General features: G+C 70.4%; 55 protein-coding genes and 1 pseudogene (2 of these 56 only partly in view). 15 read left to right on the top strand and 41 right to left on the bottom strand.

What is annotated here, in order from left to right; translation table 11 throughout:
- The 3 genes in view from ACIA8K_RS15460 to ACIA8K_RS15470 are tightly spaced (at most 1 nt apart) and all read left to right on the top strand, a layout consistent with a single transcriptional unit that may run on beyond the window.
- Positions 1-171: the end of a CpaF family protein gene (locus ACIA8K_RS15460; protein ID WP_396059089.1), read on the top strand. 1,329 nt of this gene lie to the left of the window's left edge; the window shows 171 of its 1,500 coding nt (coding positions 1,330-1,500); its start codon lies beyond the left edge, outside the window; it ends in the stop codon at positions 169-171.
- On the top strand, positions 168-1,154 hold the full coding sequence (locus ACIA8K_RS15465) for a type II secretion system F family protein (protein ID WP_396059091.1): 987 nt from the start codon (positions 168-170) through the stop codon (positions 1,152-1,154). The genes ACIA8K_RS15460 and ACIA8K_RS15465 overlap by 4 nt, the downstream gene beginning before the upstream one ends.
- A gap of 1 nt (position 1,155) precedes the next feature.
- A complete protein-coding gene (locus ACIA8K_RS15470; RefSeq protein ID WP_396059093.1) occupies positions 1,156-2,103 on the top strand; it encodes a type II secretion system F family protein in 948 nt (315 codons plus the stop codon).
- 118 nt (positions 2,104-2,221) lie between these two features.
- Here the strand turns inward: ACIA8K_RS15470 and ACIA8K_RS15475 are convergent, their stop codons facing one another.
- From ACIA8K_RS15475 to ACIA8K_RS15495, 5 genes are all read right to left on the bottom strand, one after another.
- The gene (locus ACIA8K_RS15475; RefSeq protein WP_396059095.1) at positions 2,222-2,845 is read right to left on the bottom strand and encodes a response regulator transcription factor; all 624 of its coding nucleotides are present in this window, start codon (positions 2,843-2,845) and stop codon (positions 2,222-2,224) included.
- A gap of 131 nt (positions 2,846-2,976) precedes the next feature.
- Complete coding sequence (locus ACIA8K_RS15480) at positions 2,977-6,300, bottom strand: UvrD-helicase domain-containing protein (protein WP_396059097.1); 3,324 nt, start codon at positions 6,298-6,300, stop codon at positions 2,977-2,979.
- Between the two features lie 328 nt (positions 6,301-6,628).
- A complete protein-coding gene (locus ACIA8K_RS15485) occupies positions 6,629-6,934 on the bottom strand; it encodes a MoaD/ThiS family protein (protein ID WP_396059099.1) in 306 nt (101 codons plus the stop codon).
- Complete coding sequence (gene moaA / locus ACIA8K_RS15490; protein ID WP_396059101.1) at positions 6,882-7,919, bottom strand: GTP 3',8-cyclase MoaA; 1,038 nt, start codon at positions 7,917-7,919, stop codon at positions 6,882-6,884. Before moaA ends, ACIA8K_RS15485 begins: the two co-directional genes overlap by 53 nt.
- Before the next feature lie 25 nt (positions 7,920-7,944).
- Positions 7,945-8,844 (bottom strand): fructosamine kinase family protein, encoded by a 900-nt coding sequence (locus ACIA8K_RS15495; RefSeq protein ID WP_396059103.1) that lies wholly within the window; start codon positions 8,842-8,844, stop codon positions 7,945-7,947.
- A gap of 56 nt (positions 8,845-8,900) precedes the next feature.
- Between ACIA8K_RS15495 and ACIA8K_RS15500 the strand changes: the two genes are divergently transcribed.
- Positions 8,901-9,410: a GNAT family N-acetyltransferase gene (locus ACIA8K_RS15500; RefSeq protein WP_396059105.1), complete on the top strand. Its 510-nt coding sequence runs from the start codon at positions 8,901-8,903 to the stop codon at positions 9,408-9,410.
- A gap of 99 nt (positions 9,411-9,509) precedes the next feature.
- Positions 9,510-10,499: a DUF4192 domain-containing protein gene (locus ACIA8K_RS15505; RefSeq protein WP_396059107.1), complete on the top strand. Its 990-nt coding sequence runs from the start codon at positions 9,510-9,512 to the stop codon at positions 10,497-10,499.
- Positions 10,500-10,507: 8 nt separating this feature from the next.
- Here ACIA8K_RS15505 and ACIA8K_RS15510 read toward each other — a convergent pair whose 3' ends face one another.
- From ACIA8K_RS15510 to ACIA8K_RS15525, 4 genes are all read right to left on the bottom strand, one after another.
- Positions 10,508-12,361 carry a beta-propeller domain-containing protein gene (locus ACIA8K_RS15510; protein ID WP_396059108.1) on the bottom strand — a complete coding sequence of 618 codons (1,854 nt, stop codon included), beginning with the start codon at positions 12,359-12,361 and terminating at the stop codon, positions 10,508-10,510.
- 47 nt (positions 12,362-12,408) lie between these two features.
- Entirely contained in the window at positions 12,409-13,503 is a 1,095-nt protein-coding gene (locus ACIA8K_RS15515) for a T3SS (YopN, CesT) and YbjN peptide-binding chaperone 1 (protein ID WP_396059110.1), read from the bottom strand.
- Positions 13,504-13,614: 111 nt separating this feature from the next.
- Complete coding sequence (locus tag ACIA8K_RS15520) at positions 13,615-13,860, bottom strand: DUF6457 domain-containing protein (RefSeq protein WP_396059112.1); 246 nt, start codon at positions 13,858-13,860, stop codon at positions 13,615-13,617.
- A 15-nt stretch (positions 13,861-13,875) separates the two neighbouring features.
- Positions 13,876-14,502 (bottom strand): molybdenum cofactor guanylyltransferase, encoded by a 627-nt coding sequence (locus ACIA8K_RS15525; RefSeq protein ID WP_396059114.1) that lies wholly within the window; start codon positions 14,500-14,502, stop codon positions 13,876-13,878.
- 263 nt (positions 14,503-14,765) lie between these two features.
- On the opposite strand from ACIA8K_RS15525, the gene fdhD reads away from it, so the two are divergent.
- Entirely contained in the window at positions 14,766-15,635 is an 870-nt protein-coding gene (gene fdhD, locus ACIA8K_RS15530; RefSeq protein ID WP_396059116.1) for a formate dehydrogenase accessory sulfurtransferase FdhD, read from the top strand.
- On the opposite strand, the gene ACIA8K_RS15535 is transcribed toward fdhD, so the two are convergent.
- Complete coding sequence (locus ACIA8K_RS15535; protein ID WP_396059118.1) at positions 15,632-16,069, bottom strand: Lrp/AsnC family transcriptional regulator; 438 nt, start codon at positions 16,067-16,069, stop codon at positions 15,632-15,634. The genes fdhD and ACIA8K_RS15535 overlap by 4 nt on opposite strands.
- 71 nt (positions 16,070-16,140) lie before the next feature.
- Between ACIA8K_RS15535 and ddaH the strand changes: the two genes are divergently transcribed.
- Complete coding sequence (gene ddaH, locus ACIA8K_RS15540) at positions 16,141-16,959, top strand: dimethylargininase (RefSeq protein ID WP_396059266.1); 819 nt, start codon at positions 16,141-16,143, stop codon at positions 16,957-16,959.
- Positions 16,960-17,245: 286 nt separating this feature from the next.
- Here ddaH and ACIA8K_RS15545 read toward each other — a convergent pair whose 3' ends face one another.
- On the bottom strand, positions 17,246-18,394 hold the full coding sequence (locus tag ACIA8K_RS15545) for an ABC transporter substrate-binding protein (RefSeq protein WP_396059120.1): 1,149 nt from the start codon (positions 18,392-18,394) through the stop codon (positions 17,246-17,248).
- A 234-nt stretch (positions 18,395-18,628) separates the two neighbouring features.
- Here ACIA8K_RS15545 and ACIA8K_RS15550 point away from each other — a divergent pair, with 234 nt between their 5' ends.
- Positions 18,629-19,183: a bacterial proteasome activator family protein gene (locus ACIA8K_RS15550; RefSeq protein WP_396059122.1), complete on the top strand. Its 555-nt coding sequence runs from the start codon at positions 18,629-18,631 to the stop codon at positions 19,181-19,183.
- On the opposite strand, the gene ACIA8K_RS15555 is transcribed toward ACIA8K_RS15550, so the two are convergent.
- From ACIA8K_RS15555 to ACIA8K_RS15570, 4 genes are all read right to left on the bottom strand, one after another.
- Positions 19,180-19,989, bottom strand: coding sequence for an HAD family hydrolase (locus tag ACIA8K_RS15555; protein ID WP_396059124.1), 810 nt, complete (start codon positions 19,987-19,989; stop codon positions 19,180-19,182). The two genes, ACIA8K_RS15550 and ACIA8K_RS15555, sit on opposite strands and share 4 nt — an antisense overlap.
- A complete protein-coding gene (locus tag ACIA8K_RS15560; RefSeq protein ID WP_396059126.1) occupies positions 19,989-20,843 on the bottom strand; it encodes an HAD family hydrolase in 855 nt (284 codons plus the stop codon). The genes ACIA8K_RS15555 and ACIA8K_RS15560 overlap by 1 nt, the downstream gene beginning before the upstream one ends.
- Before the next feature lie 139 nt (positions 20,844-20,982).
- Complete coding sequence (gene serS / locus ACIA8K_RS15565) at positions 20,983-22,269, bottom strand: serine--tRNA ligase (protein ID WP_396059128.1); 1,287 nt, start codon at positions 22,267-22,269, stop codon at positions 20,983-20,985.
- A gap of 56 nt (positions 22,270-22,325) precedes the next feature.
- Entirely contained in the window at positions 22,326-23,144 is an 819-nt protein-coding gene (locus ACIA8K_RS15570; protein ID WP_396059130.1) for a hypothetical protein, read from the bottom strand.
- Positions 23,145-23,281: 137 nt separating this feature from the next.
- On the opposite strand from ACIA8K_RS15570, the gene ACIA8K_RS15575 reads away from it, so the two are divergent.
- The 3 genes from ACIA8K_RS15575 (at position 23,282) to ACIA8K_RS15585 (ending at position 24,914) form a co-directional block, all read left to right on the top strand.
- Positions 23,282-23,713, top strand: coding sequence for an OsmC family protein (locus tag ACIA8K_RS15575; protein ID WP_396059132.1), 432 nt, complete (start codon positions 23,282-23,284; stop codon positions 23,711-23,713).
- 68 nt (positions 23,714-23,781) lie between these two features.
- A complete protein-coding gene (locus ACIA8K_RS15580; RefSeq protein WP_396059268.1) occupies positions 23,782-24,129 on the top strand; it encodes a metallopeptidase family protein in 348 nt (115 codons plus the stop codon).
- Between the two features lie 50 nt (positions 24,130-24,179).
- On the top strand, positions 24,180-24,914 hold the full coding sequence (locus ACIA8K_RS15585; protein WP_396059134.1) for an AIM24 family protein: 735 nt from the start codon (positions 24,180-24,182) through the stop codon (positions 24,912-24,914).
- Positions 24,915-26,248: 1,334 nt separating this feature from the next.
- Here the strand turns inward: ACIA8K_RS15585 and pheA are convergent.
- Positions 26,249-27,178 (bottom strand): prephenate dehydratase, encoded by a 930-nt coding sequence (gene pheA / locus ACIA8K_RS15590; protein ID WP_396059136.1) that lies wholly within the window; start codon positions 27,176-27,178, stop codon positions 26,249-26,251.
- 64 nt (positions 27,179-27,242) lie between these two features.
- Positions 27,243-27,482: a hypothetical protein gene (locus tag ACIA8K_RS15595; protein WP_396059138.1), complete on the bottom strand. Its 240-nt coding sequence runs from the start codon at positions 27,480-27,482 to the stop codon at positions 27,243-27,245.
- Positions 27,483-27,501: 19 nt separating this feature from the next.
- Between ACIA8K_RS15595 and ACIA8K_RS15600 the strand changes: the two genes are divergently transcribed.
- On the top strand, positions 27,502-27,765 hold the full coding sequence (locus tag ACIA8K_RS15600) for a hypothetical protein (protein WP_396059140.1): 264 nt from the start codon (positions 27,502-27,504) through the stop codon (positions 27,763-27,765).
- A 604-nt stretch (positions 27,766-28,369) separates the two neighbouring features.
- Here the strand turns inward: ACIA8K_RS15600 and ACIA8K_RS15605 are convergent.
- The 21 genes and pseudogenes from ACIA8K_RS15605 to ACIA8K_RS15705 form a co-directional block, all read right to left on the bottom strand.
- The gene (locus ACIA8K_RS15605) at positions 28,370-28,822 is read right to left on the bottom strand and encodes a hypothetical protein (protein WP_396059142.1); all 453 of its coding nucleotides are present in this window, start codon (positions 28,820-28,822) and stop codon (positions 28,370-28,372) included.
- Positions 28,823-29,536: 714 nt separating this feature from the next.
- On the bottom strand, positions 29,537-30,265 hold the full coding sequence (locus ACIA8K_RS15610) for a hypothetical protein (RefSeq protein ID WP_396059144.1): 729 nt from the start codon (positions 30,263-30,265) through the stop codon (positions 29,537-29,539).
- Positions 30,266-30,435: 170 nt separating this feature from the next.
- Positions 30,436-31,320, bottom strand: a complete 885-nt coding sequence (locus ACIA8K_RS15615) for a DUF5926 family protein (protein WP_396059146.1) — start codon at positions 31,318-31,320, stop codon at positions 30,436-30,438.
- Between the two features lie 68 nt (positions 31,321-31,388).
- Positions 31,389-31,826 carry an ATP-binding protein gene (locus ACIA8K_RS15620; protein ID WP_396059148.1) on the bottom strand — a complete coding sequence of 146 codons (438 nt, stop codon included), beginning with the start codon at positions 31,824-31,826 and terminating at the stop codon, positions 31,389-31,391.
- Between the two features lie 52 nt (positions 31,827-31,878).
- Positions 31,879-33,336: an ATP-binding protein gene (locus tag ACIA8K_RS15625; RefSeq protein ID WP_396059150.1), complete on the bottom strand. Its 1,458-nt coding sequence runs from the start codon at positions 33,334-33,336 to the stop codon at positions 31,879-31,881.
- Positions 33,337-33,420: 84 nt separating this feature from the next.
- On the bottom strand, positions 33,421-33,756 hold the full coding sequence (locus tag ACIA8K_RS15630) for a rhodanese-like domain-containing protein (protein WP_396059152.1): 336 nt from the start codon (positions 33,754-33,756) through the stop codon (positions 33,421-33,423).
- Positions 33,757-33,775: 19 nt separating this feature from the next.
- Positions 33,776-35,059 carry an LCP family protein gene (locus ACIA8K_RS15635; RefSeq protein WP_396059154.1) on the bottom strand — a complete coding sequence of 428 codons (1,284 nt, stop codon included), beginning with the start codon at positions 35,057-35,059 and terminating at the stop codon, positions 33,776-33,778.
- 66 nt (positions 35,060-35,125) lie between these two features.
- Entirely contained in the window at positions 35,126-36,265 is a 1,140-nt protein-coding gene (locus ACIA8K_RS15640) for an LCP family protein (RefSeq protein ID WP_396059156.1), read from the bottom strand.
- A 115-nt stretch (positions 36,266-36,380) separates the two neighbouring features.
- Positions 36,381-37,628: an LCP family protein gene (locus tag ACIA8K_RS15645; RefSeq protein WP_396059158.1), complete on the bottom strand. Its 1,248-nt coding sequence runs from the start codon at positions 37,626-37,628 to the stop codon at positions 36,381-36,383.
- A 57-nt stretch (positions 37,629-37,685) separates the two neighbouring features.
- Positions 37,686-38,663 (bottom strand): UDP-glucuronic acid decarboxylase family protein, encoded by a 978-nt coding sequence (locus tag ACIA8K_RS15650; RefSeq protein ID WP_396059160.1) that lies wholly within the window; start codon positions 38,661-38,663, stop codon positions 37,686-37,688.
- Between the two features lie 75 nt (positions 38,664-38,738).
- The gene (locus ACIA8K_RS15655; RefSeq protein ID WP_396059269.1) at positions 38,739-40,415 is read right to left on the bottom strand and encodes a cation acetate symporter; all 1,677 of its coding nucleotides are present in this window, start codon (positions 40,413-40,415) and stop codon (positions 38,739-38,741) included.
- A gap of 5 nt (positions 40,416-40,420) precedes the next feature.
- Complete coding sequence (locus tag ACIA8K_RS15660; protein ID WP_396059162.1) at positions 40,421-40,756, bottom strand: DUF485 domain-containing protein; 336 nt, start codon at positions 40,754-40,756, stop codon at positions 40,421-40,423.
- 152 nt (positions 40,757-40,908) lie between these two features.
- A pseudogene (locus ACIA8K_RS15665) lies at positions 40,909-41,427 on the bottom strand (flavin reductase family protein); the annotation flags it as partial.
- Positions 41,428-41,446: 19 nt separating this feature from the next.
- Entirely contained in the window at positions 41,447-43,126 is a 1,680-nt protein-coding gene (locus tag ACIA8K_RS15670; RefSeq protein ID WP_396059164.1) for an ABC transporter permease, read from the bottom strand.
- Positions 43,117-43,866, bottom strand: coding sequence for an ABC transporter ATP-binding protein (locus ACIA8K_RS15675; protein ID WP_396059166.1), 750 nt, complete (start codon positions 43,864-43,866; stop codon positions 43,117-43,119). Before ACIA8K_RS15675 ends, ACIA8K_RS15670 begins: the two co-directional genes overlap by 10 nt.
- A 26-nt stretch (positions 43,867-43,892) precedes the next feature.
- Positions 43,893-45,524: a cation acetate symporter gene (locus ACIA8K_RS15680; RefSeq protein WP_396059168.1), complete on the bottom strand. Its 1,632-nt coding sequence runs from the start codon at positions 45,522-45,524 to the stop codon at positions 43,893-43,895.
- Entirely contained in the window at positions 45,521-45,904 is a 384-nt protein-coding gene (locus ACIA8K_RS15685) for a hypothetical protein (protein WP_396059170.1), read from the bottom strand. Before ACIA8K_RS15685 ends, ACIA8K_RS15680 begins: the two co-directional genes overlap by 4 nt.
- A 1-nt stretch (position 45,905) precedes the next feature.
- Entirely contained in the window at positions 45,906-46,661 is a 756-nt protein-coding gene (locus tag ACIA8K_RS15690; RefSeq protein WP_396059172.1) for a LytR/AlgR family response regulator transcription factor, read from the bottom strand.
- Positions 46,658-47,854 carry a sensor histidine kinase gene (locus ACIA8K_RS15695; RefSeq protein ID WP_396059174.1) on the bottom strand — a complete coding sequence of 399 codons (1,197 nt, stop codon included), beginning with the start codon at positions 47,852-47,854 and terminating at the stop codon, positions 46,658-46,660. Before ACIA8K_RS15695 ends, ACIA8K_RS15690 begins: the two co-directional genes overlap by 4 nt.
- Before the next feature lie 51 nt (positions 47,855-47,905).
- The gene (locus tag ACIA8K_RS15700; RefSeq protein WP_396059176.1) at positions 47,906-49,537 is read right to left on the bottom strand and encodes a sugar transferase; all 1,632 of its coding nucleotides are present in this window, start codon (positions 49,535-49,537) and stop codon (positions 47,906-47,908) included.
- A 258-nt stretch (positions 49,538-49,795) separates the two neighbouring features.
- Positions 49,796-50,656 carry an Fpg/Nei family DNA glycosylase gene (locus ACIA8K_RS15705; protein ID WP_396059178.1) on the bottom strand — a complete coding sequence of 287 codons (861 nt, stop codon included), beginning with the start codon at positions 50,654-50,656 and terminating at the stop codon, positions 49,796-49,798.
- Positions 50,657-50,682: 26 nt separating this feature from the next.
- Between ACIA8K_RS15705 and ACIA8K_RS15710 the strand changes: the two genes are divergently transcribed.
- Together ACIA8K_RS15710 and ACIA8K_RS15715 are read left to right on the top strand one after the other, a co-directional pair.
- The gene (locus tag ACIA8K_RS15710; RefSeq protein WP_396059180.1) at positions 50,683-51,840 is read left to right on the top strand and encodes a glycosyltransferase family 4 protein; all 1,158 of its coding nucleotides are present in this window, start codon (positions 50,683-50,685) and stop codon (positions 51,838-51,840) included.
- A gap of 47 nt (positions 51,841-51,887) precedes the next feature.
- A complete protein-coding gene (locus tag ACIA8K_RS15715; RefSeq protein ID WP_396059182.1) occupies positions 51,888-53,456 on the top strand; it encodes an arylsulfotransferase family protein in 1,569 nt (522 codons plus the stop codon).
- Between the two features lie 7 nt (positions 53,457-53,463).
- On the opposite strand, the gene ACIA8K_RS15720 is transcribed toward ACIA8K_RS15715, so the two are convergent.
- Positions 53,464-54,138, bottom strand: a complete 675-nt coding sequence (locus ACIA8K_RS15720) for a hypothetical protein (RefSeq protein WP_396059184.1) — start codon at positions 54,136-54,138, stop codon at positions 53,464-53,466.
- 351 nt (positions 54,139-54,489) lie between these two features.
- On the opposite strand from ACIA8K_RS15720, the gene ACIA8K_RS15725 reads away from it, so the two are divergent.
- Positions 54,490-55,170: a hypothetical protein gene (locus ACIA8K_RS15725; protein WP_396059186.1), complete on the top strand. Its 681-nt coding sequence runs from the start codon at positions 54,490-54,492 to the stop codon at positions 55,168-55,170.
- Positions 55,171-55,176: 6 nt separating this feature from the next.
- Here ACIA8K_RS15725 and ACIA8K_RS15730 read toward each other — a convergent pair whose 3' ends face one another.
- Together ACIA8K_RS15730 and ACIA8K_RS15735 are read right to left on the bottom strand one after the other, a co-directional pair.
- Positions 55,177-55,914, bottom strand: a complete 738-nt coding sequence (locus ACIA8K_RS15730; RefSeq protein WP_396059188.1) for a CDP-alcohol phosphatidyltransferase family protein — start codon at positions 55,912-55,914, stop codon at positions 55,177-55,179.
- Positions 55,895-56,627: the 3' portion of an iron-containing alcohol dehydrogenase family protein gene (locus ACIA8K_RS15735; protein ID WP_396059190.1), read on the bottom strand. The gene runs 329 nt beyond the window's last position; only the last 733 of its 1,062 coding nucleotides appear in the window; the start codon falls outside the window, past its right edge; the stop codon is at positions 55,895-55,897. The genes ACIA8K_RS15730 and ACIA8K_RS15735 overlap by 20 nt, the downstream gene beginning before the upstream one ends.

Below are 56,627 nucleotides of genomic sequence, written 5' to 3' on the forward strand. Positions count from 1 at the left end.
ACGACGCAGGACATCTTCACGTTCGACTTCAAGTCCGGCACCGACGCGTACGGGCGCTACCAGGGCGAGCTGCGCCCCACCGGGATCCGGCCGAACTTCCTGGAGGCCCTCGCCGACCAGGGCGTCGACCCCTCGCCGCGCAACCTCGGACTGGAGGACGTGCTGCAGTGATCGCCACCGGCACACCGGCGTTCCGGATCGCGATGGCGGTGCTCGTCTTCCTGGCGCTGCTGGCGATCTTCCTGCTGATCTTCTCGCCGATGTTCGGCATGGTGGAGCGCCGCCGCCGGATGGCCCAGGTGGAGCTGTTCGCGTCCGCGGTCCGCGCCGACCGCTCCCCGGCGCCCAAGCCCGCGTCCCCGTTCGCCAGGGTCGCTGTCTCCGCGGCCGAGCGGGTGGTCCGCACCCGCGGCTGGGAGGAGCGGCTCGGGCGTCAACTCGACCGGGCCGGCCTCAAGCTGCGGCCAAGCGAATGGCTGCTGGTCCGGGCCGGCGTCGCGCTCGGCTTCGCGGTAGTGGTCACGCTGCTGATCGGCCCGCTCGGCTTCCCGCTCGGCGCGTTCCTCGGCGTGCTCGCCACCGCGCTGTTCCACAGGCGGCTCGCCACCCGCCGCGAGGACCGCTTCGCCGCCGGGCTCCCGGACGCGGTCCAGATGGTGATCGGCTCGCTCCGCTCCGGTTTCTCGCTCCAGCAGGCGCTCGACGCCATGGTCCGCGAGTCCGTCGACCCGCTGTCCGGCGAGTTCAGCCGCGCGCTCGCGGAGGTCCGGCTCGGCATGGAGATCGAAGAGGCGCTGGACCGGGTGGCCGCCCGCATGCGCAACAAGGACCTGGCCTGGACCGTGATGGCGATCCGGGTGCAGCGCGAGGTCGGCGGCAACCTGGCCGAGGTGCTCGGCAACACGATCACCACGATCCGCGAGCGTGAGCTGCTCCGCGGCCACGTCCGTGCGCTCTCCGCCGAGGGCAGGCTCTCCGCCTGGGTGCTGCTCGCGCTCCCGATCGTGCTCGGCGCGTTCATGTTCCTCACCCGCCGCGCCTACGTCGCGCCGCTCTTCACCGACCCACGCGGCGTCCTGCTGCTGAGCGGCGGCGTGCTGCTCGTCGTGGTCGGCGGCTTCTGGCTCACCCGCGTCGTCCGGGTGGAGGTCTGACGTGGACGTCCTCGTGCTCGGCGCCGGGCTCACAGTCATCTTCGCGGCCCTGCTCATCCTGCTGCTCGCTGTCGTGTTCGGCGGCGCCGGACGCCGCGGCCTGGCCCGCGCGCTCGCCGACATCGACGCGGTCTACGCGCCCGGCGCCGCCCAGGCCCGCCGCACCTCACTCACCGGCGCGCCGCCCGCCCGCAACCCGCTCGGCCGCGCGGTCACGTTGCTGGCCAGCCGGTTGACGCCGAACGCGGCCGCCGCCTGGTTGCAGCGCACGCTCGACCATGCCGGCAACCCGCCCGCCTGGCCGCCGGCCCGCATCCTCGAAGCACAGGGGTGGGGCCTCGTCCTCGGCGTACCCACGGGTGCTCTGCTCGGTCTTCTGCTCGTCGCGACCCGAGGTCTCTCGCCGGTCAGCACGCTGCTCCTGGGCGCGGCCGCGGGTGGCGCGCTCGGGCTCGGCGGCCCCTACCTGCTGGTGCTCAACGCCGCACAGCGCCGCCAGGAACAGCTGCTGGACACGCTTCCGGACACCCTGGACATGCTCACGCTCTGTGTCGAGGCCGGGCTCGGCTTCGACGCCGCGCTCCAGCAGGTCGCGGCCGGCATCGAGGGCCCGCTCGGCCGGGAACTAGCCCGGGCGCTCCAGGAGATGCAGATGGGGAAGCGCCGCGGCGAGGCGTTGCGCGCGCTCGCCGACCGCACAGTCATCCCCGAGCTGCGAAACGCGATGATGTCGATCGTCCAGGCCACCGAACTGGGCATCCCGGTCGCGGCCGTCCTGCGCGAACAGTCCCGCGAGATGCGCGTCAAACGCCGTCAGCGCGCCGAGGAGCGGGCCCGCAAGGTCCCGATCAAAATCCTCTTCCCCCTGGTCTTCTGCCTGTTCCCAGCCCTGTTCGTAGTCATCCTCGGCCCCGGCATCCTCCGCATCATCGACGCCTTCGCCAACTGACGACGACCACCCCCGACAATCACATTCACAAAGCCGCTTTCCCACTCTCCGGGTGGTCGCGACCCGCACGCTCCCGCGGGCCGCGGTTCCGCGCGGCGCGGGTGCAGAGCAACGGCGTCTACACCTGGGTGAGCAGGCCTCGATCGGTGGCGGCGGTCACCGCCTGTTCCCGGCCGGTCACGCCGAGTTTGTCGTAGATGCGGGCCAGGTAGGTCTTCACAGTTGACTCGCTCAGCCCGAGTGACGCGGCTATCTGCGGCACGGTCAGGCCGTCCCGGAGCAGGTGCAGCACCTCGCGCTCGCGCGGGCTGACCACCGTTGCCGAGCTTCGCCTGCGGCTGAGCGCGCCGGCCAGGTCCGGTGCGGTGAACGACGCGGGGGCGGCGGCCGCGTGACGGACCGCGGCCAGGATCGCGCCCAGCTCCTCGGTGCGCGGCAGGAACGCGGAGATGCCGGCCTCAAGCGCGCGCAGCAGCAGGTCGTCGTCGCGCGCCGCGAGGAGCACTATGCCGAGCGCCGGATGGCGGCGGCGGAGGTCGGCGGCCCAGGTCAGGCCGTTGCCGTCGGCCAGGTCAAGGTCGAGCAGCACCACGTCGGGCAGGTGCAGGCCGAGCAGGGCCAGGGCCTCGGCGCCGGAGGCGGCGGCGCCGGCCAGCGTCAGGTCGGGCTCGCCCTCGAACGCCGCCGCGATCCCCACCCGGGTCAGCGTGGCGCCGGCCGCGGAGACAACGGTGACGGTCATGGGCGGAGTCTTGTCGTTCCGCGGCGGAATGGCGGTCGCCTAGCCGACAGCCGTGCCGTTCGGCCAGCGGAGATCGGCCGATGGGTCAGGCGCCGCGGTGACCCGTGGCAACGCCCGGCGTGGTTCCGGCGTCAGATCAGCCGCAGCTGGCGGTCTTTCGGCTTGCGGGGCTCGGCCGCGCCGAGGCGCTCGAACAGTCCCGTGTCGATGTCGTTCAGGAACGGCGTCGGCACGCTCTCCCGTTCCGCACCGTAGCGGTAGCGTCGCGCGGCGTGGCTTACGTAGAGCCGGTCCTGGGCGCGGGTGAGGCCGACGAAGAACAGCCGCCGCTCCTCGTCGACGTCGTCCGACGACGGCTTCTCGCCGGGGAAGCGCATCGGCAGCAGGCCGTCCTCACAGCCGACCAGGAACACGACCGGGAACTCCAGGCCCTTCGCCGCGTGCAGCGTGAGAAGCGTGACCGCCTCCGCGCGCGGGTCGAGCGTGTCCACCTCGGCGCCCAGCGCGATCTCTCCAAGGAACAGCTGCAGGTCGTCGCCGCAGCGCAGTGCCAGCGGCTTCAGGATGTCGACAGCGGACCAGATGTCGGCCGGCTCCACTGTGGCGGCGGCGTCGAGCGTCGGCGTCGCGAACCGCTCGGCCAGCACCTGGCCGGTCAGCCGTACCCGGGCCGCGACCGAGCCGCCGAGCCCGTCCGCGTGCCGCAGCTCACGCGCGATCGCGGAGACGCCGGCCCGGTCCCGCAGCCGGTTGTGCGAGCGCTTCTGCACCGGGATGCCGGCCCGGCCCAGCGCGTCAAGGATCGGGCCGGACTGCGCGTCGGTACGGTAAAGCACCGCGATGTCCGAGAACGAGATGTTCGAGGTGCGCCCGTCCGCCCGGCCCGCGTCCATCGACCTGTGCGACACGCCGCCGACCAGCTCGTCCACGGTCCGCGCCACGAATTCCGCCTCGTCGCCCGCGGAACCGGCCGCGAGTCGCCCGACAAGCGGCGCCTCCGGGTCCAGCCGGGCCGGATCGAGCCGGCGCCCGCGCACAAGTGAGGCCGGGGCGATCGCCTGCACGGCCGCGGCCAGGATCGGCGCGGACGAGCGGTAGTTGCGGGTCAGCCGGACCATGCGGGCATCTGTGAAGTCCTGGGAGAAGCGCAGGAAGTAGCCGACGTCGGCGCCGCGGAACGAGTAGATCGCCTGGTCCGGGTCGCCGATCGCGCACAGGTTGCCGTCCGCCGGGCTGAGCAGGCGCAACAGGTCGTACTGGACCGCGTCGACGTCCTGGTACTCGTCGACGAAGATCCACCGCCAGCGCGCGCGGTACTCCTCGACCAGCGCCTTCGACTCGGTCAGCAGCGCCACCGGCAGTGTGACCAGCTCGTCCAGGTCGACCAGGCTGTCCGCGCGGAGCAGCTTCACGTACGCGGCGTCGTCCTCACCGGCCTCGGCCCGTGCGGCGGTGCGCTGCAGGTCGTCCGCGATCCGGAAGTCGTCCGGCAGCCCGGCCGCGCCCGCGTTCTCCCGCAGGATCGCCAGGCCCAGCGAGTGGAACGTGGAGACCGTGATGCCCTCGGCGACCGGGCCGAGCAGCATGTCCAGACGCTCCCGCATCTCCTCGGACGCACGCCTGGTGAACGTGATCGCCAGGCACTGCTCCGGAAGCACGTTCAGCTCCGCGCAGAGATATGCGATCCGGTGCGTGAGCGTGCGCGTCTTGCCGGTGCCCGGACCGGCCACGATCAGCAGCGGCCCGGCCGGCGCGGACGCGGCTACCCGCTGCATCGCGTCCAGCCGGTCCAGCAGCCCGGTGCCGACCTCCTCCATGCCGGAGAGCATCGGCTCGAACGGCTCGTGCGGCGACGGGGCCGGCGGCAGGTTCGGCCGTACCGTGGCCACGCCGCGCGCCGGTTTGGGACGCGGCAGGTCTCCGGCCGAGTGTCCGGACGCCTCGATCAGCAGCGGCGACGTCGCGTCGTCGGAGGAGGTCGAGGACGACGACGCAGAAGCCACAACCGCCGCCTTCTTCTTGGCCTTCGCCGGTGCCTTGACCGGTGCCTTGACCGGGGTCTTCGCCGGCGCCTTCGCGGGCACCCGCTGCTGCGGCACCGGCAGATCGAACAACGCGTCCGCCTGCGCCGCCCCGCCCGTGGGCGTCAGCTCCCCCGGCTCGAACAGCTTGATGATGCCGTACTCCCCGTCGTACCCCGGAGTCCTGTGCACCTGCCCGCGGCGCAGCCGCGAGATCGCCTCGCCGATCAGCTCCCCGCCGGCCGCGGTGATGTCCGCCACCGGCACAGTGGTCAGGATGTCCAGCTCCGAGCCGAGCGCCGCGATCAGCGAGTTGAGCCGGCCCTCGACAGTCTTCGAGCGGGCGCCCACCGCGTGGATCTCACCGAGGATCTCGCCGAGCGGCACCAGGTGGGTGACCTTCTTCGCGCCCGGCCGGTCCACGCCGGGCGCGCGGTCGGCCAGGTCCTCCACCCGGCTCAGCACGCCGATCGTCAGGCCCTTGCCGCACTCCGGGCATATGCCGCCGACCGCGCGCGACCGGGCGGGCTCCCAGTTGATGCCGCAGTTGCGGTGACCGTCGGAGTGGTACTTGCCCTCCTCCGGGAAGAACTCGATCGTCCCGTCCAGCCCGTCGCCGGTGCGCAGCGCCTCGCGCACCGAGAAGTAGTCGAGCGCGGAGGAGAGCACCGTCGCCTCGCGGGCCAGCGCCGGCGGCGAGTGCGCGTCCGAGTTCGAGATCAGCTGGTACGCGTCCAGGCTGCTGACCCGCCCGTTCATCTCCGGGTCGGAGGAGAGCCCGGTCTCCACAGCGAAGATGTGCGGTGCGAGATCGGCGTAGCAGTCAGCGATCGCGTCGAAGCCGGACTTGGACCCCAGCGCGGAGAACCACGGCGTCCAGATGTGCGCCGGGACCAGGAAGCCGTCCGGGCTCGACTCAAGCACGATCTCAAGCAGATCGCGCGAGTCCAGGCCCAGGATCGGCCGCCCGTCCGAGCCGAGATTGCCGATCCGGCCGAGCGCGGTGTTGAAGCGTGCGGCCGCGTCCAGGTCCGGCATATAGATCAAATGATGGACCTTGCGGGTACGGTCGCCGCGCTTGTAGATCGTCGAGATCTCCACCGACAGCATGTAGCGCATCGGGCTCGCCTCGGCCACGCTTGACAGCCGCGGCGGCAGGCGCTTCGCGATGTCCGCCTCGACGTCCGGGGCGAGTCGATAGAGGCCGGGCTCCGCGGGCTTGAGCGTCTCGCGGAGATGCTCGAACCAGGCCGGGTGGGTGAAATCACCAGTGCCGAGCAGTGAGACGCCTTTGCGGCGGGACCACCACGCCAGATTCTGCATGGTCAGATCGCGGCTGCAAGCGCGCGAGTACTTGGAGTGAATGTGCAGGTCCGCCACGAAAGTGGGCGCGACCGTAGCGCCGTCGAAGGGTGTCGCGCTCAACGGGGGCACGCCGCATCCTGCCACGCCGCGCTGACCGGCCGCGCGGCGCCACGCCCGCAATGTTGCGTCAACTCCACTAGAAAGATCCGCATGGGCGTGTTCACGCCTGCCAGTCTCCGCCCTCGCGCCGACTTCCGCCGGTCGCCGGTCGATTCGGCCTCCGGCCGCTGTTTTCCTGGCCGCTGGTTTCTTGGCTGCCGGCCGCTGGCTTCCCGGGCCGCTGGCTTCCCGGGCCGCTGGCTTCCCGGGCCGCTGGCTTCCCGGGCCGCTGGCTTGCCGGCCGCCGGCTTCCCGGGCAGCTGGCTTCTCGGGAGAAGGCTTCCCGGGAGAAGGCTTCCTAGCCGCCGGCGAACGGCGGGAGCACGTCTACCGTCGGGTCGGCTGGGAGGGGGGCGGTCCGGTCGCGCCAGGCCGCGCCGTCGACCAGGTAGCTCGCGCGGGCGAAGACCGAGGCCAGCCGGTCGCCGTGGTGCGTGGTCAGCTCGGTGAGCAGGGCATCAAGCGTCGCCGAGGAGGAGTCGAGCGTCTCCTCGCCGGTGCCGGCGGCGACGCGGGCGGCCGCGAAGTACCGAACGGTGATCTTCAAGGGGTCAGCCGCCGATCGCGGACATCGGGCGGACCGGCTGCAGGAACGACGGATCATCGATGCCGTGACCGGCGCGTTTGCCCCACATCGCGACACGCCAGCGCTGGGCCAGCTCCTCGTCGGAGACGCCGCCGCGCAGTGCGGCCCGCAGGTCCGACTCCTCGGTGGCGAACAGGCACGCCCGGACCTGCCCGTCCGCGGTCAGCCGGGTCCGATCGCAGTCGCCGCAGAACGGGCGCGTCACGGAGCCGATCACGCCGACCCGCGCGGGTCCGCCGTCGAGCGCGTCGTGGCCGTCGACAAGCCAGGTCTCCGCGGGCGCGCCGCCGCGGGCCACCGGGTCGGGCAGCAGCGTGAACGCACCGCGCAGGTCGCGGAGGATCTCGTCGGCGGTGACCATCGTCGCCCGGTCCCAGCCGTGCTGGGCGTCAAGCGGCATCTGCTCGATGAACCGCAGCTCGTAGCCGTGCTCCAGCGCGAACGCGAGCAGCGCCGGCGCCTCGTCGTCGTTGACGCCGCGCATCAGCACCGTATTGATCTTCACGGGCGTCAGGCCGGCATCGGCCGCGGCGCGCAGGCCGGCCAGCACGTCCGGCAGGCGGCGGCGCCGGGTCAGCGTGGCGAACCGCTCGTCGTCGAGCGTGTCAAGCGAGACGTTCACCCGGTTCAGGCCGGCGTCGAGGAGCGCGGTGGCGGTCCGCTCCAGGCCGATGCCGTTCGTGGTCAGGCTCATCCTCGGCCGCCGCTCAAGCGTCGCGACCTCGGTGATGATCTTCGTCAGGCCGGGCCGGATCAGCGGCTCACCGCCGGTGAACCGCACCTCGGTCACGCCCAGCCGCTCGACCGCGATCCGGACCAGCCGGATCACCTCGTCGTCGGTGAGCACGTCCCCGTTCGGCAGCCAGGGGAGGCCTTCCGCGGGCATGCAGTAGGTGCAGCGGAGGTTGCACCGGTCGGTCAGCGAGACCCGGAGATCGACGGCCTGACGCCCGAACCGGTCGAGGAGACCAGGATCGGCCGGGCGGGGTGCGGTGAGGTCCACCCGTCGAACTTAGCTCGCATGACGATCACAGTCGAAGCATGGATTCGGCGGCGGCCCGCACCGACTCCCGGTAGGCGGCGCCGAAGAGCGCGGTGTGCACGAGCAGCAGGTGCAGTTGGTGGAGCGGCACCCGGGTCCGCCACCGCTCGTCGAGTGGCCGGGCGAGGTCTGCCGCGCGCTCGGCGTACCCCCTGATCAGCTGCTCTTGATCTGGAATGCCGCCGAAGAGCTGGAGCGCGGCCAGGTCGGTCTCGCGGTGCCCGCCGTGCGCGGCCGGGTCGATCAGCCGGGCGCGCCCGTCCGCCCCCCACAGCACGTTGCCCGGCCAGAGGTCGCCGTGGATGCGGGATGGGGGTTCGTCGCCGCCGAAGTCCTCGATCCGGTCGAGCACTGTCTCCACCGATGCGCGCGTCCGGTCGTCCAGGGCCCTGTTGTCCACCGAACGCCGCAGGTAGGGACGGAGACGTCGCTCCGCGAACCACTGTCCCCACGGGCCCGGAACCGGCGTGTCGTCCTGCGGCAGCGCGCCGATGAGGCCCTCGGTGTGCCCGGGAAGCGCGCCGAACGCGGGCGCACCGGCCAGGTGCGTCGTGGCCAGCTCCGCGCCGAACCGCCCGGCCGCCGCGGTGGTCGGCGCCCCCGGCTCGATCCACTCAAGCGCCAGCAGCTCAGGAAGAACCACAAGAATCTCCGGCACGGGTACGCCGCCGGCCTCCCCCAGCCAGCGCAGGCCCGCGGCCTCCACCTCGAAATTCCCGCGTGTGCCGGCCGGCATGCTCTTGGCGAAGATCGAGTCGCCGTCGTCAAGCGTCAGCCGGAACGCGTCCGCGATGCTCCCGCCGCCCACCGGCGTCTGACGGATCCGCTGGTGGGTGAGAAATGTCGGGAGGTGCTGCGGGTGCGCACGAAGATAGGCCATGTCCACGCGCTAATCCCCTCAACTGGGTGCCGGCCGGCGGACCGCACAGTCATTATGTCCGTATGGGTGCCGTGACAGTCCGTCCTTACCGCCCGGCGGACCACAGCGAGGGCCGGCAGCTCTGGGGCGAGCTGACGGAGCGGCACCGTGAGCTCTACGACGACCCCGGGTACGGCGGCGCGGACCCGACCGCCGCGTTCGAGGAGTACCTGACGCGCCTGGACCTGTCCGGCGTCTGGGTCGCCGACCATCCCGAGCACGGCGTGATCGGCCTGGTCGGGCTGATCGTGGACGGGCGGCGTGGCGAGGTCGAGCCGGTCGTGGTCACCGGCGGTCACCGGGGCGAGGGCGTCGGCAAGGCACTGCTCGGCTTCCTTGCGGACGAGGCCCGGCGCCGCCATCTGACCTCGCTGAGCATCTCACCGGAGTCGCGCAACGTCGAGGCGATCACCTGCCTGCACGCGGCGGGGTACACGGTGCTCTCCTCGGTCGAGTTGACGCTTGATCTCGGCTCCACGCCCGCGGGCCGGTGCGAGACGCTCCAACTCCACGAGCTCGACTTCCGCTCCTGACCTGGGGTTCTGTCCGATCCGGACATTTTGCGCCTGTGGATAAGTCGCTGTCGTCCACAGAGATCCACGGCCGTGCCGCCGCCTCGCCACGCTTGCCGCATGAGCCTCTCCGACCTGCGGGTCTCCTCCCCCGCCCACCTCGTCGCGGTCGTGCCGTACCTGCTCGGGTTCCATCCACGCGACAGCCTCGTGGTGGTCGGCAGACGCGACCACGCGCTGGTCTTCGCCGCCCGCCAGGACCTGCCCCTGCCCGAGGTGCCGCTCGCCGAGCTCGACGCCTATGCGAATCGCATCGCGGCCGTGGTGGCGCGGCAGTCAGTCGACTCGGTCGTGCTGATCGGATACACCGGTGGGCAGCACAGCGGCGCCGCGCTTGTCGCCGCCGTCGGAGACGCGCTGCTGGAGCTGTCCATCCCGGTCGGCGAGCAGCTGCGGGTCGCGGACGGCCATTTCTGGTGCTACCTGTGCACGGACGAGAAGTGCTGCCCACCCGCCGGCCGGCCGTACGCGGACGAGGCCGCCGAGGTCCGCGCCGTCGCCGGCTACCCGGTGCACGCGAACCGGGCCGCGATGGTCGCGTCGATCGCGCCGGTCACCGGCGCCGCCCGAGAGGCGATGCTGCGCGCCACCGCCGCGGCCGACCGCCGGCTGGACCTGCTCTGCGCCAGGACCGCGACCGGGCCGGGCAGGCTGCTCGGCGCGTTACGCCGGGCCGGCTCCCGCGCGGTCGGCGCCGCCATGGCCCGGCACCGGGTCGGCGGCACGCTTGACGACGACGAGCTGGCCTGGCTGACCGTGCTGCTGGCTCACGATCCGGTCAGTGAGTACGCGCTGAATCAGGCCCAGGGCCTCGGGTGGGAGGTCGTGCTCTGGTCCGACGTGCTCCGCCGCGCCCGGCCCGAGCTGGCCGCGGTACCGGCGGTGCTGCTGGCGTTCACCGCGTGGCGCATCGGCCAGGGCGCGCTCGCGTCCGTCGCGGTCGACCGTGCGCTCGCCACCGACCCGTCTCTCGGCATCGCACGCCTGCTCGACGACGTACTTACCGACGGCATCCCACCGTCCGCGCTTGACGAGCCGAGCGCCGCGTGACCGCCCGGTCAGGCCGGCAGCCAGGCCCGGTGCTGGAGCGTGGCGAGCGAGACCGCGTCCAGACCGCCGGGCCCGGCCGTCCAGAGCGTGTCGCCGACGACAAGCGCACGGGTGATCGCGCCGCCGTCCGGGTGCAGCAGCCGGCCCGCCTCGACGAACGTGTCGCCGGTGAGCCGCAGCACCAGCGCGGACGGCGCGGCCCCGGTGTTGTCCGCGACCGGCACCACCAGGTGCCCGGTCGCCGGCCAGAAGAGGAACGCGTGCGGGTCGAATTCCGCGGCCGAGCTGGCCGACGCGACCCGGTGCTGGGCCAGTCGCGCGGGCGCCCGCGGGTCAGCCACGTCGAAGAGCGAGACCTGCAGCCCGGTGACCCTGCCCGCGTCGGTGGCGTCCTGGCCGACGCCGATCAGCCGGCCCGGCGCGGCCGGGTGCAGGTAGGCGGAGTAACCGGGGATCTTCAGCTCGCCGGTGACCGCGGGCCGGGCCGGGTCGCTCAGGTCCAGGGTGTAGAGCGGGTCCGTCCGGCGGAACGTGACCACGTACCCGCGGTCCTCAAGAAACCGGACCGAGTGGATGGTCTCGCCCCGGCCCAGATCGCCAACCGAGCCGGTGACGGTGAGCGCGGTGCCCTGCCGGGCCAGCGTCGTGACGACCGAGCTGGAGCCGCCGTTCCCGGCGCCGATAGTTGTCGCGGCGCGCAGAACGCCCTTCCACTCGGACAGCGAGTACTGGTTGAGCAGGTGACCCGGGACCACGCCGGAGGCGGCGTACCGCGGTGCGGCCGTGCCACCGGTGTCGAACCGGTAGATCTCGGTGTTCTCCCGCCCGCGGTCCGCGACGTAGAGGCTCTCCGCCGTGCCGTAGACGGTGTCGCCCTCCGCGACCACTGTCGCCGGCACGCCGCCGGTAAGCCCCGGCGCGGCCAGGTCGAAGCTGAACATGGTCAGCGTGCGTACGCCGTCGTAGGACGCGGGCCGGGTCACCCGGTCGCACGGGACCGTGCCGGGGACGGCCGTCCCGTCCGGGCCGGTCACCTCGAAGCGCGGCAGCCAGACGTCATCACCCGCGTTCCGCACGATCCCGCGGTTCCGGTCCTGGTCCGGCTCGTCAAGCGGGAAGTCGATTCGTGGCGACGAACGCAGCACGACCCGGGCGGTGTCACCGTTCTGCCGCGCGTCGACAAGCGAACCGTCCGCCGTGAACCGGCCGATCTGGCGCGGCGTGCCGGAGAGGTCGATCAGGCGCAGCTCCAGCCCGTTCCCCACAGTCGTCGGGATCCGGCCTTCGGTGTTCCCGGCGAACCCGTTCGGCACGAAGCGCTGGTCCGGGCGATCGGCCAGCACCAGCACGCGATCGCCGGAAAGCAGCAGGTCGGGCGTGCCGTAAAGACCGATCAGGGCAAGCTCGCCCGTCTGCGTGCGGGACGCTGCGTCGACCACGCGAAGCACCGGGGTGGCACCCAGGCCGGAAATGGTGACGATGCGCCGTCCGTCCGTCTTGACCGGGTCGGGCTCGTCGACGCCGCGCTCATGGGTGTTCGTCCCGGAGAAGCCCGCCGCCGGGGCGTCGCCCGGCACGGCCGCGGTGTCCCGGGCGATCTCGGCACCACCGCCCACCGAGGTCAGGATCTCCGGCGCGCCCTCGAAGCCGTACGGCCCGACCTTCGCGGCCGCGGCCCGGCGCAGCTCGTCGTAGAGGCCGGAGCACGAGTCGTATGAGACGAACCGCAGGCCGCCCGCCGGAGTCACCGGCGGACTCTCACTGTCGTGAGCGTGGTGGGCGCCGTCCGAGGACGACACCGTGCAGACCGTCGCCGCGAGCAGAAACGCGAGAACGGCCGGGCTCCGCCGGGACACAGTCATGTCCGGTTGGACGGTGGAGCGCGCCCGGCCGTTCCGTGCGAGTCACGTCAGAGATACATGCCGGTGCGGTGCTCCTCGCCGGAGTCCTTCAGCACAGGCTTGTCGCCCTCGCCGAAGAAGCGCTTCCCGCCGAACTCGCCGTGCAGCCGGTCGTCCAGCTCGTCTGCGAGGCCGGTCATCACCTGCACCGCAAGCATCAGGTGGGTGGCCTGGAAGTTCCGGCCGAAGACCGGGATCGACGCCCACACCGTGTCGTTCGCACAGTACAGACGGCCGATCGGCATGCGGTTGGTCAGCTCGGAGAGCTTGCCGTACAGCTGCTCGGTCGGCTCGACCTCGGTCAGGATCGGCGAGAACACGTCCACGAGCGGCGGGTTGTCCCGCACCCGGACGAAGACCATCGCCGAGCCGGCCCGGATGCCGATGTCGCCGTCCGCATCCACCTGGAGCTGCTCGACACTGATCTTGGTCATCGAGCTGACCACCATCTTGACCTGGTCGTCCAGCTCGAAGCCGGCAAGCGGATCGCCGTCCTTGCCGGAGATCAGCGCGTCCTCGAGCGCCAGCTCCGCCGCCTCGATGTCACCGATGGTCGGCTCGTGCCGGGCGGTGCCCAGCGGCGGCGCGTCGATCGGCTCGTCCTCGCTGTCGTGCACCAGGTACACCACGAAGGCCGGGTGCGGCGCGCCGTAGATGTCGCGCAGCGTGCGCGCCACAGTGCTCGCCAGCCGGGTGATGCCACCCGCGTTCGTCCGGATGCCGAACTGGCCGCCGGAGCCCTCCACCACACCGGGCGGGGACCAGCCGAGCGCCACCAGGTCGGCGACCGCGGCCCGGTCCATCCGATACCCCTCGGGCAGCTGCGTGTTGCTTACCGCGAACGCGAAGACGTGCCCCTCCTCCTTGACCGAGATGGTCACGGAGTAGACCGCGGCGCCGACGCCGGAGGCGGTCGGATCCAGCGTCAGCTCGATGTAGGCGCCCTCAGGCAGCGAGGGAAGCATATCGGCGAGCGCACGGGCGAACTCGTTCCACGCGTCCGTCACCTTGCTGCGCAGATCGGCCGTGGAAGGCTCGTCGAGCAGGATGTGCTCGTGGGTCTGGTCGGCCTGTTTGGCCGGTGGATCGTTCGCCGCTGCCATGTTCTCCGCCTCCGTCCTTCCGGTTCACCCTACCGAGGGCGCGTCGCCGTGCGGGGGCGCGTGCGCCTTTTGTTCGTGTGCATGGTCGACGATCTCCGGCTCGGCCGGAGATCAGGCCGGGGTCGGCCAGGTGAGCGCCAGCTCGGACAGGCGCGCGGCCGCGTCCGTCGGGTCCGCACCACGGCCCACCGCAAGTCCCAGCAGGTACGCGGTGACCGGCGCGCCCGGCCGCACCACGTTGTGCGCGACGTCCTTGGCCAGGTCCAGCACCAGCCCTGTCGGCACGTCGGCGGGCTCCAGCCCCAGTTCCACGGCCGCGGCCACCACCCACTCGTCCAACCCGTCCGGTCCCACCACAGCAACCTCCACAGCTCAGGATTCCCGGGAGACCCAGGTCTCGGCCCGCCGCAGATCCTCCTCCGTGTCGCAGTCGAACCACGGCGGCGCCCCGGCTCCGTCCCACGACATCTCAAGTACCCGCAACCCGGCGAACAACGCCCGCATGGACGCGCCGGCGACGTCGCCGCGGTCCGCCTCGATCCCGGCCAGCGACCCGGCCAGCGCGGCGACCCGCCAGACGCCGCAAAGCAGTTGCCGGCGGCCGTCCGGGTCGACGAAGCAGGCGCCGTCCACATCGGACGTGCCTCGCACCGCGGTGATCAGGGCGGCTACCGCATCCGCGCCGAGCAGCGGCAGGTCACCGGCGAGCAGCACGACAAGCCCCGCCTCGGGCGCCGCTTCCACAAGTGTGGACAGGCCGGCGGCCGCGCCCGCGACCGGGCCGCCGCCGGGGGGCGACTCCACGGTCCGGAACACGCCTTCGGGCAGCGGGACCGCGTCCGGGCCGACCACCACGCGTGGCGACCAACCGGCGGTCGCGTCCAGCACCCGGGACAGCATGGTCCGGCCGCCCACCGCCAGGCCGGGCTTCACCACCCCGCCGAGCCGGCTTCCGCGCCCTCCGGCCAGGACGACCACACCGCAACCCCGTGTATCCACGCCGTCGAACCTAACCCGCGTGACGCCGGGGCGGCGCCCGCACGAAGTCTGGGCTATTCCGCGTGACGCCCGCGGCGGCGCCCGCACGAAGTCTGGGCTATGCCGCGTTGATGCCGAGGCGGTGCCGCACGAGCTGGGTCATCATGCCGCGTGACGCCAGGTCGGTGCCGTGTGGCGCTCGAGCGGTGCCGGTCGGCGTCCGGGCGGTGCCGCGTGGCGTTCGGGCGGTGCCGGGAGCGGGTGGGCGGGGCTACGGTGGGGGTGTGGGCAGAGCGACGGATCGGCGCACTGTGGTGCGGATCGACGTGGACGGCGATGGAGCGGTGCGGCGGAAGCCGGATACGCTGAGTGCGGAGGAGCCGTTCGAGATCAGGGTCGGGCCTCCCGGTCCCGGCAAACGCGCGCCGCTGGCCGTGACCATGCGTACCCCCGGCGACGACCTGGACCTGGCGCTCGGCTTCCTGTTCACCGAGGGTGTGATCCGCTCCGCGGACGACGTGGTGACAGCGCAGCTCTGCGCCGGAACTGACACGCCGAACACGTACAACGTGGTCGACGTGGTGCTCGGCGCGGACGTGCCGGCCCCGGTCACCGACCCCAGCCGGAACTTCTACACCACCTCCTCGTGCGGGGTCTGCGGCAAGGCGAGCATCGACGCGATCCGGACCCGGTCGGTCTTCCCGGTCTCCGACGATCCGATGCGCGTCTCGCCCCGGATGTTGGCCACGCTGCCGGACCGCCTTCGCGAGCGACAGCGCGCGTTCGAGCGCACCGGCGGCCTGCACGCCGCCGCGATCTTCGACGCGGACGGCGAGCTGCTGGTCGTGCGCGAGGACGTGGGCCGGCACAACGCGGTGGACAAGGTGATCGGCTGGGCGGTGCGAGCCGGTCGGCTGCCGCTCACCGGGCACGTGCTGATGGTGTCCGGCCGGGCCAGCTTCGAGCTCACCCAGAAGGCCTGGATGGCGGGGATACCGCTGCTCGCCGCCGTTTCCGCACCCAGCACGCTCGCGGTCGACCTGGCCGAGGAGGCGGGCATGACGCTCGTCGGCTTTCTCCGCGGCACCAGCATGAACGTCTACGCCGGCGCCGAGCGGATCACTCACCCGTCCCCGGTCCCGTCCGCTCTCTAGATGCTCGACACCAGGCGGGACAGCACGATCATGCTGCGCGTCGAGGTGACGAACGGCTCGGCGCGCAGGCGTTCCAGCGCCTGCTCCAGGTGGGCCATGTCGGCGGCGCGGAGGTGGACGATCGCGTCGGCCTCGCCGGAGACTGTGTAGGCGGCCAGCACCTCGGGGTGGCGGCGGGTCGCGACCGTGATCTGCGCGGGCGTGGTGCGGCCGGTGCAGAACAGCTCGACGAACGCCTCGGTGTGCCAGCCGATCGCGGCCGGGTCGACGACAGTGGTGAATCCCTTGATCACGCCGGCGGCCCGCAGGCGGTCGACGCGGCGTTTGACCGCAGGGGCGGAGAGCGAGACCCGGGCACCGATCTCGGAGTAGGACGAGCGGGCGTCCGCGACCAGTGACGCAATGATCTGCTGATCGACGGCATCTATCTGCAACGAACCGCTCCTTCCAAGCATGATTTCGGTCTGTCTCCCGCGTCCGAGCGTACCTACTGTCTAGAGGCATGATGGTCGGGGAACGTAAGCCCATTTGCCGGACATATCTGATGTGCCCGCCGCGATTCTTCCGGGTCGAGTATGTGATCAACCCGTGGATGGACACGACCGTGCCCGTCGACGCCGATCTCGCGGTCAAGCAGTGGGAACGGCTCCGCGAGATCCTGATCGAGCTGGGCCACACCGTGCACGTGCTCGACCCCGATCCGGGCCTGCCGGACATGGTGTTCGCGGCGAACGGCGCGTTCACCGTCGACGGTGTCGCCTACGGCGCGCGCTTCCGGCACCCGCAGCGGTCCGCCGAGGCCGCGGCCCACCGGGCGTTCTACGCCGGGCAGGGCTGGCCGCACACCGAGCCGGTCGAGATCAACGAGGGTGAGGGCGACTTCGCCTACCTGCCCGGCAAGGGGATGGTCCTCGCCGGGTACGGCTTCCGCACCGCGCCACCCGCCCACGCCGAGGCCGCCGAGACGCTGTCCCGCCCGGTCGTCTCGCTGCGCCTGACCGACCCGCGCTTCTACCACCTGGACACCGCGCTGGCCGCGATCGACGACCACACGGTCGCGTACTACCCCGGCGCGTTCTCCGCACCGTCGCAGCGTGTCCTGCGCCAGCTCTTCCCGGACGCGGTGCTTGCCGACGAGGCGGACGCGCTCGACTTCGGCCTGAACCTGGTCAGCGACGGCCGACACGTGCTCCTCAACAGCGACGCCACCGCCCTGGCCACAAAGCTGGCCGCCGCCGGCTTCACCCCGATCCCCGTCGAACTCTCCGAGCTGAAAAAAGGCGGCGGCAGCGTCAAGTGCTGCATCGCCGAGTTGCGCCCCTGAGCCCCCCAGGCCCAGCTCCACTCCCCATCTGCAGTCCCCCCCGACCCGCGCGAATCGGAACCACATCATGACGCGCGGACGCCCAAGGAACCTAGGCGTCAGTCAGGCACGCAACGCGCCCACCGCTCTTTGTCTGCAGTTTCTCCTGACCGTCGCGTTTCTGTACCGCCCACGTGAGGCGCGGACGACCGAGGAACGTCGGTGTCAGTCAGACACGCTTTTCGTCTGCCTGACACCGACGTCCGCAGGCCGTGGCGTCGAGCCCGGAGGAGCGAAGCGACGACCATTAGCCAAGTGTCGAGAGTTCTGAGATCAGGACGTTCGCCAGGACGGAGCCGTCGGGGCGGACTTCGCGCAGGTACCACTTCTGCTGGGGGGCGCGGGGCTGGTTGAACTGCCAGGAGCCGCGCGGGCTGTCGATCGCGCCGACCCGGCCGATGGCCAGGTTGATGTCCTGTGCGCTCGGGCCTTCGCCGGTGATGCCCACGGCCCGGTCCAGCACCTGCCCGGCGTCGAACGCGGCCACCGACGCCGCGGTCGGTACCGCGGAGAACCGCCGCCGGTACGTGTCCGCGAACCGCCGGTTGAACGTGTTGTCCAGGTCTGCCGCGTAGTTGTGGGCCGTGAAGATCCCCACCGCGAGCGTGTCCATCTGCGCCAGGTTCGTACCCTCGGTGAACAGCCCGGGTGCGTAGATCGGCTGGTCCAGGCCGGAGGCGCGCAGCTGCTTGACGAGCGTGACCGCGGCCGGCCCGATCGCGTGGCAGAAGAGCACGTCCGGGTTGAGCTGGTCGATCGCGTTGATCGCTTCGAGCAGGTCACCGGCCGTGGGGTTGTACGCATCAGGCATCCAGATCGGCCCGTCGGAGATCTGCGCCGCGGAGTTGCCGAACGCGTTCCGGAACCCTTCGACCGCGTCCCGCCCGGAGGTGGCCGGCGCGATCATCGCGATCTTGCGGGCGTTGACGGTGGCCTTCATATAGATTCCGAGTGCTTCGCCCGGTTCGTCGTCTACGTACGACGTGGACCAGGTGTACACCGCGCTGTTGACGCTCGCCGGCCCGCCACCGGTGCCGAGCAACGGCACCTTCGCATTTTCGATCTTGGCACTGACCGCTTTCAGCAGCATGGAATTGCTGACTCCGACGATCGCCGACACACCGCTGTTGACCAGCTTGTCCGCGGCCTCCTCGGCGGTCTTGGCGGTGTCGCCCTCGTCCGCGGTGACCAACTCGACCGGATGGCCGCCGAGCAGGGAGGAGTTGAAGTCCAGGTAAAGCTGCAGGCCGTTGACGATCTCGTCACCGGCCGGTTTCCGATCGCCGCTCAGTGGTGCCAGAACGCCGATCTTGAGCACCTTGTCGGTGATCTTGCCGGTGGCGTCGGCCTCGGCGTCACTACCGCATCCGGCGAGCACACCGGACATTCCTGCCATTCCGATCCCTGCACCGAGTCCACTGAAAAGGCGCAGTGCCCGTCGACGGTCCATGTGCGACACGCGTTCGCTCCCACCTGAAACAATTTCCGATCTCCGGGTCCATCGCTGTCTACCCCAGCGAGGGGGCTTCGTCAATGCCCTAATCTCGTGGCATTGCAACGAATCAATGTCGCGGAACCCGTGAGGCCCGGCGCTTGGCACCTACGTCGCCGGGTGAGCGAAGATGGGGTCATGAGCGAGGCATCCGGTAGCACCGAAGACAAGGACGGCACCGTGCTCGTGGTCGGCCCGGACGGGCGGCCGCTGGGCACCGTCCAGGCCGGCGACGCGGCCGAACCCGAGGACCCGTCCCGCCTGATCGAGCAGCCGGCGAAGGTGATGCGCATCGGCAGCATGATCAAGCAGTTGCTGGAGGAGGTGCGCGCCGCACCGCTCGACGAGGCGAGTCGCGGCCGGCTGCGGGAGATCCACAAGCGTTCGATCGCGGAACTCGAGGACGGTCTCGCCCCGGAGCTGCGCGAGGAGTTGGAGCGGCTGTCGCTGCCGTTCGAGGGCGAGACCCCGCCGAGCGAGTCTGAGCTGCGCATCGCCCAGGCCCAGCTGGTCGGCTGGCTGGAAGGACTGTTCCACGGCATCCAGGCCACGCTTGTCGCCCAGCAGATGGCGGCCCGCCTGCAGCTGGAGCAGATGCGCGGCGGCCGTCCCGCGCTGCCCGCCGGCCCCGGTGGCCTGCAACCCGGCATGGCACCGGGCGCCGACCTAGGCCAGACCGGGCAGTACCTCTAGAAACCGAAGACCTTCTCGAGGTACGCCGCCACGCCGTCCTCGTCATTGGACAGGGCGGTGTCGGCGGCGATCTCGAGGACGGCGTGGTGCGCGTTCGCCATCGCGATCGGCCGGCCCGCCCAGGTGAGCATCGGCAGGTCGTTCGGCATGTCGCCGAACGCGATCACGTCCGCCGCGTCCACGCCGTGCTTCCGGCAGAACCACTCAAGTCCGGCGGCCTTGGTCACCCCGACCGCGGAGATCTCCACCAGCCCGGAGTAGGACGAGTGTGTCGCCTCGGCCAGTCCGGTCAGGGCGCCGTTGACAAGCGCGGCGAACTCGTCCGCGTCCCGGCTGCCTGATCGGGCCAGCATCTTCACCGCGGGCGCGGCAGTGATCTCCTCAGGCGAGCCGACCACGCGGATCGTCGGGATGCCGGACTCGTACCGGACCGGCCACTCCGCCTCGTGGCGCATGTGCCGGCTGTCCTCGATCTCGACCGCGAGCACCACGCCCGGGATCTCGGCGCGCAGCCGCTCCGCGATCCGGGCCAGCACGTCCGGCTCCATCGGCGCGGTGTGCACAGGCGTGTCCGTGTCCGGGTCGTAGATCACCGCGCCGTTCGCGCAGATCGCCGGGAGCGGCGCGCCCAGCTGGTCGTACACCTGGTCCAGCCAGCGGATCGGCCGGCCGGTGACAAGCACGACCGGCACCCCGGAGTCCACGACACGCTCGAGCGTGGCGATCGTCCGGGGGCTGATCGTGCGGTCGCCCCGCACCAGCGTGCCATCGATATCCGTGGCCACCAGGCGCGGAAGGCTGTTCATCAGTGCGAGAGTAGCCGATCGAGATACACCGCTACCCCGTCATCGTCATTACGCAGCGTGATGTCATCTGCGGCCGCGCGGACGCTCGCGTGCGCGTTCGTCACCGCGACCCGGCCCCACCCCGCCCAGCGGAACATCGGCAGGTCGTTGGGCATGTCGCCGAAGACCAGCACGTCCGCCGGGTCGACGCCGAGGTGCGCGGCGACCACGGCCAGGCCGCTCGCCTTGTCCACACCGGGCGGCGCGATCTCGACGTACCCGAGGCCGGCCTGGGTGACGGACGCGAGCGACGGCGGGATCACCGACTGCGCGCGGGCCAGCAACTCGTCCACGTCCAGGTGCGGCGCGCGGGCGAACGCCTTGATCACGTCGCGGTCCAGGCACTCCAGCCGGGTGCGCTGCTCTATCCGGTCGTAGCGCCAGTGCGGGTCGAGGTCTCCCCACAGCGGCGCGTCATGCTCGTCCGAGGCCTCGACCATCACCAGCAGCGTGCCCGCCGCGGCCGTCTCCAGCAGCGTGAGCGCGGTCGTCAGGTCCGCGGAGGAGAGACGGGCGTCGCGCAGCACCACGGGCTCGCGCAGGTCGCGCTGGTCCACCACGCGGCCGCCGCCGGCCATCACCAGGAAGTCGGCGTCGCGGATGTCGTTGCGGGTCAACTCGGTCAGCCGGGGTCCGCGACCGGTGGCGCCGACGATCGGGATGCCGGCGGCCCGCACCCGGTCCAGCACCGAGTGCGTGAAGTCGGAGACGGTCTCGTCGCTCCGGACCAGCGTGCCGTCCAGGTCGGTGGCGATCAGTTTGGGCAGACCCGTCCGGATGCCCACCCTGGAGATGACTGAAGGCTGACCCGCCATGGCTCCTCCTCGACCCTGCCCCGCACCGGGAACGGCGGATCCGCACCCGGCGGCGGGGGAGGGCAACCATAGCTCACTGATTGCTACGTCACCACGACTTCTCTGTGACGTACCAATCAACACGCGGGGTACGCGAAGATCAGCGCTTGGCGACCGGCTCCAGCACCTCACGGCCGCCCAGGAACGGCTGCAGCGCCTTCGGCACGAGCACCGAGCCGTCGGCCTGCTGGTGGTTCTCCAGGATGGCGACGATCCACCGGGTGGTGGCGAGCGTGCCGTTGAGCGTGGCGACCGGCGCGGTCTTGCCGTCGGAGTCCCGGTACCGCACGTTGAGCCGGCGGGCCTGGAACGTGGTGCAGTTCGACGTCGAGGTCAGCTCGCGGTACGCGCCCTGCGACGGCACCCACGCCTCGCAGTCGAACTTGCGGGCCGCGCTGGTGCCGAGGTCGCCCGCCGCGGTGTCGATCACCCGGTACGGCAGCTCGCACTTGGCAAGCATCTGCTCCTCCCAGGCGAGCAGGCGCAGGTGCTCCTCGTGCGCGTCCTCCGGCCGGCAGTAGGAGAACATCTCGACCTTGTCGAACTGGTGCACCCGGATGATGCCCCGGGTGTCCTTGCCGTAGGACCCGGCCTCGCGCCGGAAACAGGTCGACCAGCCCGCGTACCGCTTCGGCCCGTCAAGATCCAGGATCTCGTTCATGTGGTACGCCGCGAGCGGCACCTCCGACGTGCCGACCAGGTAGAGGTCGTCCGCCTCCAGCCGGTAGATCTCGCTGGCGTGCGCGCCGAGGAAGCCGGTGCCCTCCATCGACTCCGGCTTGACGAGCACCGGCGTGATCATCGGGGTGAAGCCGTAGTCCACCGACTGCGAGATCGCCATCTGCAGCAGCGCCAGCTCAAGCAGCGCGCCGACGCCGGTCAGGTAGTAGAACCGGCTGCCCGAGACCTTCGCCCCGCGCTCCATGTCGATCGCGCCGAGCGTCTCGCCCAGCTCCAGGTGGTCCTTGATCGGGAAGCCCGGGTCGCGGTCCACGCCGATCCGGCCGTCCGGCGCGACCTCGCGGAGCACGACGTAGTCGTCCTCGCCGCCGGCCGGGGCGCCGTCCTCGACCAGGTTCGGAATGGCGAACTGGGCGCGCTTCAACTCCACCTCGGCCTCGCCGACCGCGGCCTCCGCGGCCTTGACCTCGGCGGCCAGGTCCTTGGTGCGGGCCAGCAGCGCGGTCTTCTCGTCCGGCGCGGCCTTGGGGATCTGCTTGCCGAGCGTCTTCTGCTCCGCGCGCAGCGCCTCGAAGCGCTGCACCGCTGACCGCCGGGACTCGTCCGCCGAGAGAAGGTCGTCAACCACGGAGTCCGACTCACCCCGCAGGCGCTGGCTTGCACGGAGCACGTCCGGGTTGTCACGAAGCAGGCGCAGATCAATCACAGCTGTTGAGCCTACCGGCCCGCCTCGGAGCGCTCACGTCGATATCGGCCCGGCGGTCACCGCCAGGGTTCGCGCCGCTCATCCGTGAAGCGGAACGGCTCGACCGGCTCCACGCTGAGGTCCAGCGGCGCGGCCGGGCGTTCGTCCGCGTGCCGGGGGACCACCGGCTGCCGCCACTCGTCCGAGTCCGGATCGACGCCGGGCCCGGACGCGGTCGCCGGCGGCAGCTCGCGCGGGTGGGGGACCAGGAAGACCGCGAGCCCGAGCAGCGCGATGCCGGCGACGCCGTACCACGCGCCGGGCTGTATCGAGATCCGCATCTCCGCGCCGTTGGTGTCGAAGACCAGCCCGCCGACGCGCACGGTGTCCGTGTCGCCGGTGATCAGCAGCGCGGCCGCGCAGGCGAGCGCGGCGCCGGCCATGCTGAGGCCGAGCACCCGGGCCTGTGCCCTGCCGGGCGCGCGGCCGAAGAGCGCGAGCGCGGCACAGCCGGCCAGCGCGATCGCGGCGCCGATGTAGCCGAACGCGACCACGCCGAACTGGTCCAGCCGCACCAGTATCGGCTCGAAGTCCTCGATGCCGAACTCCGCCCGGTTCACGGCGAGGTCGTAACGCTGCCACGCGGTGATCATGGAGGCGAAGACGCCGGCCGCACCGAGCGCCGCGAGCGCGCGCAGGCCGAACACGTCCAGCCTCGGCCGGACACGCCACCGGGAAAGGCGCGCGGGCCTCGTACCCTCGGCGGGTGATGGTGTCTGTGGTTCGTCGCCGCCGGACATCAGCAGGTCGGGGACGGCATGACCGTTGATCGGGGCTGAGTTGATCGGGGCTGAGTTGATCGGGGTTGTGGGGTCGCGGGGCGCCGGGTCTTCCATGGGAACGCCTCCCCTCCGGAGGATTCTGTCACGCCGAACTGGGATTTCCGCCTCCCACTGGACATGACGTCACAGTCCCGAGAGCGGTTGCCGGTTCCCCGCGTCTTTCCACGCCGGAGTGGGCTAGCGTCGGAGGCATGCCAATTCGCTCCGGCTCTGCCCGCTGGCAGGGCGATCTCACCGAGGGTTCCGGGACGGTCCGCACCGGCAAGGGCGGCCTCCAGGGCAACTACTCCTTCAAGTCCCGATTCGAAGAGGGCGAGGGTACGAACCCTGAGGAGCTGATCGGCGCCGCGCACGCCGCCTGCTTCTCGATGGCGTTCTCCAAGGCCCTCGCGGACGCCGGTTTCACGCCGACGTCTGTGGACACGACCGCCAAGGTCCACATGGGCAAGACGGACGCGGGCTTCTCCGTCACCAAGATCGACCTGGAGACCACCGGCGACGTGCCGGGCGTCGACGCCTCGACGTTCCAGAAGATCGCCGAGGAGGCCAAGGCCAACTGCCCGATCTCCCGGCTGCTCGCGCCCGGCGTCGAGGAAATCACGCTCAGCGCGAAACTCGCCTGATTCCACTCCGCGCACCCACCGGGTCGACGTCCGTGTCGGCCCGGTGGTGTCATGATTGCCGCGTGCCCGTGGAGATGGACCGCGACCGTTTCGAGGAACTCGTCGGCGAGGCGCTCGACGAGGTGCCGGAGCAGCTGCTCCGGCTGATGGACAACGTCGTCATCCTGGTGGAGGACGACTCCCCGCCCGACGGTCCCGAGCTGCTCGGCCTCTACGAGGGCCACGCGCTCACCGCGCGCGGCTGGGATTACGCGGGCGTGCTGCCCGACCGGATCACCATCTACCGCCACCCCATCCTGCGCATCTGTGACAGCGAGGACGACGTGGTCGACGAGGTCGCGGTGACGGTGGTCCACGAGATCGCCCACCACTTCGGCATCGACGACGCGCGGCTGCATGCGCTCGGCTGGGGTTGAACGCGCAGCTTAGGCTCAATATCGACACAGTCGTCCCGCTGGAGGAACACATGCGCAGCGCCCTATTCTCCGCTGAGAACCTGGAGAACAACGAGTCCCAGCAGCCCGGCATGCGACTGCAGAACTCGAAGATGCTGAAGTACCAGCTCAACGGCGAGATGATGGCCCGCACCGGCACCATGGTCGCGTACCAGGGGCAGATGCAGTTCCAGGCTCTCGGCTCGGGCGGCCTCGGCAAGTTCCTCAAGAAGCAGCTCACCGGCGAGGGCGTCCCGCTGATGAAGGTCTCCGGCCACGGCGACCTGTTCCTCGCGGACCGCGCCTCCGACATCCACCTGGTCGACCTGGAGCCCGGCGACGCGCTGTCCATCAACGGTGCCAACGTGCTCGCGTTCGATCCCACGCTCAACTACGACATCAAGATGGTCCAGGGCATGGGCATGCTCTCCTCCGCGGGCCTCTTCAACTGCGTCTTCACCGGCTACGGCCGGATCGCCATCACGTCAAACGGCTCCCCGGTCGTGCTCAGCATCGACGCCCCGACCTTCGTGGACCCCCAGTCCGCGATCTGCTGGTCCGCGAACCTCCAGACCGGCTACCACCGCGCCGACCAGCTCGGCATCGGCACGCTCCTCGGTCGTTCCACGGGCGAGGCGTTCACGATGAGCTTCGCCGGCCAGGGCTTCGTCGTCGTCCAGCCCTCCGAGGAGCCCCCGGGCGGCCACCCGGTCGGCGGCAGCACCCAGTCTTCCGGCGGCGGCCTCCTCGGCGGCCTGCTGGATTAAAGATCCAAAATCTTTCTTCCCACTCTGTGGGTGGCCGGGGCCCGCACGCTCCCGCGGGCACCGGTCGTCGCCCAGGGGCTCCTCCCTTCCAGCCCCGCGGTCGGCCAAAAACCCCCTGGCTGCAAACCGTCGATCACGCTCACCGACCCGGCGTCCCCAAGCGGGCAGCCTGCCGCGAACGTCCGGGAGGGCCCGGCGGCAGTGATCATGCACTGGGTTTCGCCCCCAGCGGGACCGCTCCGGAGCGACGTGCGGAGCGACGTGCGGAGCGCCAGCGGAGCCCCGGCGCTCCGCAAGGGCCGGCACCGAAGCCGCGAGTTCCGCAGATGTGCGGGTCGGTCGCGGCACTTCGGCAGCGCTCAATGGCCGGGCATGAACGCAAAGCCACACCGGATCCGCATATGTCAGGACACAGCCGACGCTCACGACCCGGCGCCTATGAAGATCCGCGGTCAGTGTCCGGGTTCGAGCGCTGCGCGCCCGATATTTCGTTATATAGCGGCCGCCTCGTGCGTTCGTCCTGACGTCGAAGGGTCAGGAAGGCCCACGTCAAGATCCTTGCGGCTCTGGTGGCCCTTATCGGAGCGGAATAAGGGCCATCAGAGCCGCAAGGATCTTGCATCCCGTCAGATGGACACGAGATCCCGAACAACGAACCCATCTCGGCGTGGAGTGCCCGAGCTGCTGTTGTCTCTGGCGCAGCGACACGTGAGAGCCAAGATCGACTGACTTCTTCGGTAGCTCCCGGCTTCGGTGCAGGTCCTTGCGACTACCCAGGCCGAGGTCAACTGCCCTGCTGTCAGCCGGCGGCTTCGGTGTGGGTCCTTGCGACTACCCAGGCTGAGATCAACTGCCCTGCTGTCGGCCCGCGGCTTCGGTGTGGGTCCTTGCGACTACCCAGGCTGAGATCAACTGCCCTGCTGTCAGCCCGCGGCTTCGGTGCCGGCCCTTGCGACTACCCAGGGCAAGCTCAACCGGCTTTCCCGGCTACGCCCGCTCTCTCGGTGCCAGCCTTGCGACCGCTCAGACCGTGACCGCTCAGACCGTGACCGCTCAGACCGTGACCGCTCAGACCGTGACCGCTCAGACCGTGACCGCTCAGACGATGACCGTGCTACCCCGCGTGCCGCGAGACCGCCGACCAGCCGGAACGGCCCGTCAGACTCCTGGCCTCGATGCCGGCCCTTCGATCGTCAGGCCCCGGGTCGCCGCACGCGAATGGGCAACAGAGTCGGGAGCATGCGGCCCGGACCACCGCGGAGTGGAAATTGGCTTTCCAGCTCTTGATCATGGGTTTGCCTATGGTGGTCCGCTGTCGCGGAGGATCGGCCGGGCTAGTGGCCTCGGCGGAGCTGGTCGACCCAGGAGGCCGCGGCGGCGAAGTCACCGTCGGAGAGGTTGGCGGGGGCGGGGACCGGATTGTCGAGTTCCGGGGTCCAGCGGTGGCGGGGGTAGGAGCCGAGGAAGCGGACGTCGGCGCAGACGCGGCGCAGGCCCTGGAGCGCCTCGCCGAAGCGGATCTCGGCGACGTGGCCGGCGCAGTCGAGGAAGAAGACGTAGCGGCCGAGCTGTTCGCCGGTCGGGCGGGACTCGATGCGGGTCAGGTTGATGCCGCGGACGGACAGCTCGGTCAGCACGGTGAGCAGCGCACCGACCTGGTCATGCCGGATTATCAGCGCGAGTGAGGTGAGGTCGTCGCCGGTCCGCGCGGGGGGTGCGCCCGGGCGGGTGACAAGCGCGAACCGGGTCACGGCGTGCGAGTGGTCGGCGATTTTGTCGGCCAGCACGGACAGCTCGTATCGGGTGGCGCCCAGCGGCGCACAGATCGCGGCGTCGAACTCGCCCTCCGCGGCCGCGATCGCCGCCGCCGAGTTGGACAGCACGTCCGTGACCTCGGCCTGCGGCAGGTGGGCGCGCAGCCAGTTGCGGCACTGGGTGGACGCCTGTGGGTGCGCCGCCACGGTACGGATGTCGCCGAGCCGGGTCCCGGCGCGCGCGCCGAGCACGAACTCCACCGGTATCACCACCTCGCGGGTGATCATCAGGGGCGCGCCGGCGATCAGCTCGTCAAGCGTGATCGGGACCGCGCCGCCGATCGAGTTCTCAAGCGGAACCAGCGCGGCGTCCGCGTCGCCGGCCCGGACCGCATCAAGCGCCTCCGGCACGCTGCGCGCGGGCACGCGGTCACCCGCGATCGCCTCCTTCACCGTGAGCAGCGCCTGCTCGGTGAACGTGGCCTCGGGACCCAGATAGACGAAGCGCATGCGCAAACTCTAGAGCCTTCGCCGATCCGGGGATCGCAGCGCGGACCCCACAGCCTCCAGGCGTTCAGATCTCCAGCCGGTTCGACGGCGTGCCCTCGGGAAGCGTGGGAGTGCCCCCGGGAAGCGTGGGAGTGCCCCCGGGGAAGGCCGGCGTTGTCGGCGCGGCGGTGGGCAGCGACGCCTCGTCGCAGGCGACCGCGCGAACCGCCGCCGGCGCCGCGCCCCGCACCCGGGGACTGCACACGTTGGTCCCGGCCGTGACCAGTTTCAGGCTCTCCGGCGCACCGCTTGTCACCACGAACATCGGCTCCGCCTCAGGGATCGTGACCAGGCTTATCTGCCACGTCCCCGCGCAGTACGGCCCGCTTGCCACCCGCGCCGTACCCGCCGCCGGCACCAGCCCGCCCGTGCTCCGCAGCACCGCGATCACGCCCGCCGCCGCCGGCCTCCCCGCACACGCCACAAGCACCGCCTCGGCGAAGCCCGTCGTAGTCGGCACCCCGGCCGGCGTCGGCCACGGCGCCGTCTCGGTCGGCTCCCCCCACCCCGGCACGGACGCAACCCCCGACGGCACCGCCCGCGGATGACGCGACTGCTCCAGCTCAGGGGGCACCCCACAGGCACCAGTCACAACACAGACCCCAAAAGCCGCGAGGGTACGCAGCACGCGCGAGACAGGCACGACGCAGATATTAGGCCCGTTCCCCCCATTCATCGAGCACCCCCACTGCCCGCCCAGCCGAGTCCACGCGAGGCACGCCCGAAATCGCCGGCGTCAGCCAGTCACACCGCTCGCTCAACCCGCGCTTTAGTCTGCAGTTTCTCCGGACCCGCCGCTTGCTTGACCACGTCGTCAGGCGCGGACGCCCAAGGAAGGCCGGTGTCAGGCAGACACGCAACGCGCCCACCGATCTTCGTCTGCAGTTTCCCCCGACCCGCGCGGAAGACGACCACGTCGTGAGGCGCGGACGACCGAGGAACGTCGGTGTCAGTCAGACACGCTTTTCGTCTGCCTGACACCGCCGTCCGCAGGCCGTGGCGTCGAGCCTGGAGGAGCGAAGCGACGACCATAAGCAGAGCGCGGACGACCGAGGAACGTCGGTGTCAGTCAGACACGCTTTTCGTCTGCCTGACACCGCCGTCCGCAGGCCGTGGCGTCGAGCCTGGAGGAGCGAAGCGACGACCAGAAAATCAAGTGATCTGCGCGAAGAAGGTCAGGGAACCGCTGACGGCGGCGTCCTGGAAGAGCGGGGTGGCGATCCCGTCGACCGTTTCGTCAGTGCCGGGCTCAGCCGCGCCGTCGACGCGCATCAACCCACGGGCCAGGCGCCCGGACGTGACCGCGAGCAGCGGCGGGATCTTGTCGATATCCGAGTCGGTGAGCAGGTTCCGGTTCGCCGTGAAGTCGATCAGCCGGAGCACGGTAAGCAGCGGCCGCCCCACAATCTCGCCCGGCTCACCCATGCCGAGCAGCGCACAGCACGACGGCGAGGCCGCGACAATCTTGAGGTTGGTGTCGATCACCAGGCACTGCTCTGCGGCGGTCTCCGCGACGGCCGCCCACCCCGCCATGCCGGTCAGCGGCGCGGACACCGGCGGCGCGAACTGGTGACCGGAGAGCGACAGCTCGATCTGGTGTGCCAACACACGCCTCCCAACCTGGTGCCGACGGACCGCAGCGGGCCGGACTCGACAACTCTAGCCCCGAAAGATCGCCCCAGCCCTGCCGGGATACCGACAGTGTCCATGGTCGTCGCTTCGCTCCTCCTGGCTCGACGCCACGGCCTGCGGACGGCGGTGTCAGGCAGACGAAGAGCGTGTCTGACTGACACCGACGTTCCTCGGTCGTCCGCGCCTCACGACGTGGTCCAGAACCGCGCGGGTCGGGAGAAACTGCAGCACAACCCCGCTCTTCCCCAGCCAGCACGCCTGGCCAGAACGTCAACTTCGCAAAACCGCACCACACTGCTCTTTATCCGCAGTTCCCCTCACCACAGCGGTTCTGCACCGCCCACGTGAGGGCCGACGATCGATGAAAGTCGGTGCCAGCCAGACACGCAACGCGCCACCGATCTTCGTCTGCAGCTCTCCCTGACCACGGCGGTTCGGACCGCCCACGTGAGGCACGACGAGTGAGGAAGGTCGGTGTCAGCCAGACACGCAACGCGCCACCGATCTTCGTCTGCAGTTTCTCCGGACCGTCGCGTTTCTGTACCGCCCACGTGAGGCGCGGACGACCGAAGAAAGTCGTTCTCAGTCAGACACGCTTTTCGTCTGCCTGAGAACGACTTTCTTCGGCCGTGGCGTCGAGCCCGGAGGAGCGAAGCGACGACCAGAAGCAGAGCGACGACCAGAAGGCTAGTGCGCCGTGCGCCCGTCGGAGTACCAGCGGTAGTTTTCGGCGGCGCGGTAGGGGGCGTTGAGCCAGGTGGAGGGGTGTTCGGCGACCTGGGTGAGCTTGCTGGCGGTCTCCGCGCTGATTCGGGCGCCGCCCGCGACCAGGAGACGGTCCAGCTCGCGCTCGGTGGCGACGAGACAGTCCTTCGGTAGGCCGTAGACGCTGATCACGCCGGTTCCCACGAAGGTGAGCACGGGCGTGACCGGGATCGCGTGACCGACTGCGGCGGTGAGCGCCTTGGCGGCGCGCTTGGCGTCGCGCCTGGCCTCGGACACGTAGTTCGGCCGCTTACCGTTGATCTGTACGACGTCGCCTGCGATGAGCACGCGGGCCCGGCCGTGATCTGCCACCGCGACCGCGAAGATGCCTCCGGGGCCGATTGCGAGGAACCCGGCGCGCTCGTCCTGCGCGTCGAGGTCAAGCAACTGGCTTGGGGACATGTCGGCGCGGGGCCAGTCGACGATGTGCCACGCCGGGCCGAGACGGTCCAACCGCGACAGTGCACGGTGGCCGGCGGCCTCGATGCGGCGTGCGTCACGCTCGGCGCGGCGGCGACGGGCCCATTCGACGGGACCCGGTCGGACGCCGTCCAGCGGCACCGGGAGTCCGTCGTCCTGGCGGGGACGGATCTCGCCGGCGGTGAGCGCACGTTGAGTGGGGACGGTTGTACGAGCGGAAAAGACAGACATCGGTACCTCCGGCAAAAGGTCCCATTGGTTGTCGTGACACTACGGTACGTGGTTGACCCGGTACGGAAGAAGCCCCAAGCCCCGGAATTCTGCGGAGTGAGACGTGAATCCGTGCTATTCACCTTTTTCCCACATGGCGCACGCCGCCGCGAGTCGACGGCGGGTGAAAATCAGCGCAACGTGAGCTGGCGGCCGAGAAGTCCCTGCTTGGCGCGCCGAGCAGCACTGTCCAGAGTGTCCTCGCTCAGAGCGTCGGCGTACCGCTTGGCGAAATCCGCGAGTGGCGCCTCCCACTCTGCCGCCTCCCGGTCGACCGGGAGGTCCCAGACCGGAACCAGCACGCCGTGCGCCCGGAACATGCCGGCGAACTTGGTGTCCTCGCCGAGCTTGAGTTCGCCGGCGGCGCTGAGCCGGGCCAGCGCGTTGAGCGCGGCGTCCTCATTGTCCGAAAGCACCCACCGCACGTGGGATTTCTCCGGTACGCGACACCAGTACGCGGCCGGCGCGGCGGCGAGCCGCACGGTCGGGTAGACGGAGGCGTTCGCCCGCTCGAGCGACGCCTTCACGTTCGGGTCGTCGGTCGCGCCCTCGTCAAGCCAGAAGTCGAACCCGTCGTGCATGGTGACGTCGAGCGGGCCGTCCTCCAGCACGTCCTGCAGCCGCGGGCCGGGGCCGGGCAGCGCGGGCACCGAGACGGTGCCGCCCGGGGTGGTCTCCAGCGCGGAGAGCAGCGCGGCGGCCAGGTCGCGGGAGACGTCGCCGGACTGGATGTGCCGCTGGAGGCCGATGAAGACGCGGCCGTCGGGGCGGGTCATCGCAGGCCAGGCCATCGGCAGCACGGTCGCGAGCGTGACGCTGCGCTCGCCGTACCGCTCCACCAGATCGGGGGCCAGGCGCAGTGGGGCGGACGCGGCCGGGACCAGCTCGCGCAGCGCGACCCACTCCGCTTCGTCGGTGAGGCCCTCGAACGGCCGGTGGACGAAGATGTCCCGGACCTTCTGGCGCTTGGGTGCCGCGTCGGCGGCAGACTGAGTGTTCCTACGGCGCTTGCTCACGGCGACCCAGCCTAGGCGGTCGGCCTGCCGGGCGTCTCGTCCGGCGCGTCCCGTTCGCGGGAATTTCGTCAGGCAGGGTTGAATTCGGCCCAGACCGAGTGACCTGACGCGTCCCGGTCGGTGCCCCAGCATCGGGCCAACGCGGCCACGATGCCGAGTCCACGGCCGTCGATCGAGCGCGGCCCGGCATCGCGTGGGCGTGGTCCGGTCGAGGCGCCGCCGTCGGTCACCCGCACTTCGAGAACTGGTGCGGCTCCGGTGGCCCGGCGCAGCGCCCAGCTCAGCCGGATCACGCCGCCGGGCAGCGGGCGCGCGTGCCGGATCGCGTTGCTGAGCAGCTCCGCCACGACCATGACGACGTCGCACAGCAGGTTCGGGGTGATCGACCCGGTCAGTTCCTGGGTCAGGCGGCGGCGTGCCGCGCGGACGCCCTGCGCGTGGTGCGGTACAACGAGGTTCCAGGACTGAGCGGCACCGTCGCTCCCGTTCTGTCGCACGGCCGTCATGCGCCGCCCCCTCGCAGGTCTCGGAGATCCCCGCTGCGGCGTGACCGGTCGGTCAGCCGCGGGGCAGGCGTACCTCTACGATCGCCCCTCCGCCCGGCCGTGGCCGGATGGAGGCCCATCCGTTCTGCCGCTCGACGATCCGGCGGACCAGGAACAGTCCGAGGCCGGCGCCGGGATAGCGGCGGTGGTCGCCGGATTCGCCCTGCCAGAAGCGGTCGAATGCGCGTTCCACGTGCTCAGGACGTACCCCGATGCCCCGGTCGCTAACCCGGAACGCCACGGTCTGCTCGTCCGCCTCCGCGGTGAGTTCGACGGGGGAGTCGCCCTCGGCGTACTTCCCGGCGTTCGTCGCCAGCTCGGTCAGCACGGTGGCGACGGCGGCACGGTCGCCGAGCGCCTTCGGCAGATCGTCCGGAAGCGCGAGCGTGATCCGGCGGCGCAGGTCACCGGGGAGCCCGGTCACGGCCGCGCGCAGCGCCTCCACCAGGTCGAACGGTGCCGGTGTGGCGCCGCCGATCGGGCCGAGGCCGCCGGTGGTGGCCAGCAGCCGGTCGACCAGCCGGGCCAGGTCGGTGGAGCGCTGGCCGATCGCGCGGGCGGCCTCACGGCGGTCCTCGTCCTCAAGCGCGTCCCAGTGTCCGGTGAGCGTGTCCGCGTACCCCTTGATCACGGTGACCGGCGTGCGCAGCTCGTGGCTGGTGACGGCGAGGAAGAGGTCCCAGTCGTGGTTGAGCTGGTGCTGGTCGCTGACGTCGCGGAAGGTGACCACGCGGGAGTACGAGCGGCCCGGCAGGTCCCCGGCCGCGATCTTCATCCAGCGGCCGTCCGGCAGGCGGTGGTCGATCACCCGGCCGGTCGGCGGCGACGGGAACGGCAGCGGGCGGTTCAGCGCCTGGACGGCGGTGCGGCCGGTGATCCGTTCCGCCGCCGGGTTCCACAGCCGCACGTAGCCCTGGGAGTCGACGATCGCGAGACCGTCCGCGAGCGCGGCCACCACCGGGCCGTCACCGTGCACGGGAAGGCCGGACTGGTCGCCGTAGAGGTGGGCGACGGAGACCGCGACGTAGCCGAGCAGCGCGTGCGCCTCGGACCCGCTGGTCTCGTCGTCCGCGAAGTAGGCGTGCAGGGAGCCGAGCGCGAGCCCGCCGGCCTCGACCCGGGCACCGAGCATGCGCCGGATGCCGCGCGCGGCGAACTGCTGCGCCAGCTCGGCCGGGAGCGTGGAGACCGGCACGTCATTTGTCGCCGGGCCGGAGAGCAGCCGGGCGACGGACGGGTCGGCGTGGTCGACCGCGCGGCCGAGCGCCCAGCTGGACGCACCGCAGGCCGCGATCACCCGGCCGCGGCTGGGCCCGTATTCGGCGAAGGAGACGCCGAGCGCGCCGAGCGCGGTCTGCACGACCTCAAGCAGGTGGTTCAGCGCGGTCACGCCTGATGCACCCGAGTTGATCATGTTGATGACGGCGGTGTGCCCGGCGATGAACGAGGCATAGTCGGGACGTTCCGGCATGGTATGAGTCTGCCTCGCCATCCGGGTTTCCGGCAGTGTCCGGTCGCCCGAGGGCGCCGAGCGTCACACTTGACGCGCCGGACGTCAGATGATGCGCGGGGGATTCCCATCGTCGGTTACCACGTCGCGGGACGCCGCCGACCAGGCCTTCATGCCACCGTCAAGGTTGCGCACGTTGTCCCAGCCGTTGTTGAGCAGATAGTTCACGACCTGACCGCTGCGGCCGCCCATCCGGCAGACGACGACCACGTCGCCGTCGGACGGGATCTCGTCCAACCGCGCCGGGACCTCCTGCATCGGCAGGTGGTGGGCGCCGGGCGCGTGGCCGGCGTCCCACTCGTCCTGCTCGCGGACGTCGAGGAGATAGGCACCGGCCGGAACGTCGCCGGCGGTCACGCTGGGGAGTTGTGATCCAAACACGCCTTCAGCGTACGACGCGTCAGCTCCGCGAAACGACCGCGGGGTTCTCGACCACGAAATCGAGCAGACGGTCCTCCCGTACCGCCTCGAACATGGTGACGCTGAGGTCGGAAAGCTGCTCGTACTCCGTACCCTCGATGGTCACGGGGTTGAATCTGCCGCCGTTGGTGTTGAGTGTCAGCACGTCGCCGGCGGGCACGCCCTTGAGCGCGAAGATGAAGTCCGCGATCGGGATGCCGCCGGTGTCGAGCGTGAACGCCGCGCCCGCCGCGTGGATCAGGTTGTTGACCTGCAGCGGGTTGGTGGTGACGCCGCTGCTCGTGGCCTTCCGCACGATCGCCTTGATCATCTGCTGCTGGTGTCGCTGCCGGCCGTAGTCGCCGTCGCTGAGGCTGTAGCGCTGCCGGGAGAAGTCGAGCGCCTGGGTGCCGTTCATCTCCTGGCAGCCCTGCTGGTAGACGACCGGCTCGGCGGCCCAGCGCTGCCCGGCCCGGCGCGCGTCCGTCTTGTACATCTGTTCGCCGTCGACAAGCACCATGTGGTGCGAGACCGTCTCCTCGTCCACGCACATCCGCACGCCGCCGAGCGCGTCGATGACGTTCTTGAACCCGCCGAAGTCGATGATCGCCGCGCCGTCGAAGCCGATGCCTGTCGCCTTCTTGAGCGTCTCGGCCATCAGCTGGGCGCCGCCGGCCCAGTCGCCACCGTTCTGCGCGCCGTAGTAGAACGCGTCGTTGACCTTCGCGGTGGCGCCCGGGAAGCCGTTGCGCTCGAACGGCGGGATCTCGGCAAGCATGTCGCGCGGTACGGAGATCAGGAACGCCTGGTCGTGCGTCGCCGGGATGTGCAGGATGACGATCGTGTCGGCGCGGGTGTTGTTCTCCTGCCAGCTCTCCCGTACGTCCACGCCGAGCAGCAGCATGTCGATGGCGCCGTCCACGCTGTCGCCGCCCTCGGCCGCGCTCTTGCTGCCGTCGCCGAGCAGGTTGTCCTGGGTGATGTTCCTGGTCGCCTCGTCGATCAGCACGTGCGCCCCGGCCAGCGCGCCGACGCTGAGCATCAGCACCACAGCGCCGAGCGTCACGGCGAGACGGGCCCAGAGCGGGCTCCGGCGGCGGGGCCGGGCACGGTGACGTTGCCCGGTGACCGGCGGCGGCTGCGGCCTCTGCGACGGCTGCGGCCTCTCCGGCCTCTGCGGAGGCGGGGTCGGCTCGATGACCGGCCGGACGATGGTCTGGACGCGGGTCGGCGCGTTCCACCGGGGCTCCACGAGCGGCGCGTCAGGACGGTACCGGACATGCATGCCGAACTCTCCCAGGTGGTGACGATACGGACATCACCTGGTGTAACGAGTCTGCCGAAGTTCGGGTCAGGCGGACTTCGCGATGAACTGCGGGTGCTCGATCAGGAACGTGCCGAGTGTGCCGGTCTTCGCCGCGTTCAGCATGGCAAGTGACTCGTCGTCAAGCGACTCGTAGGAGACGCCGTCGATCAGCTCGGAGCGCAGGTTGCCCTCGTTCGTCTTGATCAGCATCAGGTCGTTCGCCGCGACGCCCTTGAGCGTGAAGATGTAGTCCGCGACCGCGATGCCCTGGGTGTCCAGGATGAACGCGTCGCCGGCCGCCTTGGTCAGCTCGTTGAGCTTGCCGAGGTCGGTGAGCACGCCGCTTGTGGTGGCCTTCTTGGCGATCGCCTTGATCAGCTGCTGCTGGTGGCGCTGGCGGCCGTAGTCGCCGTCGCTGAGGCTCTTCCGGATGCGGGCGTAGTCGAGCGCCTCTGTCGCGTTCATCGTGCGGCAGCCGGTCTTGTGGACCAGTGGCTTCACGCCGGCCGGCAGTTGGATGCCGCTGGTCTCCGAGTACCACCCCTGGACGAGCTTGCCGTCGGAGTCGACGCCGAGGTGGGCCGACTCGGCCTCCTCGTCGACGCACATGTCCACGCCGCCGAGCGCGTGGATCACGCTTGCGAAACCGTTGAAGTCGATAAGCGCGGCGCCGTTGAACGTGATGCCGGTGATCTTATTGAGCGTGGTGGCCAGCAGCTCCATGCCGCGGCTGCGCTTCTCGATCTCGGTGCCGTCGCCCTGGTAGCCGTACGAGAAGGCAGAGTTGATCTTCTCGGTCGAGCCCTCGAAGCCGGTCTTCGCGAACGCCGGGATCTCCACCCGCCAGTCGCGCGGGATCGAGATGAGGTAGGCCTGATCGTGCGTGGCCGGAATGTGCAGGATGATGATCGTGTCGGAGAGCACCGACGTGACGGAGGAGCCCTCCTCGCGGGCGTCGATGCCGACGAGCAGCAGGTTCACCGCGCCGTCGATGTTGTTGCCACCCTCCTGGGCGGCCGCACCGGCGTTGTCCTGCAACAGGTTCGTCTGGGTGATCGAGTCGGTCGCCTGACTGATCAGCGTCTGCGCGGCGACAAGTGTGCCGCCGCTCACCACCACCAGCACCACACCGAAAACGAGGATGAGCCGCGCCCACAGCGGGTCTTTTCGTCGCTTGGCCGCCACTCGTGAGATCCCCTCGACTCTTGACCGATGAGCGCCAAGTTAAGGTCGAGCTGTCAAACACGCGGCGTCCCAGAGGTTGCCGGAAGGTAAACAACCCCTGGGAAACCGCTAGGTGTCACGGAGTCGTTTTGGCTTGTGGCTCTGCGTTTGCCTTCGTCCAGTCGCCCATCCGGTCGTTCGCGATCGCGTCGAAGAGTGCGAGCGCCGGCTCCCGGTCGGAAAGCACCACCGACTGACCGTCGCGCTCGTCACTGCCCTTGTTCGGGCTGGTGATGAACGTCAGATCGTCACTTCGCAGACTGCGGAATTCCAGCGCCACGTCGACGAGCGAGAAGTTCTCGTCCACTGTCACCGCGTTCGTCGTCGCCTTGAGGAACGCGTCCATCCGCCCGGCGTCGGTAAGCGTGCCCGAACTCGCGGCCTTGTCCAGCAACGCCTTCAGGAACTCCTGCTGGTGGCGCATCCGGGCGAAGTCGCCGTCCGGGAACTGCTTGCGCTGCCGGATCCAGTCCAGCGCCTCCTCGCCGTTCATGTGGTTCACACCCTCCTCGAAGGTGCGGAACGGCTTGTGGATCGAGGTGGTCTTCTGCTCGACCTTGAGGTCCACACCGTCAAGTGCGTCAGTGACCTCCTTGAAGCCGGCGAAGTCGATCGCGGCCACGTTGTCGATCCGCACGTCCGTGAAGCACTCCACGGTCTTCACCGCAAGCGGCAGGCCGCCGAACGCGAACGCAGCGTTGATCTTGTCTGGCGCGCTGTCCTTGCAGTCGGCGCCGGCGCTGGTCGGGATCTGCACGTACAGGTCTCGCGGTATCGAGACGAGGTACGCCTTCTGATGGTCGGCCGGGATGTGCATCAGGATGATGGTGTCGCTGCGCCACTCGCTTGCCTGGCCGCTCTGCGCGTCCGGGTCCCGGGAGTCGCTGCCGACAAGCAGTATGTTCATCGTGCCCTCGACCGGCTTCTCCGGCCGGCCGTCGCGCAGGTCCGAGAACGCGTCGGTGCGCTTGAGATCGCCGTTCAGATTCGACGCGTACGCCCAGAGGCCGCCGCCGAGCGCGAGCAGCAGCACCAGCACCGCGATGCCGCCGACAAGCGCGATGCGCCGCCAATTGGGGCGCAACGGAGGCCGGCCGCCGCTGTAGGTGCCCCGGCCACCCCGCGGCGGCTCGCCACCCCGGCCGCCGCCACCGGAGCGGGCCGGCGCGCGGGTGCCGTTTCCGTAGGACCCGGATCGGCCGGCGCCCCGCCCGGGACGCACCGATGTGCCCCCGCTCGGCGCCGACGTCCGCCCGCGCGGGCCGCCCGCGTCACGCCGGTACTCTCCGGCGCCGAATGATCCAGTTTGAGCCGTGGGTGACATGTATCCCAGAGTACGTAGCTATCGCACGTTCGCTCGGCAACGCACAGTAAATCCAGGTCAGCTCACTCGGGACCGGAAGTACTCGATAGTCCTGCTCAGGCCCTCGTCCGGCCCGACGGACGGCTCGTAGCCGAGCAGCGTGCGGGCGAGCGTCAGGTCGGGGCGGCGCTTCTCCGGATCGTCCGAGGTGCGCTCCACGAACGCCACGGAGGAGGAGCTGCCGGCCAGCTCGGTGATCTTCTCGGCCAGCTGGCGCATGGTGAACTCGTGCTCGGTGCCGCAGTTGATCGGCCCGGTCTCGGTCGAGTCGAGCAGCAGCAGGATGCCGCGGACCAGATCGTCCACGTAGGTGATCGAGCGGGTCTGCGAGCCGTCGCCGTGCACGGTGATCGGCTCGCCGCGCAGCGCCTGGCTGATGAAGGTCGGGATCGCGCGGCCGTCGTCCGGGCGCATACGCGGGCCGTACGTGTTGAAGATGCGGACGATCGCCACGTCCGTACCCCGGCTGCGGTGGTATCCCATCGTCGCGGCCTCGGAGAAGCGCTTCGCCTCGTCGTACACGCTGCGGATGCCGACCGGGTTGACGTTCCCCCAGTAGGACTCCGGCTGCGGGTGCACGTGCGGGTCGCCGTACGCCTCGGAGGTGGAGGCCATCAGGAACCGGGCGCCGTCCGAGGTCGCGCGCTCAAGCAGGTTGAGCGTGCCGATCGAGCCGACCCGGAGGATCTCCACCGGCAGCGAGCCGAAGTCGGTCGGGCTGGCCGGCGACGCCATGTGCAGGATCGCGTCGAACCGCTCCGCGATCGCCGGGTGGTGACCGGGCAGGCCCTCGGAGATGTCCGCCTCGACGAGCGTGAACCGCGGCTCGTCGGCAAGGTGCCCCAGGTTGTCCTTGGCACCGGTGATGAAGTTGTCCACCACCACGACCGTGCAGCCACGGCTGATCAACGCATCGACAAGGTGCGACGGGACGAAGCCGGCTCCGCCGGTGACGAGAACCCGGTGGCCCTCTCCGAAACGCTGGGCAATGACCATGGTGCCCAGACTATAGGTCGCTCCGGACGCAGCGAAGGGGCGGTCAGGTGCTGACCGCCCCTTCTGCACAGCGTGTCAGTGAGCCCCGGCGCCGGTGATCGAGCGGACCTCCAGCTCGGCGAACTTGGCCGGATCCGCCGGCTCGCGGCCGATGATCGTGCCGAGCCAGCCGCAGAAGAAGCCGATCGGGATCGACACCAGACCCGGGTTGGAGAGCGGGAAGATGTCGAAGTCCGAGTTCGGGAACATCGAGGACGGGGCTCCGGAGACCACGGGCGAGAAGATGACGAGCACGACGGCGCTGATCAGACCGCCGTAGATCGCCCACACCGCGCCCGAGGTGTTGAACCTCTTCCAGAACAGGGAGAAGAGGATCGCCGGCAGGTTGGCGGAGGCCGCCACCGCGAACGCGAGCGCCACCAGGAACGCCACGTTCAGCCCCTGCGCGAAGATCGCCAGCGCGATGGACACGGCTCCGATGCCGAAGGCGGAGATCCGGGCCACGTTCACCTCCTGGCGCTCCGAGGCCTGACCACGCTTGATCACGTTGGCGTAGAAGTCGTGCGCAAGCGAGCTGGACGAGGCCAGCGTGAGGCCGGCCACCACCGCGAGGATGGTGGCGAAGGCCACCGCCGCGATCAGGGCCAGCATGATCGAGCCGCCGGTGGCGCCACCCAGGTACTTCTCACCGAGCGCCTGCGCCAGCTGCGGCGCGGCCGTGTTGCCGGTCTTGTCCTGCGCCGTGATGGCCGCGCTGCCGACAAGTGCCGCCGCGCCGAAGCCAAGCGCAAGCGTCATCAGGTAGAAGGTGCCGATGATGCCGATCGCCCAGAGCACGCTCTTCCGGGCCGCCTTCGCGGTCGGCACGGTGTAGAAGCGGATCAGGATGTGGGGCAGGCCGGCCGTGCCGAGCACAAGCGCGATGCCGAGCGAGAGCAGGTCCAGCTTGCTCCAGAGCGTCTTCATCGCGTCGCCCGACTCCACGCCGTACCGCAGGCCCGGCTGGAGGAAGGCCTCGCCCTTGCCGGACTTCTCCGCGGCGGCGCCGAGCAGCGACGACAGGTTGAACTTGAAGTACGCGAACACCATGATCGTCATGATCAGTGCGCCGGTCATCAGCAGGAACGCCTTGACGATCTGCACGTAGGTGGTGCCCTTCATGCCGCCGATCGTCACGTAGACGATCATGAGCACGCCGACCAGGACGATGGTGAGCAGCTTCGCCGCGTCCGCGCTCAGGCCCATGAACGTGGTGCCGGGCTTGATGCCGAGCAGCAATGCCACAAGCGCACCCGCACCGACCATCTGGGCCAGCAGGTAGAAGATCGACACTGTGATCGTGGAGACCGCGGCCGCGGTCCGGACCGGCCGCTGCCGCATCCGGAACGCCAGCACGTCCGCCATCGTGTACTTGCCGGAGTTCCGCAGCAGCTCGGCGACGAGTAGAAGGGCCACCAGCCAGGCGACCAGGAAGCCGATCGAGTAGAGGAAGCCGTCGTACCCGGAGAGCGCGATGATGCCCGCGATGCCGAGGAACGACGCGGCCGACATGTAGTCGCCGCCGATCGCCATGCCGTTCTGGAAGCCGGAGAACGAGCGGCCGCCGGCGTAGAAGTCGGCTGCGCTCCTCGTCTGCCGGCTGGCCCAGATCGTGATGCCGAGGGTGGCGACCACGAGGACCAGGAAGAGCGAGATCGTGAGGGTACGGGCCGTGTCGTTCGTGGCCTCGGCCGCGAGCACGTCCAGGTCGATCGTCTTCACTTGGCCTCCTCCGAGCCCTCGAGCTCTGCCCGGATCCGGTCCGCGATCGGGTCGAGGCGCTGGTTGGCGTAGCGCGAGTAGAACCACGCGATCAGGAACGTGGTCACGAACTGGAGCAGGCCGAAGATCAGCGCCACGTTGATGTGGCCGATGACCTTGATGGCCATGAAGTCGCGCGCGTAGGCGCAGAGGATGACGTAGAGGGCGTACCAGAGGAAGAAGGCCGCCGTCATCGGGAACACGAAGTTGCGGAGGGACTTACGTAACCCCGCGAACTCGTCCGTCGCCTGCACGGCGACATATCTGCTGTTGTCCGGAGTGTCCGTACTCATGTTGCCGGTACACCAACCTTCACGGGTGTCGGGCCGATTCGCCCCCGCACCGTAGAAAGCGGCCGACCGGCCGTGAAGCATTGATCGTCATCCCGGCCGGGAGATGCGCTGAACGGACGTGTCACTGCGCCCAGTGACTTGAGTCACCGCGTTTACCGGTCGCTCAGCTCGCGGTATCGCCCTCGGTAGTGCAGAAGCGGCGCAGCGTCCCCGGACGTCTCGACGTGTGCGACAGTCGCCTCGACAAGCAGCGCCCAGCCGACGTCACGAGCGCCGTCGATGCGGCAGCCCGCCCAGGTGCCGCTGCCGGACGGCACCGGGCCCCACTCGGTCTCCGTCCACGAATCCGACCGGAACAGGCCGCCGGGCGCCGGCATCAGACCGGCGAACCGGTCCGCCAACTGCCGGTGTGCCGGGCCCAGCGGCGTGACCGCGATCCGGCCGGTGCGCTCGGCCGCGTCCCACAATTCCGACTCCGGATCGATCAGGCCCAGCACGCGTGCCGGGTCGCCGTCCGCGATAAGCGTGGAGGAGACGGTCAGGCCGGCCGGTCCGGGCGTGGTCCACAGCGTCACCGGCGACGCCAGCCGGCCCCGGAACCGCCGCACCGGCGACTTCTCCGCATCAGGCGTCGCGAACGGGTCGGTCGAATGGATCCGGGCGCCGGGCTCCTCAACAGTCATGGGGACATCATCGTCGTGGCGTGATCGCGGACAGCAGCTCGGGCATCCGCCGGTCCAGCAGGCGGCCGGCGAACCGGGTGCCAAGCCACAGCGCCGTACCGCCGTAGACCACGCCAGCGGGCAGCCCGGCCCACACCCAGACGTTCCCGGCCAGCGTGGACATCGCGAAGACCGGCACCGACAGCAGCAGCGTGCAGAGCATCGCCGCGAAGCTGAACAGGCTCTTCGTGACGCCGGCGCCGGTGTTCACCGCGAACGGGTTGGTCGTCTCCGGAAGCGAGAACGCGCCGAGCACCGACACGAACAGGTTGATCGCCACGCCACAGCCGAACGCAGCCGCGGACGCGCCCCACATCGACGGGATCCAGCCCGGCCGGTGCAGCACAAGTGCCAGCACCACCGGGATCGTCACCACCAGCGGACCCAGGTACAGGGCGAAGCCGGCCACCCGTGCGCGCAGCTCCGTGGAGCCGGGCACGCCCGCGATGATGTTCGCGGCGTAGGCGGTCCCGTCGTAGCCGAACTGGTTCGCCAGCCCCACGCCGCCGAGCACGCCGACGAACACCATCGACGCGGTCACCGTGGTCAGCGACGGCGGCACCGCGGCGGTCCCCTCGATCAGCCCGCGGCTGCCGATGTTCACCATCAGCGGCACGAACATCCCCACCACCGCGAACGTGATCAGGTTCGCCCGCCGCCGGGTGTCCCGCCACCAGTACCGCACCTGCAACGCCACAAGCGCGCCGCCCCGGGTCCGGGGCAGACCACGCAGCAGCCGCGGATACAACCTGTCGGTCGGCGACCGGTGCGGGGTGTCGCGCGTACCCCGGCCGGATGTGGTGGTCGCGGTGCCGACCATCGCGCTCTCCAGCGTCACGGACCACCACCACAGCAGCGCCGCGATCGTGCCGGCGGTGATCAGCAGCTTGACCGGAACCGCCCACCAGCGGCCCTCCGCCACATCCACACCAAGCGTGTACGGCGCGGCAAGCGGCGTCCAGCCCAGCACCCGGGCCACGCCGGCCAGCACCTTCCAATCCGCGGTCCGGGCCGCGGCCAGCAGCCCGATCTGCAACGGCCCGAGCAGCGCGGCAAGCACCGCAAGCAGGATCGCGGCCAGATCCCGGACCCGGCGCGACCGCAGCATCGCGGAGAACGCGCTGGTCGTGGCGCGGCTCAGCGACACGCACAGCAGCAGCCCGGCGATCACGCCCACCGCCTGCAGAACGCCCGCCGCCACACCGCCGCGGAGCAGCGCGGCCACCGCCAGACCCGACGTGGCGGCCAGCGTGGCGAACGCGGGCACCCCAGCCAGCGCGGCCGCGAACATGCCGCTGACAAGCGTGCGACGGTCAAGCGGCAGCAGCGCGAACCGGGCCGGGTCAAGCGTCTCGTCCACACCGAAGAAGACAAGCGGCATCAGCAGCCAGCCGGCCACCACCGCGGCGCCGCCCAGGCCGCTGACAAGCACCATGCTCGTGCTGGTGCGGGCGAAGCCGGTCGCGGAGAACAGCACGAAGCCGACCACGGAGAACCAGGCGCCGAAGACCAGGCCGATGACGAACAGCGCGATCCGCCACCGCTGGCCGCGCAGGCCGTTGCGCATCACCCGCATCTTGAGCCCGACGAAATGCTGTGGGCCGACGCGATGCTGTGGACCGATGTGCTGCGACGGCGTCACAGCCATGCGAGCTCCTGGCCGGTGGCCGTACGGCCGCCCACCACCTGCACGAACACGTCTTCCAGTGAGCGGCCCGCCCGGACGTCCGCGATCGTGCCGGCCGTCAGGATCCGGCCCTGGGCCAGGATCGCCACGTGCGTGCAGATCCGCTCCACGACCTCCATCACGTGGCTGGAGAAGATCACCGTGTTCCCGCCGGCCACGTACCGCTGAAGGATGTCCCTGATCAGTGCGGCCGAGACCGGGTCGACGGCCTCGAACGGCTCGTCGAGCACAAGCATCTTCGGGCCGTGCAGCAGCGCGCAGGCCAGGCCGATCTTCTTCTTCATGCCCGCCGAGTAGTCGACCACGAGCGTCCGGTCCGCGTCGCCGAGCGCAAGCACGTCAAGCAGCTCGCGCGCCCGCTGGTCCACCACGCCGGACGGCATGCCGCGCAGCAGGCCGTGGCAGGCGAGCAGCTCCGCGCCGGTCAGCCGGTCGAAGAGCCGCGCGCCGTCCGGCATCACGCCGAGCGTCCGTTTCGCGGTAAGCGGGTCGGACCAGACATCGTGGCCGAGCACGGTGGCGGTGCCCGCGTCCGGCCGGAGCAGTCCGACGGCCATCGAGAGCGTGGTGGTCTTCCCGGCGCCGTTCGGCCCGAGCAGGCCGTAGAACGACCCGGTCGGCACCTCGAGATCGACGCCGCCCACCGCGACCTTGTCCCCGAACCGCTTCGCCAATCCGTGCAGCGCCAAGGCGAACGTCATGAATCGACCGTATCGGGTTACGGCGCTCAGAGGTGTAAAGACTCCGGCGCGTGCAACCGGAGCATTGTCGCGCCGACCGTGCCCGGCAGTTGCCGCCGCGTCGCAAGCGACACCAGCACCATTGTCGCGAACGCAAGCGGGACGGTCCACGCGGCCGGCTGGGCCACCGCCTCCGCGGGCCACCCGTGCAGCGGCGGCCCGAGCACCGTGACCAGGACCGCGAGCACGGCGGTGCCGCCCCCGGTGACGATTCCGGTGACCGCGCCCGCGGCGGTCAGCCCACGCCACCAGATGCCGAGCACCAGCAGCGGGCAGAAGCTGGACGCCGCCACCGCGAACGCGAGCCCGACCACCTGGGAGACGTCAAGCGAAGCCACGTTCAGCGCGAGCAGCAGCGGCACCGCGCCACCGGCCACCGCGGCCAGCCGGAACGTGTGCACCGAACCGCCGCGGCCGAAGACGTCGGTGGCGAGCACGCCGGCCACGCTTGTGAGCAGGCCGGAGCTGGTGGACAGGAACGCGGCGAACGCACCGGCGGCGACCAGCGCGGCCAGCAGCTGACCGCCCGGCCCGGTGCCGACCGCGGCCGCCGGCAGCAGCAGGACCGCAGCATCCGTGTCGCCGGTGAGCAGCAGCTGCGGCGTGTAGACCCGCCCGAGCGCGCCGTAGATCGTGGGCAGCAGGTAGAAGAGGCCGACGAGCGCGAGCACGACAAGCGTGGTGCGCCGGGCCGCCGCGCCGTCCCGGTTCGTGTAGAAGCGGACCAGCACGTGCGGCAGGCCCATGGTGCCGAGGAACGTGGCCAGGATCAGCGAGTACGTCCCGAAGAGGCTGCCGCCCCGGCCCGGCAGCAGCCAGTCGAGCCCGTCCGCCACGCCCGCGACGGCCGGCACCGCGGCCCCGGCGGGGAACGTCAGTTCGTCGCCGGCGTGCACCGCAAGCGTGCTGCCGTCGGCCATGGTGAGCGTGGCCGGCGCCTCGATGGTGACCACCGTGGCCTGCGGAAATGTGAGTCCCTCAAGCGGCGTGACAGGTGGCCGCCCGTCCGAGTTCCAGACCAGGACCAGAAATATCGCGGGTACGGCGAGCGCGGTCAACTTCAGCCAGTACTGGAACGCCTGCACGAACGTGATCGCCCGCATGCCGCCGAGCGCCACGTTCGCCGTGACCACGATGCTCACCAGCACCGCCCCCAGCGCATAGGGCGCGCCGGTCACGGTGGCCAGCGTGAGCCCGGCCCCCTGCAGCTGCGGCACCAGGTAGAGCCAGCCGATGAAGACCACGAACACGGTGGCGAGCACGCGCAGCCGTCGCGAGCCCAGCCGCAGCTCGCAGAAGTCCGGAAGCGTGAACGCGCCGGACCGGCGCAGCGGCGCGGCCACGAACAGCAGCAGCGCGAGATAGCCGGCGGCGAACCCGACCGGGTACCAGAGCACGTCCACGCCGTTCTTCAGGATCAGCCCGGCGATGCCCAGGAACGACGCGGCGGACAGGTACTCGCCGCCGATAGCGGCCGCGTTCCAGCTCGGGCTGACCATGCGCGAGGCGACCAGGAAGTCGGAGGTGGTCCGCGCCATCCGCAGCCCGTAGAAGCCGATCGCGAGCGTGGCAGCGGTCATCAGGACCACTGTCGGGATGACGAACGGGTTCGGCGTCATCGGTCCGGGCCGGGACGCTGGACCAGCGCGGCGAAGTCGGAGTCGTTGCGCTCGGCCAGGTGCACGTACGCCCACCCGACCACCACCAGGAACGGGAACGGGACCACGCCGAGCAGCAGCCACGGGAGGTTCACGCCGAGGACCTTGACCGTGCCGATCGACGGCGCGATCGCGAACAGCAGCGGCAACCCGCCCAGCCCGACGCCGACCACCACCGCCAGCCGGACCGCGAGAGCGAACTGGGCACGCATCAGGCCGCGTAGCAGCGCCTCACCGACCTGGTTCTGCTCGGCCAGGTCGGCGCGCGCACGATCCGCGGCGACACGCGGCCGGCCGACCTCGGCGAGCACCACCCGTACCCGCGGAGGTCGCTCTGGCATGTCAGCGGTTCCAGTCCTGCTTGGCCGCGCGGACCAGCCGGTCCTTCAGCTCCCTGGTGTGCCGGCGGGAGACCGGCAGCTCGGTGCCGTCGACCACCACGACGTAGCCGGAATTGGCCAGTCGCAGCTCGGCTATCAGTCGCAGCTGCACCAGGTACGACCTGTGGATCCGCACGAAACCGGCATCGGCCCAGCGTTCGGCAAGCGTGGCAAGCGGCACCCGGACCAGGTGCGAGCCGTCCGACGTGTGCAGCCGCGCGTAGTCGCCCTGCGCCTCCACCCAGCGCACCGCGGACCGCGGCAGCATCCTTGTCGTCCCAGCCAGCTCCACCGGGATGGTCGGGTCGTCCTCGCCGCGGGCCATCGCGGCCCGCTGCGCCGGGATCACCCGGGCCTCGGCCACCCGGCGCAGCGACTCGGCCAGCCGCTCGGTCCGGACCGGCTTGCGCACGTAGTCGGTGACGCCCAGGTCGAACGCGTCCACCGCGCCGTCGTCGTAGGCGGTGACGAACACGATCGCGGGCGGCCGGGCGAACCGGCGCAGCACCCGGGCCAGCTCCATGCCGTCCAGACCTGGCATGCGGATGTCAAGGAACACCGCGTCCACGTCGGTGTCCCGCAGCAGCCGCAGCGCCTCGGTGGCGTCGCCCGCGGTGTGCACCCGGGCCACCCGCGGATCCGTCCGGAGCAGGTAGGCCAGCTCATCAAGCGCGGGCGGCTCGTCGTCCACCGCCAAAACCCGCAGAAAAGCCGTCATGCCCGTACCGAGGGGTGGAACTTGGGCACTCGCATGCTCACCTTCATCCCTGCGCCGAGGGCGGTCTCCACGACCAGGCCGAACTGGTCACCGAAGGCCGACCGTAACCGCTCATCCACGTTCGACAGACCCACGTGCTGCCCGGAGTCGTCGGACTCCGCGGCCGCGCGCGCCATCCCGGCGATCAGCGTCGCGGGGTCCATCCCGACCCCGTCGTCCTCCACCGTGATGTGGCACTCCGCCCCGGCGTCGGTGGCGTCGATGCTGACCATGCCGACGCCGGGCTTACGGGACAGCCCGTGCCGGATCGCGTTCTCCACAAGCGGCTGTAAGCATAGGAACGGCAGACTGACCGGCAGCACCTCCGGGGCGATCTGCAGGCGGACCTGCAGACGGTCCCCGAACCGCGCACGCTCGATGGTCAGGTACCTGTCGATCGAGCGCAACTCCTCGGCGAGCGTGGTGAACTCGCCGTGGGCCCGGAACGAGTACCTGGTGAACTCCGCGAACTCAAGGATCAGCTCGCGGGCCCGCTCCGGATCGGTGCGCACGAATGAGGCGATCGCGGTCAGCGCGTTGTAGATGAAGTGCGGGCTGATCTGCGCGCGCAGCGCCCGCACCTCCGCGCGGGCCAGCCGCTCCCGGGACGAGTCAAGCTCGGCCAGCGCCAGCTGCGCCGCGGCCCAGCGCGCGGTCTCAAGCGTGGCCTGCACCAGCCCGGGCGCCGGCTGGCCGTCCGCGATCGCCACCAGCGCTGCCCCGGAGGCGCCGTCCGCGCCGGTAAGCGGCGCCACCACGGCGCCGCGCACCACACAGTCCATCCGGTCGCAGGGCAGGTCGGACTCGCCGAGCACGGTGGAGCGGTTCTGCGCGATCGCACGCTCACCGGCCGCGGCCAGTTGGGTGTTGTGGTGCGCGCCGCGCCCGTCCAGCGCGAGCACGCCGTCCGCGCCGACCAGAGCAAGACCGGGAGCGCCGACGAGGGTACGGAGATGGCGTACCGCCTTGGCCGCGTTGGCCCGGTCGAGCCCGGCACGGAGTGGCTCAGCCGCCATGCCGGCCGTGTGCAGCACCTGGTACGTCGCCCGCTGCGCCTCAGTGGCGATGCCCCGCCGCTGCCGGAGCCGGATCACGGCGGCGACCGCCGCGGCCAGCGCGCTGATCAGCGCGAGCACCGAAGCCGCCGTAGACACGTTCGCCCTCACCGCCGAATCCTGACGGTGGGGGCGGGAAATGTACAGGCTCTAGTAGGCACCCTTGCGTGCGACGACCACGCCGATCGTCCGCCACAGGATGCTCAGGTCGTACGCCAGCGACCAGTTGTCCACGTAGTAGAGGTCAAGCCGGACCGCCTCGTCCCAGGAGAGGTCCGAGCGCCCGGACACCTGCCACAGCCCGGTGATGCCCGGCCGGACCAGCAGCCGCCGCCGCACGTCACCGAGGAAGTCGCCGTCGTCGGCCGGCAGCGGGCGCGGCCCGACGAGCGACATCTCGCCGGTCAGCACGTTGATCAGCTGGGCAAGCTCGTCGAGCGAGCTGGCCCGCAGGAACTGTCCGGCCGGGAAGATCCGCGGATCGTTCTTGACCTTGAAGAGCATTCCGTCGGTTTCGTTCATGTCCTTCATCGAGGCCCGGCGCTCTTCGGCGTCGACGTACATGGTCCGGAACTTCCAGACCCGGAACACCTTGCCCTCGTGGCCGACCCGCGACTGCCGGAAGAACGCCGGCCCGGGGTCGGAGATCTTGATCGTGATCGCGATCGCCAGCAGCAGCGGCGACAGCAGGACCAGGCCCAGCGCGGCCGCGACGCGGTCCATCACGTTCTTGACCAGCCAGCCGAGGCCGGAGATCGTCGGCTCCTCGACGTGCAGCAGCGGCAGACCCTCGATCGGCCGGATATGCACGCGCGGACCGGCGATGTCGGTCAGCTGCGGCGCCACCACCAGGTCGATGCCGGTGCCCTCAAGCTGCCAGGCCAGCCGGCGCAGCTCGCCGGGCTCCGCGCTGGCCGAGCCGCAGAACGCGATCGTGTCGGCGCCGACCTCGCGGACCAGCGCCAGCACGTCCTTGCCCGCGTGCACCGGGACCGGCGTCTCCAGGCCCTTCGCGGCGGCGTAGCCGTCGGTCAGGTGGATCGCGACCGGCACCAGGCCGGCGGCCGGGCTGCGGGTGACAGCGGTGTAGACCTCGAGCGTCTCCGGCAGCGTGCCGAGCAGCACCATGCGCTGCGCGGCCGCGCCGAACCGGCGGCGGGCCATGTGCAGCACCAGCCGCGCCAGGTAGCGCGCGAGGACGATGAAGACGGTGGCGCCGATAAGCGCGGTGGCCACGGAGAGACGGGAAAGATCGGTCTTGGTGGCGAACGCGATGAAGGACACGCTTGCCGCGACCGTCACCGAAGCCCGGGTCACCCGTTTGAACTCATCGGTACCGAGGCCGAGATAACGGCGGTCGTAGGCGCCGTTGGCCCACAGCACCACGAGCCAGCCGGCCGGCAGCAGAAGGTACGCCACGGCCTGGAACCACGGCTCGCCGTTGTCCGTCTGGAAGCCCGAGATCGCCTGCTCGAAGAGCGAGATGGCGATCAGGCTGGCAAGGGCCGCGGCGCCGAAGTCGAGAAGGAGCAACATGACCGTGTACGGCCGGTGCCACCGGGAGACGGTGCGCTTCGCCCGTGACCATGCGGAGCGCGGCACACCGTTGGTGGTCCGCTCCGGCTGGGCAGGTTGAATCTCGAACTCGTCGTACTGGGGCACGCTGTTGCTCCGGCCTGTTTTGACGACCGGGCGTTGGAGGCTCGTCGTCACCTCACCTACGTCCTCCCGCGGGGCAGGTGCTTCCCACCCGCCCTCCGGGCTATGGGAAGCCCACCGCATCAGTTTCCCATGTCTCCTCGGGCGTAGCGGTGACCCGGCAGACATTACGCTCCGTCGCTCGGTCCGGGAAACCGGCACCGGCCGGAGGGCCGGTGTTTCCGCGCTTCGGTACGTGAGACCGGGACACTATACCGGCGGAGGCCCGGTGCGAAAGAACGGCGAGACGCTTGCTTCATGGTTGAGACCGCATTGTTCATCTCCGGCCGCTGGGGAGTCCGTGCAGGTCACGCTGAGGGTGTGAGCGATTACTGTGGAGATTTATCGCACGATCCGGGAAAGCCGCCGATCCGCGAGCGGCTTCCCGCCGGTCTGGCAGGTCGGGCAGTACTGCAGACTCGTGTCCGCGAACGAGACCTCACGCACAGTGTCGCCGCAGACCGGGCACGGTAACCCGGTCCGGGCGTGCACGCGGAAGCCCGAACGCTTCTCGCCTTTCAGCTCCGCGGCCCGCTGACCCACCGACCGGGTGACCGCGTCCGTCTCCACCGCGCGCATCGCCTCGAACAGCCGGCCCAGCTGTTCCGGCGTCAGCTTGTTGGTAAGCGCGAACGGGGACAGCTTCGCCACGTGCAGGATCTCGTCCGAGTACGCATTGCCGATCCCGGCCAGGATCTCCTGATCGGTGAGCACGCCCTTGATCTGCCCGCGCCGGCTGGTCACCCGCGCGGTGAACGTCTCCAGGTCGACCGCGAGCGCGTCCGGCCCGAGGCGGGACACGCCCGGCACCTCCGCCGGATCCCGGACCAGGTATGCCGCGAGGCTCTTCTTGGTACCGGCCTCGGTCAGGTCGAAGCCGGAGCCGTCGTCAAGCCGCACCCGCACCGCGATCGGCCCCTTGCCGGGCTTCAGCGGCGTGGTGGCCGGAAACGCGTCCCGATAGTGCAGCCACCCGGCCCGCGCGAGGTGCGCCACCAGGTGTATCTCCGAGCCGAACTCGACGTCGAGAAATTTGCCGTGCCGTCCCGCCCCGGTGACCGTCAGGCCCGCGACCGCGGTGGGCGGCGGGTCGTACGTCTTCAGGGCGCTGATCGCCACGATCTCCAGGCGGTCGACGGTGCGGCCGACCGCGCGCTCGCGAAGGTACGCGGCGAGCGCTTCCACCTCCGGTAACTCTGGCACGTCTTGAACGGTAGCTTCTTAGACCTATGAAGGTCCTGGTCGCGCACAATCGTTACCGCGACGCCATGCCGTCCGGCGAGAACACGATCGTTATTCAGGAAATGGCGCAACTGTCCGGCGCGGGCGTCGAGGTGATCCCATTCCTCCGCAGCTCGGACGCGATTCCGGCGATGTCCGTGCGGGAGAAGGCGCTCCTGCCGATCTCGCCCGTCTACGCGCCTCAGCGCGACCTTGCCGATGCGCTGCGTGAACATCGCCCCGACATCGTGCACCTGCACAACCCGTACCCGCTGATCTCGCCCTGGATCGTCCGCACCGCGCACCGGCACGGCGTCCCGGTGGTGCAGACCGTGCACAACTACCGCCAGGTCTGCGCGCCAGGCCTGTTCTTCCGCGACGGCCGCATCTGCACGGACTGCCGCGACCGCACGTTCCCGCTGCCCGCGATCGTGCACGGCTGCTACCGCGGCTCGCGGGCGCAGAGCGCGATCATGGCGACCGCGCTCGCGGTGCACCGCCCCACCTGGCGCTCCGTCGACCGCTTCATCGCGCTGACCGCCCAGATTCAAGAGCATCTGCGGGGGTACGGCGTGCCGCCCGCGAACATCGTGGTCAAGCCGAACGCGGTGCCCGACCCCGGCCCGCCCACCCCACTCGGCGACGGCTTCCTCTACCTGGCACGGCTGTCCCCGGAAAAGGGCCTCGGCCTGCTGCTGGACGCCTGGCGGCGGCACCCGGACGGCGCGCTCGGCCCGCTGCGGATCGCCGGCGACGGCGAACTGCGCCCGGAGGTGGAGGCCGCGGCCGCGGCGCGCGCGGACGTGGAGTACCTCGGCGTGCTGGACCGGGACGGCGTGCACACGGCGTTGCGCCGGTCGGCGGTGGTCATGGTGGTCTCGACCTGGCACGATGTGCTGCCGACGGTGACGATCGAGGCACTGGCCGCGGGCCGGCCGGTGCTCGGCACCGCGCTCGGCGGCATTCCCTACCTGGTCGGGGATGCTGGATGGGTGGTGCGCGCGGACGCGGGGGAGCTGTCCGCCGCGCTGCCGGTCGCCCGGGCCGGTGCGGCCGCGCTGACCGCGGCGGCGCGGGCACGGTACGAGTCGACGTTCCATCCGCAGGTGGTGACCCGCCGCCTGCTCGACGTGTACGACGACCTTCTCAGCCAATTGAGAGCGTAGTTCGCGATTCCCCTGGGAATGACGCGACGCGTGACGGAGAGCGAAGCATGATTCCTCCTTCCCCCATCAGCGCGATGCCGGACAACCTGCCCGAGCCGCCGCGCCGCTGGTCGCGCCGTCAGCTCCTGATCGCGGGCGGCGGTCTCGCGGCCGCGGGCCTGGCCGGCTGCGGAGCCGGCTTCGTCATCGGCGCGGACTCCGCCCGGGAGGCCAACCGCGGCGCCGAGGCCGGTGGCGCGGACAACCTGCTCAACTTCGTGTCCCGGCCCGACCTGCACGTGCAGCGGGTGGTCGTCTCGACGCCCGCGCCCGACCCCGGCGCCGGCCACGTCTTCCTGACGCCGGGCCAGGGCAAGGGCCAGTTCGGCCCGCTGATCGTGGACGCGACAGGCGTGCCGGTGTGGTTCCGTCCCGTGCCGGAGCCCGCCACAGTCGCCATCGACCTGAAGGTCCAGAAATATCAGGACAAGCCGGTGTTGACCTGGTGGGAGGGACTCATCGGCGGGACCGGCGGCCTCGGCATAGGACAGGGCGAGTTCGTCATCTTCGACAACCGCTACCGCGAGGTCACCCGGATCCGGGCGGACGGCGTCACCCAGGCCGACCAGCACGACCTGAAGATCACCGACCGGGGCACCGCGCTGTTCTGGGTCTACCGGCCGATCTCCGCGGACCTCACCCCGGTCGGCGGGCCGGCCGCCGGCGCGCTTCACGACGGTGTGCTCCAGGAGGTGGACATCGCCACCGGGAAGCTTGTCTTCGAGTGGCGGGCCAGCGACCACGTGCCCTACTCCGAGTCGTTCGCGCCGCTGCCGACCGGCGACTCCGCGCTCCTGCCGTACGACTACTTCCACGCCAACTCGGTCGCCGAGGACACCGACGGCAACCTGCTGATCTCCGCCCGGCACACCTGGACGATCTACAAGGTGGACCGCACCACCGGCGACGTCATCTGGCGCCTCGGCGGCCGGAAGAGCGACTTCACGGTTCCGGCCGCCGCCGCCTTCTCCTGGCAGCACGACGCGCGCCGGCGCACCGACGGCACAATCAGCCTCTTCGACAACGCGGCAGGCATCACCAAGGAGCACGACCGCTCCCGCGGCCTGATCCTCACCCTCGACGAACAGGCCAAGACCGCCACGCTCGCCCACGAGTACATCCACCCGCGCCGCCTCTCCGCCGCCACCCAGGGCAGCATGGAGGAGCGCCCCGAGGGCCGGTCGTTCGTGGGCTGGGGCGAACTCCCGTACTTCACCGAGTTCGCCGAGGACGGCACCGTCCTCTTCGACGGCCGGCTCCCCTCCGACAGCCAGTCCTACCGCGCATCCCGCGCCACCTGGACCGCCGAGCCCGCCGACCAGCCCGCCGTCGGCCTGCGCCGCGAGGCCGGCAAACTCGTCGCCTACGCCAGCTGGAACGGCGCCACCGACATCGAGACCTGGCAGATCCGCGCCGGCCGCCAGCCCGGCACCCTCGGCGTCGTGGCCGAGGGCGACCGCACCGGCTTCGAAACCGCCCTCACCGTCACCAACGACCCCGAATACCTCCGCGCCGACGCCTTCGCCGACAACGGCCGCCTCCTCGGCTCCTCCGCAATCGTCCCGGTCCGCGCCTGACCCGCCGTCACGGAATGATCCAGGCCGTGATCTCGATGCTGACGCGCTCGTTGGCCGCGACGCCCTTTACTTCGGCCCGGATCATTTTGCGGGTATCGCCGGCCTGCTGAGCGCTGGAGAAGTCGGTGAGCACGCAGAACAGTTGTCCCTGCCGCGCGGGAATGTTGGTTTCGGGAAGCAACGGACCCTTCTGGATGCGTTCTGCGCAATCCTGCGGTGTGGCGGTAGGGGAAGTGATCAACGCGCCCTGTGCGCCACCTTGAAGCTCAAAATCCGGATTCGGCGATCGGGAGTTTCCACATCTGCCGAGCGAGAGATCAATTCCTGGGCCGCCGAACACGATCACACGTGGTTCGTCGAGATCAACATTTGTTCTCTCGCTCGGTGCGCATCCATTGGGCCACTGCAGATCGAGCACCTCGGCCTCGTATTTGATGTTGTAGCGGGTCTCTGGATTCAGGTCCGGTATCGCGGTGGACGTGGGAACGGTCGCAGGAGTCGATTCGACCGGCGCCGATGCCTCGGTGGTCTCGACGACCGTGCTCGGCAGCGGCTGGGGCGTGGCGGGTGTGACCGGCTGCTGACCACGGGCGGTGAGTGCGAAGTCCCGGGCCATGTCGGCCCGGTCCAACGCCCTGACCGCGACCGCCATCGACCCGAGCGACACCAGCAACGCGACCATGCTGATCGTGACCGTCAGGAGGCCGCCTCGCCGCCGCGTCCTCGACCCGGAACGCGTCGGCTGACCGGGTGATTGCGGGGGACCGTCGGGGCCAATCGTGGGCTGCCCGACGCTGAATTCTGGTGTTGTGGCCATATGAGCATCTCCAGAAAGGCTGAGCCGACCAATTAATCGACGATCCGTGAATGCCCGAGTCGTCGATTCGCGACGATGTCGCCGGCTCTATTCTCAGGGAGAAAGCCGCTACTGAACGCCTCGTGATGAGATTTAAGCGGACATTTATCCATTGCCGTTCGGTTGGAGTTCTCTCCGTACCGGACGATCGATTTCGGCTGTTAGGTGAGCGGAACAGTGACCTCCTCCCCCGAAACGGGCCGGCGACCGACCTCCGATCGGAAGCAGAACCTCGGTCACCTGGTTGCCGTGCTGAGCCTGATTGCCACGGTGGTCGGCGTTTATTTCGCCTGGGCGCAGCTGGAAGCCACCGTGGGACCGCCGCAGGACACGGCGGCAAGTACCACGGCGACCCTGCCGACGAACGGCAAGCCGACGCCGGGACCGGCGACCGGACGGCTGACAACGCCGGTTCCCGTCGTGCCCCTCGACTCGCTCTCGCCCGAGAAGGGCGGTGGAAGCCTGACCGAGCTTCCCCGCCCACTCCGGGACGCTGACGGCTATGCCCATCCGCTCGCAATCGCCTGCCCGTCCAACGCCGCCGGTGACGCGGTACGTGAGGTCTCATACGCTCTGAGCGGGCGGTATCTGAGCCTGAACGCCATGGTGCGGCCGTACTACGAGCCCGAACCGGACCGCGCCTCAGTCACCCACGTCACCGTCTCCATCGGCACCCGGCAGCGTGACGGCACGATGGTCACACGCGAGGCCGGCGCGCAGCGAGCCGCCACAATGGCCGGTCCCCAGCCGCTCGCCGCGGATCTGGAGAAGGGCGACCTCATGACCATTCGGGTCCAGTGTCAGTCCCCTACCGGCGTCATCGTTCTCACCGATGCCGGCCTCTCTCCCACCGGGTAAAAAAAATCAGCCGCGGGGGAGGTCGTGTTCGCGGAGGGCGTTGCGGGCGCTGAAGGCGATGCTGGTGAGGAGGAAGGCGCCGTTGACCAGGGTGAAAGCGCCGATGAACCAGACCATGGCGATCGGGGCGACGGTGAGGACGATGCCGGCCACGGCGATGACGGCGCCGTAGTCGCGGATCAGCTTCAGCAGGCGGATCGGGAGCGTGCTGGAGTTGAGGAGGCTGACCGGGTTCGGGCCGGTGGCCATGACGGACGTGATGAGGTTGACCATCCAGCCGCCGGCGAAGAGACCGATCAGCCAGGCGGGGGTGGCCGGCTCGTGGGCGACGGCGACCGAGGAGAGCGCGGCGACAAGCGCGATCTGGCCGGCCACGTCGCAGAGCACGTCGACGCGGGCGCCGTCGGGGCTGGTCTGGCCGGTGACCCGGGCGAGCTGGCCGTCGGCGCAGTCGAAGGCGTAGGCGAGCTGCCAGCCGGCCAGGGCGATAAGGCCGATGACGATGCCTGGCACCTCACCGTCGGCGACCGGGCCGGCGGTCACGATGACAAGTGCGGAGACGACCGCGCTGATGCCGAGGTTGAAGATGGTCAGCGTGGTCGGCGCGAGGCGTTTGCGGTAGCCGAAGAGTGCGAGCTTGGCGCCGAGCCGCTGGCTGATTGCCTCGCTGTAGAGGCCGCCGCCGCGGTTGACGCGGTAGAAGTCGGACTCGGCCGGCTGGTGATCAGGAGCGCTGGACTGCATCAACGTAGTCTGCCAGCCGCATGCGAATCTCCTTCGGGCCCAGGTCCAGGTGTTCGATGATCGTGTATCGGTCGGGGCGGGTGCGGGGCGCGAAGCCGACCACGTCGGCGAACTGCTCGTCGGAAAGGCCGAAGTCCCGGTGGGTACGGTGCAGCGCGTGCCGAGCCAGGCAGGCGGACATCTGCCGGAACCGCAGCTCGTCGCCGCGCAGGAACGTGCAGAACAGCGCGCCCATCCCGGCCAGTTCGCCGTGTGAGCCGGTGCCGGGGTTGAGCACGTCGACCGCGTGCATGATCTCGTGGCAGCCGCCGCTGCACGGGCGGCTGGAGCCGGAGACGGCCATGGCCAGCCCGCTGGCGATGAGTCCTTCGGCGAGCACTGTGACGAAGCCGTCATCGGTCATGTCGCCGGGGTGGCGCAGCAGCGCTTCCGCGCCCATCCGGGCCAGCGACGCGGCCAGGCCGTCGACCGGTTCGCCGCGGACGTCGCGGGCGAGTTCCCAGTCGGCGAGCGCGCTGAGGTTGCTGAGCACGTCGCCGATGCCGCCGCGGTTGTAGCGGGACGGGCCGGCCTCGACGAAGTCCAGGTCGACGATCACCGCGATCGGGATGTGTACCCCGTAGGAGCCTTTCATCCCGTCGTTGACCAGGCTGGCGACCGGGGATCCGATGCCGTCGTTGGCGAGGCTTGTGGCGACCGAGACCATCGGGATG

Source organism: Catenuloplanes sp. NPDC051500, from assembly GCF_044454585.1.
Classification (GTDB): domain Bacteria; phylum Actinomycetota; class Actinomycetes; order Mycobacteriales; family Micromonosporaceae; genus Catenuloplanes.

Coding starts and splice junctions, on each gene's coding strand:
- ACIA8K_RS15475 (WP_396059095.1), bottom strand. CDS start 2,845: ATGACCGTCACCGTTGTCTCCGCGGCCGGCGCCACGCTGACCCGGGTG.
- ACIA8K_RS15485 (WP_396059099.1), bottom strand. CDS start 6,934: ATGATCCGTCGTTCCTGCAGCCGGTCCGCCCGATGTCCGCGATCGGCG.
- ACIA8K_RS15500 (WP_396059105.1), top strand. CDS start 8,901: ATGGGTGCCGTGACAGTCCGTCCTTACCGCCCGGCGGACCACAGCGAG.
- ACIA8K_RS15505 (WP_396059107.1), top strand. CDS start 9,510: ATGAGCCTCTCCGACCTGCGGGTCTCCTCCCCCGCCCACCTCGTCGCG.
- ACIA8K_RS15510 (WP_396059108.1), bottom strand. CDS start 12,361: ATGACTGTGTCCCGGCGGAGCCCGGCCGTTCTCGCGTTTCTGCTCGCG.
- ACIA8K_RS15515 (WP_396059110.1), bottom strand. CDS start 13,503: ATGGCAGCGGCGAACGATCCACCGGCCAAACAGGCCGACCAGACCCAC.
- ddaH (WP_396059266.1), top strand. CDS start 16,141: ATGGTCGGGGAACGTAAGCCCATTTGCCGGACATATCTGATGTGCCCG.
- ACIA8K_RS15545 (WP_396059120.1), bottom strand. CDS start 18,394: ATGGCAGGAATGTCCGGTGTGCTCGCCGGATGCGGTAGTGACGCCGAG.
- ACIA8K_RS15550 (WP_396059122.1), top strand. CDS start 18,629: ATGAGCGAGGCATCCGGTAGCACCGAAGACAAGGACGGCACCGTGCTC.
- ACIA8K_RS15555 (WP_396059124.1), bottom strand. CDS start 19,989: ATGAACAGCCTTCCGCGCCTGGTGGCCACGGATATCGATGGCACGCTG.
- ACIA8K_RS15560 (WP_396059126.1), bottom strand. CDS start 20,843: ATGGCGGGTCAGCCTTCAGTCATCTCCAGGGTGGGCATCCGGACGGGT.
- ACIA8K_RS15570 (WP_396059130.1), bottom strand. CDS start 23,144: ATGGAAGACCCGGCGCCCCGCGACCCCACAACCCCGATCAACTCAGCC.
- ACIA8K_RS15575 (WP_396059132.1), top strand. CDS start 23,282: ATGCCAATTCGCTCCGGCTCTGCCCGCTGGCAGGGCGATCTCACCGAG.
- ACIA8K_RS15585 (WP_396059134.1), top strand. CDS start 24,180: ATGCGCAGCGCCCTATTCTCCGCTGAGAACCTGGAGAACAACGAGTCC.
- pheA (WP_396059136.1), bottom strand. CDS start 27,178: ATGCGCTTCGTCTATCTGGGTCCCGAGGCCACGTTCACCGAGCAGGCG.
- ACIA8K_RS15595 (WP_396059138.1), bottom strand. CDS start 27,482: ATGTTCGTGGTGACAAGCGGTGCGCCGGAGAGCCTGAAACTGGTCACG.
- ACIA8K_RS15610 (WP_396059144.1), bottom strand. CDS start 30,265: ATGTCTGTCTTTTCCGCTCGTACAACCGTCCCCACTCAACGTGCGCTC.
- ACIA8K_RS15620 (WP_396059148.1), bottom strand. CDS start 31,826: ATGACGGCCGTGCGACAGAACGGGAGCGACGGTGCCGCTCAGTCCTGG.
- ACIA8K_RS15625 (WP_396059150.1), bottom strand. CDS start 33,336: ATGCCGGAACGTCCCGACTATGCCTCGTTCATCGCCGGGCACACCGCC.
- ACIA8K_RS15635 (WP_396059154.1), bottom strand. CDS start 35,059: ATGCATGTCCGGTACCGTCCTGACGCGCCGCTCGTGGAGCCCCGGTGG.
- ACIA8K_RS15645 (WP_396059158.1), bottom strand. CDS start 37,628: ATGTCACCCACGGCTCAAACTGGATCATTCGGCGCCGGAGAGTACCGG.
- ACIA8K_RS15650 (WP_396059160.1), bottom strand. CDS start 38,663: ATGGTCATTGCCCAGCGTTTCGGAGAGGGCCACCGGGTTCTCGTCACC.
- ACIA8K_RS15660 (WP_396059162.1), bottom strand. CDS start 40,756: ATGAGTACGGACACTCCGGACAACAGCAGATATGTCGCCGTGCAGGCG.
- ACIA8K_RS15670 (WP_396059164.1), bottom strand. CDS start 43,126: ATGGCTGTGACGCCGTCGCAGCACATCGGTCCACAGCATCGCGTCGGC.
- ACIA8K_RS15675 (WP_396059166.1), bottom strand. CDS start 43,866: ATGACGTTCGCCTTGGCGCTGCACGGATTGGCGAAGCGGTTCGGGGAC.
- ACIA8K_RS15680 (WP_396059168.1), bottom strand. CDS start 45,524: ATGACGCCGAACCCGTTCGTCATCCCGACAGTGGTCCTGATGACCGCT.
- ACIA8K_RS15685 (WP_396059170.1), bottom strand. CDS start 45,904: ATGCCAGAGCGACCTCCGCGGGTACGGGTGGTGCTCGCCGAGGTCGGC.
- ACIA8K_RS15690 (WP_396059172.1), bottom strand. CDS start 46,661: ATGACGGCTTTTCTGCGGGTTTTGGCGGTGGACGACGAGCCGCCCGCG.
- ACIA8K_RS15700 (WP_396059176.1), bottom strand. CDS start 49,537: ATGCGGTGGGCTTCCCATAGCCCGGAGGGCGGGTGGGAAGCACCTGCC.
- ACIA8K_RS15710 (WP_396059180.1), top strand. CDS start 50,683: ATGAAGGTCCTGGTCGCGCACAATCGTTACCGCGACGCCATGCCGTCC.
- ACIA8K_RS15715 (WP_396059182.1), top strand. CDS start 51,888: ATGATTCCTCCTTCCCCCATCAGCGCGATGCCGGACAACCTGCCCGAG.
- ACIA8K_RS15720 (WP_396059184.1), bottom strand. CDS start 54,138: ATGGTCGCGTTGCTGGTGTCGCTCGGGTCGATGGCGGTCGCGGTCAGG.
- ACIA8K_RS15730 (WP_396059188.1), bottom strand. CDS start 55,914: ATGCAGTCCAGCGCTCCTGATCACCAGCCGGCCGAGTCCGACTTCTAC.